Annotated in this window: 54 protein-coding genes and 1 tRNA gene (2 of these 55 running past the window's edge); 28 read left to right on the top strand and 27 right to left on the bottom strand. The window is 65.5% G+C overall.

Translation table 11 applies throughout. The features are described 5' to 3' along the window. Positions 1-405, top strand: partial view of a ferritin-like domain-containing protein gene (locus tag BLQ58_RS08175; protein WP_092596248.1) — the 3' end only. Its footprint begins 480 nt before the window's first position; only the last 405 of its 885 coding nucleotides appear in the window; its start codon lies beyond the left edge, outside the window; it ends in the stop codon at positions 403-405. Here BLQ58_RS08175 and BLQ58_RS08170 read toward each other — a convergent pair. After that, positions 402-2,141 carry an acetate--CoA ligase gene (locus BLQ58_RS08170; protein WP_092596247.1) on the bottom strand — a complete coding sequence of 580 codons (1,740 nt, stop codon included), beginning with the start codon at positions 2,139-2,141 and terminating at the stop codon, positions 402-404. The two genes, BLQ58_RS08175 and BLQ58_RS08170, sit on opposite strands and share 4 nt — an antisense overlap. A 146-nt stretch (positions 2,142-2,287) precedes the next feature. Between BLQ58_RS08170 and BLQ58_RS08165 the strand changes: the two genes are divergently transcribed. Next, positions 2,288-3,181, top strand: a complete 894-nt coding sequence (locus tag BLQ58_RS08165; RefSeq protein ID WP_092596246.1) for an alpha/beta fold hydrolase — start codon at positions 2,288-2,290, stop codon at positions 3,179-3,181. Positions 3,182-3,266: 85 nt separating this feature from the next. Here BLQ58_RS08165 and BLQ58_RS08160 read toward each other — a convergent pair whose 3' ends face one another. Further along, a complete protein-coding gene (locus BLQ58_RS08160; protein ID WP_092596245.1) occupies positions 3,267-4,334 on the bottom strand; it encodes an NAD(P)/FAD-dependent oxidoreductase in 1,068 nt (355 codons plus the stop codon). A gap of 114 nt (positions 4,335-4,448) precedes the next feature. Between BLQ58_RS08160 and BLQ58_RS08155 the strand changes: the two genes are divergently transcribed. The 7 genes from BLQ58_RS08155 (at position 4,449) to BLQ58_RS08125 (ending at position 10,587) form a co-directional block, all read left to right on the top strand. Then, complete coding sequence (locus BLQ58_RS08155; RefSeq protein ID WP_092596244.1) at positions 4,449-5,300, top strand: 3',5'-nucleoside bisphosphate phosphatase; 852 nt, start codon at positions 4,449-4,451, stop codon at positions 5,298-5,300. A gap of 30 nt (positions 5,301-5,330) precedes the next feature. Next, positions 5,331-5,966: an L-threonylcarbamoyladenylate synthase gene (locus BLQ58_RS08150; protein WP_092596243.1), complete on the top strand. Its 636-nt coding sequence runs from the start codon at positions 5,331-5,333 to the stop codon at positions 5,964-5,966. Positions 5,967-6,071: 105 nt separating this feature from the next. Then, positions 6,072-6,737: a site-2 protease family protein gene (locus tag BLQ58_RS08145; protein WP_092596242.1), complete on the top strand. Its 666-nt coding sequence runs from the start codon at positions 6,072-6,074 to the stop codon at positions 6,735-6,737. A gap of 61 nt (positions 6,738-6,798) precedes the next feature. Further along, entirely contained in the window at positions 6,799-7,389 is a 591-nt protein-coding gene (locus BLQ58_RS08140; protein ID WP_092596241.1) for a class I SAM-dependent methyltransferase, read from the top strand. Positions 7,390-7,537: 148 nt separating this feature from the next. After that, entirely contained in the window at positions 7,538-8,422 is an 885-nt protein-coding gene (gene dapA / locus BLQ58_RS08135) for a 4-hydroxy-tetrahydrodipicolinate synthase (RefSeq protein ID WP_092596240.1), read from the top strand. Between the two features lie 58 nt (positions 8,423-8,480). Further along, the gene (gene bamC / locus BLQ58_RS08130; protein ID WP_092596237.1) at positions 8,481-9,731 is read left to right on the top strand and encodes an outer membrane protein assembly factor BamC; all 1,251 of its coding nucleotides are present in this window, start codon (positions 8,481-8,483) and stop codon (positions 9,729-9,731) included. 67 nt (positions 9,732-9,798) lie between these two features. Continuing rightward, positions 9,799-10,587 (top strand): MBL fold metallo-hydrolase, encoded by a 789-nt coding sequence (locus tag BLQ58_RS08125; RefSeq protein ID WP_092596220.1) that lies wholly within the window; start codon positions 9,799-9,801, stop codon positions 10,585-10,587. A gap of 98 nt (positions 10,588-10,685) precedes the next feature. Here the strand turns inward: BLQ58_RS08125 and BLQ58_RS08120 are convergent, their stop codons facing one another. After that, a complete protein-coding gene (locus BLQ58_RS08120) occupies positions 10,686-10,925 on the bottom strand; it encodes a hypothetical protein (protein ID WP_082926518.1) in 240 nt (79 codons plus the stop codon). Positions 10,926-11,124: 199 nt separating this feature from the next. Next, on the bottom strand, positions 11,125-12,333 hold the full coding sequence (locus tag BLQ58_RS08115) for a ribosomal protein uL16 3-hydroxylase (RefSeq protein ID WP_175459862.1): 1,209 nt from the start codon (positions 12,331-12,333) through the stop codon (positions 11,125-11,127). A gap of 11 nt (positions 12,334-12,344) precedes the next feature. Here BLQ58_RS08115 and BLQ58_RS08110 point away from each other — a divergent pair, with 11 nt between their 5' ends. Then, positions 12,345-12,884 (top strand): FKBP-type peptidyl-prolyl cis-trans isomerase, encoded by a 540-nt coding sequence (locus BLQ58_RS08110; RefSeq protein ID WP_092596218.1) that lies wholly within the window; start codon positions 12,345-12,347, stop codon positions 12,882-12,884. 148 nt (positions 12,885-13,032) lie between these two features. Here the strand turns inward: BLQ58_RS08110 and BLQ58_RS08105 are convergent, their stop codons facing one another. From BLQ58_RS08105 to BLQ58_RS08090, 4 genes are all read right to left on the bottom strand, one after another. Then, entirely contained in the window at positions 13,033-13,998 is a 966-nt protein-coding gene (locus tag BLQ58_RS08105) for a hypothetical protein (RefSeq protein WP_254775857.1), read from the bottom strand. 83 nt (positions 13,999-14,081) lie between these two features. After that, complete coding sequence (mutS, locus tag BLQ58_RS08100) at positions 14,082-16,703, bottom strand: DNA mismatch repair protein MutS (RefSeq protein ID WP_254775856.1); 2,622 nt, start codon at positions 16,701-16,703, stop codon at positions 14,082-14,084. Between the two features lie 388 nt (positions 16,704-17,091). Further along, the gene (locus BLQ58_RS08095) at positions 17,092-17,496 is read right to left on the bottom strand and encodes a type II toxin-antitoxin system HicB family antitoxin (RefSeq protein WP_092596497.1); all 405 of its coding nucleotides are present in this window, start codon (positions 17,494-17,496) and stop codon (positions 17,092-17,094) included. A 29-nt stretch (positions 17,497-17,525) separates the two neighbouring features. Further along, positions 17,526-17,708 carry a type II toxin-antitoxin system HicA family toxin gene (locus tag BLQ58_RS08090; protein WP_092596209.1) on the bottom strand — a complete coding sequence of 61 codons (183 nt, stop codon included), beginning with the start codon at positions 17,706-17,708 and terminating at the stop codon, positions 17,526-17,528. A gap of 374 nt (positions 17,709-18,082) precedes the next feature. Between BLQ58_RS08090 and BLQ58_RS08085 the strand changes: the two genes are divergently transcribed. Continuing rightward, positions 18,083-18,541: a pilin gene (locus BLQ58_RS08085; RefSeq protein WP_175459861.1), complete on the top strand. Its 459-nt coding sequence runs from the start codon at positions 18,083-18,085 to the stop codon at positions 18,539-18,541. A gap of 30 nt (positions 18,542-18,571) precedes the next feature. On the opposite strand, the gene BLQ58_RS08080 is transcribed toward BLQ58_RS08085, so the two are convergent. Continuing rightward, positions 18,572-19,405: an inositol monophosphatase family protein gene (locus BLQ58_RS08080; protein ID WP_092596201.1), complete on the bottom strand. Its 834-nt coding sequence runs from the start codon at positions 19,403-19,405 to the stop codon at positions 18,572-18,574. A 230-nt stretch (positions 19,406-19,635) separates the two neighbouring features. On the opposite strand from BLQ58_RS08080, the gene BLQ58_RS08075 reads away from it, so the two are divergent. Together BLQ58_RS08075 and cysE are read left to right on the top strand one after the other, a co-directional pair. Beyond that, a complete protein-coding gene (locus BLQ58_RS08075) occupies positions 19,636-20,529 on the top strand; it encodes an RNA methyltransferase (protein ID WP_092596200.1) in 894 nt (297 codons plus the stop codon). Positions 20,530-20,830: 301 nt separating this feature from the next. Continuing rightward, positions 20,831-21,574 (top strand): serine O-acetyltransferase, encoded by a 744-nt coding sequence (gene cysE, locus BLQ58_RS08070; RefSeq protein WP_092596199.1) that lies wholly within the window; start codon positions 20,831-20,833, stop codon positions 21,572-21,574. A 64-nt stretch (positions 21,575-21,638) separates the two neighbouring features. Here the strand turns inward: cysE and BLQ58_RS08065 are convergent, their stop codons facing one another. The 4 genes from BLQ58_RS08065 to BLQ58_RS08050 all read right to left on the bottom strand — a co-directional run bounded on the left by BLQ58_RS08065 (position 21,639) and on the right by BLQ58_RS08050 (position 24,445). Further along, entirely contained in the window at positions 21,639-22,430 is a 792-nt protein-coding gene (locus tag BLQ58_RS08065; protein WP_092596198.1) for a UDP-2,3-diacylglucosamine diphosphatase, read from the bottom strand. Positions 22,431-22,495: 65 nt separating this feature from the next. Beyond that, on the bottom strand, positions 22,496-22,996 hold the full coding sequence (locus BLQ58_RS08060) for a peptidylprolyl isomerase (protein ID WP_092596197.1): 501 nt from the start codon (positions 22,994-22,996) through the stop codon (positions 22,496-22,498). 53 nt (positions 22,997-23,049) lie between these two features. Further along, the gene (locus tag BLQ58_RS08055) at positions 23,050-23,655 is read right to left on the bottom strand and encodes a peptidylprolyl isomerase (RefSeq protein ID WP_092596195.1); all 606 of its coding nucleotides are present in this window, start codon (positions 23,653-23,655) and stop codon (positions 23,050-23,052) included. 79 nt (positions 23,656-23,734) lie between these two features. Then, entirely contained in the window at positions 23,735-24,445 is a 711-nt protein-coding gene (locus tag BLQ58_RS08050; protein ID WP_092596188.1) for a tetratricopeptide repeat protein, read from the bottom strand. A gap of 166 nt (positions 24,446-24,611) precedes the next feature. Here BLQ58_RS08050 and cysS point away from each other — a divergent pair, with 166 nt between their 5' ends. The 6 genes from cysS to BLQ58_RS08020 all read left to right on the top strand — a co-directional run bounded on the left by cysS (position 24,612) and on the right by BLQ58_RS08020 (position 31,012). Next, positions 24,612-26,000 carry a cysteine--tRNA ligase gene (cysS, locus tag BLQ58_RS08045; RefSeq protein ID WP_092596166.1) on the top strand — a complete coding sequence of 463 codons (1,389 nt, stop codon included), beginning with the start codon at positions 24,612-24,614 and terminating at the stop codon, positions 25,998-26,000. Positions 26,001-26,032: 32 nt separating this feature from the next. Next, positions 26,033-26,806, top strand: coding sequence for a DNA-3-methyladenine glycosylase family protein (locus BLQ58_RS08040; protein ID WP_254775854.1), 774 nt, complete (start codon positions 26,033-26,035; stop codon positions 26,804-26,806). Positions 26,807-26,941: 135 nt separating this feature from the next. Continuing rightward, positions 26,942-27,913 (top strand): acetyl-CoA carboxylase carboxyltransferase subunit alpha, encoded by a 972-nt coding sequence (locus BLQ58_RS08035; protein WP_092596150.1) that lies wholly within the window; start codon positions 26,942-26,944, stop codon positions 27,911-27,913. Between the two features lies 1 nt (position 27,914). Then, positions 27,915-29,354, top strand: coding sequence for a tRNA lysidine(34) synthetase TilS (gene tilS, locus BLQ58_RS08030; protein ID WP_254775840.1), 1,440 nt, complete (start codon positions 27,915-27,917; stop codon positions 29,352-29,354). A 176-nt stretch (positions 29,355-29,530) separates the two neighbouring features. Further along, positions 29,531-30,781, top strand: coding sequence for an aspartate kinase (locus BLQ58_RS08025; RefSeq protein WP_092596136.1), 1,251 nt, complete (start codon positions 29,531-29,533; stop codon positions 30,779-30,781). Between the two features lie 137 nt (positions 30,782-30,918). After that, positions 30,919-31,012 (top strand) — tRNA-Ser (locus BLQ58_RS08020). 147 nt (positions 31,013-31,159) lie between these two features. Here BLQ58_RS08020 and BLQ58_RS08015 read toward each other — a convergent pair. From BLQ58_RS08015 to BLQ58_RS08000, 4 genes are all read right to left on the bottom strand, one after another. Further along, entirely contained in the window at positions 31,160-31,663 is a 504-nt protein-coding gene (locus BLQ58_RS08015) for a hypothetical protein (protein ID WP_092596133.1), read from the bottom strand. Positions 31,664-32,007: 344 nt separating this feature from the next. After that, a complete protein-coding gene (locus tag BLQ58_RS08010) occupies positions 32,008-32,412 on the bottom strand; it encodes a GNAT family N-acetyltransferase (protein WP_092596130.1) in 405 nt (134 codons plus the stop codon). 547 nt (positions 32,413-32,959) lie between these two features. Beyond that, positions 32,960-35,635 carry an excinuclease ABC subunit UvrA gene (locus BLQ58_RS08005; protein WP_092596494.1) on the bottom strand — a complete coding sequence of 892 codons (2,676 nt, stop codon included), beginning with the start codon at positions 35,633-35,635 and terminating at the stop codon, positions 32,960-32,962. Positions 35,636-35,682: 47 nt separating this feature from the next. Continuing rightward, a complete protein-coding gene (locus BLQ58_RS08000; RefSeq protein ID WP_092596117.1) occupies positions 35,683-35,904 on the bottom strand; it encodes a hypothetical protein in 222 nt (73 codons plus the stop codon). 245 nt (positions 35,905-36,149) lie between these two features. Here BLQ58_RS08000 and BLQ58_RS07995 point away from each other — a divergent pair, with 245 nt between their 5' ends. Further along, positions 36,150-37,019, top strand: a complete 870-nt coding sequence (locus BLQ58_RS07995) for a DUF72 domain-containing protein (RefSeq protein ID WP_092596114.1) — start codon at positions 36,150-36,152, stop codon at positions 37,017-37,019. A 75-nt stretch (positions 37,020-37,094) separates the two neighbouring features. Here BLQ58_RS07995 and BLQ58_RS07990 read toward each other — a convergent pair whose 3' ends face one another. The 5 genes from BLQ58_RS07990 to BLQ58_RS07975 form a co-directional block, all read right to left on the bottom strand. Then, positions 37,095-37,343 (bottom strand): hypothetical protein, encoded by a 249-nt coding sequence (locus BLQ58_RS07990; RefSeq protein WP_092596113.1) that lies wholly within the window; start codon positions 37,341-37,343, stop codon positions 37,095-37,097. Positions 37,344-37,357: 14 nt separating this feature from the next. Then, on the bottom strand, positions 37,358-37,972 hold the full coding sequence (locus BLQ58_RS07985; RefSeq protein WP_092596112.1) for a DUF4142 domain-containing protein: 615 nt from the start codon (positions 37,970-37,972) through the stop codon (positions 37,358-37,360). Positions 37,973-38,006: 34 nt separating this feature from the next. Next, positions 38,007-38,192 (bottom strand): hypothetical protein, encoded by a 186-nt coding sequence (locus BLQ58_RS28730; RefSeq protein WP_139186078.1) that lies wholly within the window; start codon positions 38,190-38,192, stop codon positions 38,007-38,009. A 100-nt stretch (positions 38,193-38,292) separates the two neighbouring features. After that, positions 38,293-38,757 carry a hemerythrin domain-containing protein gene (locus tag BLQ58_RS07980; RefSeq protein WP_092596111.1) on the bottom strand — a complete coding sequence of 155 codons (465 nt, stop codon included), beginning with the start codon at positions 38,755-38,757 and terminating at the stop codon, positions 38,293-38,295. Between the two features lie 390 nt (positions 38,758-39,147). Then, positions 39,148-40,464 carry an Nramp family divalent metal transporter gene (locus tag BLQ58_RS07975; RefSeq protein ID WP_092596110.1) on the bottom strand — a complete coding sequence of 439 codons (1,317 nt, stop codon included), beginning with the start codon at positions 40,462-40,464 and terminating at the stop codon, positions 39,148-39,150. A gap of 373 nt (positions 40,465-40,837) precedes the next feature. On the opposite strand from BLQ58_RS07975, the gene BLQ58_RS07970 reads away from it, so the two are divergent. The 4 genes from BLQ58_RS07970 (at position 40,838) to BLQ58_RS07955 (ending at position 43,992) form a co-directional block, all read left to right on the top strand. Further along, complete coding sequence (locus BLQ58_RS07970; RefSeq protein WP_092596101.1) at positions 40,838-42,523, top strand: RecQ family ATP-dependent DNA helicase; 1,686 nt, start codon at positions 40,838-40,840, stop codon at positions 42,521-42,523. Between the two features lie 205 nt (positions 42,524-42,728). Continuing rightward, positions 42,729-43,163, top strand: coding sequence for a BON domain-containing protein (locus BLQ58_RS07965; RefSeq protein ID WP_175459860.1), 435 nt, complete (start codon positions 42,729-42,731; stop codon positions 43,161-43,163). Positions 43,164-43,508: 345 nt separating this feature from the next. Then, on the top strand, positions 43,509-43,709 hold the full coding sequence (locus BLQ58_RS07960; protein ID WP_092596090.1) for a hypothetical protein: 201 nt from the start codon (positions 43,509-43,511) through the stop codon (positions 43,707-43,709). A 1-nt stretch (position 43,710) separates the two neighbouring features. Then, a complete protein-coding gene (locus tag BLQ58_RS07955; protein ID WP_092596086.1) occupies positions 43,711-43,992 on the top strand; it encodes a hypothetical protein in 282 nt (93 codons plus the stop codon). A gap of 43 nt (positions 43,993-44,035) precedes the next feature. On the opposite strand, the gene BLQ58_RS07950 is transcribed toward BLQ58_RS07955, so the two are convergent. After that, positions 44,036-45,205, bottom strand: coding sequence for a zinc-dependent alcohol dehydrogenase (locus tag BLQ58_RS07950; RefSeq protein WP_092596085.1), 1,170 nt, complete (start codon positions 45,203-45,205; stop codon positions 44,036-44,038). A 188-nt stretch (positions 45,206-45,393) separates the two neighbouring features. Between BLQ58_RS07950 and BLQ58_RS07945 the strand changes: the two genes are divergently transcribed. From BLQ58_RS07945 to BLQ58_RS07935, 3 genes are all read left to right on the top strand, one after another. Further along, positions 45,394-45,753 carry a hypothetical protein gene (locus BLQ58_RS07945; RefSeq protein ID WP_092596084.1) on the top strand — a complete coding sequence of 120 codons (360 nt, stop codon included), beginning with the start codon at positions 45,394-45,396 and terminating at the stop codon, positions 45,751-45,753. Further along, on the top strand, positions 45,740-48,034 hold the full coding sequence (locus BLQ58_RS07940; RefSeq protein WP_092596083.1) for an FdhF/YdeP family oxidoreductase: 2,295 nt from the start codon (positions 45,740-45,742) through the stop codon (positions 48,032-48,034). Before BLQ58_RS07945 ends, BLQ58_RS07940 begins: the two co-directional genes overlap by 14 nt. Positions 48,035-48,336: 302 nt before the next feature. Beyond that, positions 48,337-49,782 (top strand): DUF1254 domain-containing protein, encoded by a 1,446-nt coding sequence (locus BLQ58_RS07935; RefSeq protein WP_217635967.1) that lies wholly within the window; start codon positions 48,337-48,339, stop codon positions 49,780-49,782. Between the two features lie 81 nt (positions 49,783-49,863). On the opposite strand, the gene BLQ58_RS07930 is transcribed toward BLQ58_RS07935, so the two are convergent. From BLQ58_RS07930 to BLQ58_RS07910, 4 genes are all read right to left on the bottom strand, one after another. Further along, the gene (locus BLQ58_RS07930; RefSeq protein ID WP_092596081.1) at positions 49,864-51,030 is read right to left on the bottom strand and encodes a DUF3300 domain-containing protein; all 1,167 of its coding nucleotides are present in this window, start codon (positions 51,028-51,030) and stop codon (positions 49,864-49,866) included. Beyond that, on the bottom strand, positions 51,027-51,935 hold the full coding sequence (locus BLQ58_RS07925) for a DUF2950 domain-containing protein (RefSeq protein WP_343655717.1): 909 nt from the start codon (positions 51,933-51,935) through the stop codon (positions 51,027-51,029). Before BLQ58_RS07925 ends, BLQ58_RS07930 begins: the two co-directional genes overlap by 4 nt. A gap of 26 nt (positions 51,936-51,961) precedes the next feature. Then, positions 51,962-52,339, bottom strand: coding sequence for a hypothetical protein (locus tag BLQ58_RS07920; RefSeq protein WP_139186076.1), 378 nt, complete (start codon positions 52,337-52,339; stop codon positions 51,962-51,964). A 505-nt stretch (positions 52,340-52,844) separates the two neighbouring features. Further along, the gene (locus BLQ58_RS07910) at positions 52,845-53,675 is read right to left on the bottom strand and encodes an alpha/beta fold hydrolase (RefSeq protein WP_092596065.1); all 831 of its coding nucleotides are present in this window, start codon (positions 53,673-53,675) and stop codon (positions 52,845-52,847) included. A gap of 271 nt (positions 53,676-53,946) precedes the next feature. Here BLQ58_RS07910 and BLQ58_RS07905 point away from each other — a divergent pair, with 271 nt between their 5' ends. Next, positions 53,947-54,832, top strand: partial view of an MFS transporter gene (locus BLQ58_RS07905; RefSeq protein WP_092596058.1) — the 5' portion only. Its footprint extends 419 nt past the window's final position; only the first 886 of its 1,305 coding nucleotides appear in the window; the start codon lies at positions 53,947-53,949; its stop codon lies beyond the right edge, outside the window.

Below are 54,832 nucleotides of genomic sequence, written 5' to 3'. Positions count from 1 at the left end.
GGCGCCACCTATGGCGATTTCCCGGCGCACAACAGCCTCTGGGAGATGACCGACAAGACAGCGGGCGACGTGCTGGCGCGCATGGCGCTGGTGCCGCGCACGCTGGAAGCGCGCGGGCTCGACGCCTCGCCGCCGGTGCGTGCCAAGCTGGCCGATGCCGGCGACGAAGCCGCCGCCGCGATCATCGACATCATCCTGCGCGACGAAGTGGGCCATGTGGCCATCGGCAACCGCTGGTACCGCTGGCTCTGCACCCGGCGCGGGCTGGAGCCAGTGGCCACCTATGCGCAGCTGGCCGAGCAGTACAAGGCGCCGAAGCTGCGTGGGCCGTTCAACCTCGACGCCCGCCGCGCGGCGGGTTTCGACGAGGATGAACTGGCCTGGCTGGAGGCGTCGGCCGGCTAGTTGGCCGGATTCCCGGCCTGCTGCCGCGCGCGTTCCTGCTCCATCAGCCGCAGCACACGGCGCTGGATCTTGCCCGTGGTCGTCATCGGCAACTGGTCGATGAATTCGATGGCTTTCGGGTATTCATAAGGTGCCAGCTGGCCGCGCACATGCTGCTGCAGTTCGGCCACCAGCGCCGCATCGTTGTCGAACGAGCGCGCCACGGCGGGCGTCAGCACAATGAACGCCTTGACGATGGCCCCGCGCTCGGGGTCCGGCGACGGCACCACGGCGCAGTTCGATACCGCCGGATGCTTGAGCAGGCAGTTCTCGATCTCGCTCGGCCCGATCCGATAGCCCGATGACTTGAACACGTCGTCGGCGCGGCCCTGATACCAGAGATAGCCCTCGGCATCCATGCGCGCCAGGTCGCCGGTGCGGCACCAGCGCAGCCCGTCCGATTCCGAATACTTGCCAGCCGTGGCGGCCTCGTTCTTCCAGTAGCCCAGGAAGAATACGGGGTCGGGATGGCCGTGGACATCGGTGGCGCAGACGGCCACCTCGCCATCCTCGCCCGGCGCGCACGGACGGCCTTCATCGTCGATCACGGCCACGCGGTGGCCGGGGTAGGGACGGCCCATCGATCCCGGCCGCGCCGGCCAGCCCAGGCGGTCGTCGTCATACTGCGCCGTGCAGTTTCCGACGATGTAGTTGATCTCGGTCTGGCCGAACATCTCGTTGACGATCACGCCCAGCGCGTCCCGGCACCATGTGAATACCGTCTCGCCCACGGCCTCGCCCGCGCTCATGATGGCGCGCAGCTTCAGATCGTATTTTTCCGATGGCGTCGGGCAGGCTTTCATCATCTGCTTGAGCGCGGTCGGGAACAGGAAGGTGTTGGTCACGCCGTAGCGTTCCAGCAGTTCGAAGGCGCGGTCGGCCGTAAAACGCCCCTGGTAGCCGACGATCGGACGGCCGAAATACAGCGCCGGCATCAGTGCATCCCACAGCCCGCCGGTCCAGGCCCAGTCGGCGGGGCTCCAGAACACGTCGTCATCCCGCGGATACCAGTTCTGCGAGCAGACAAAGCCGGTCAGGTTGCCGATCAGCGCGCGGTGCGGAATCAGCGCGCCCTTGGGCGGCCCCGTGGTGCCGCTGGTGTAGATCAGCACCGCGGCTTCGTCGGCCTTGGTCTGTTCCGCCGTGAAATCGGGCAGCTGGGCGGCCAGCAGGGTGTCCCAGTCCAGGTCGCCGCGACCGGTGGCCTGGCCGGCGCCGATGACGGTCTTCAGCGTGGGGCAGTCGGGGCGGGCGGCCAGCAGGTTGTCGATCGAGGTTTCGTCGGCAATGGCCACGCGCGTTTCGCTGTGGTCGATCCGGTAGGAAAGTGCCTCGGGACCGAACAGCATCGACAGCGGCATGGCAATCGCGCCAAGCTGATACACGGCCATGCCGGCGATGACCGTTTCGATGCGCTGGGGCATCACGATGGCCACGCGGTCGCCGCGCTGCACGCCAAGCTCGCGCAGCGCCCGCGACAGCCGGTTGGCCTCGGCCTGGATATGCGCGTACGTGTACGACGCGCGCCGGCCGTCCTCGTGTTCGGTGTGCACCGCGACGCGGCTGGCCGTGGCCGGGTCGCGCGCCCAGCGGCCGCAGCACACTTCGGCAAGGTTGAAGAACGCGGGGACGTTCCAGTGGAACGATTCGTGCAGCGCGTGATAGTCGTCACGGCGCGTGGCCGGCAGGGCGGTCATGCAATTGTCTCCAATGTTCCCGCTCGCTTCAGATAGCCGTTTGGCTATAATCCAGTAAGCGAACGATCGTTCTATTTTTATCCGGGCCGCCGCGTGGCCATGGGCTGCGCGCATATCGGAAGACCCCGGCACAGAGGGCAGACACCATGACCATCACGGAAACTTCGCGTTCCGAATTTATCACGCTGCGCGGCCTGCGCACGCACGTCCGCCACTGGGGACAACCCGGCGCGCCCAAGCTGTTCATGCTGCATGGCTGGATGGATGTCGCGGCGTCGTTCCAGTTCCTGGTCGATGCGTTCCGGCGCGACTGGCATGTGATTGCCATGGACTGGCGCGGCTTTGGCGAATCCGATTACCCGACGCAGTATCCGGGCACGCGCTCGTACTGGTTCCCCGATTACGTGGCCGACCTGGAAGCGCTGCTCGACCATTACCAGCCCGACGGGCAGGTAGACCTGGTGGGTCACAGCATGGGCGCCAACGTGGTGTGCATCTACGCCGGCGTACGCCCGGAACGGGTGCGCCGCGTGGTGGACCTGGAAGGTTTCGGCCTGACGCGCACGCGGCCAGACCAGGCGCCAGCCCGCCTGGCGCGCTGGCTCGACGAACTGCGCACGCCGCCCGAACTGAAGACCTACGACAGCGAGGCCGCCGTGGCCGCCCGGCTGCAGAAGACCAATCCGCGGCTGCCCGACGACCGCGCCGCCTTCCTGGCCGCGCACTGGTCGCGCCGCAATGCAGATGGCCGCTGGGAGATCCTGGGCGACGGCGCCCACAAGATGACCAACCCGACGCTGTACCGCATCGACGAGATCATGGCGATCTGGGAAAAGGTGGCCGCGCCGGTACTGCACGTGGAAGCGCGCGATTCGGCGACGCTGAAGCACATCGCCCACAAGCAGAGTATCGAGGAATTCAAGGAGCGGTTCCGCGCCTTTCCGGACTTCCGCGAGGTATTCGTCGACGACGCCGGACACATGCTTCACCACGACCAGCCGCAGGCGGTGGCCAGCCTGATCGAGGACTTCCTGGCCTGAGTCCGGGGTCAGGCGCTGGTTGTCGCCCTGTCCCATGGCATGGCACGGGATGGCATGGCAGAGAGGAGCCGAAACGCCCCGCCGTTCACGCGTGCGTGAGCTTTTCCTTCAGCGCGGGGTTGTTGCTGGTGTGCATATGGACCAGCGCCTTGTCGGGGAAGGCGTAGTGATACGCCTTGCGCAGCGCCAGCGCGGCTTCGTGGAAGCCCGACAGGATCAGCTTCTGCTTGTTTGGATAAACGGCGATGTCTCCGGCCGCAAAGATGCCGCGGCGCGAGGTTTCGTATGTGGTGGTGTTCTCGATGTGGATGCGCCCGGCGTGCATGTCCAGATCCCACTGGGCGATCGGACCCGGTTCGGACACCAGACCGTAGAGCGCGACGAGTTCGTCGGCCTCGATGGTGCGGTCGCCGTCGCGCGTCTTGATGCCGGCGTGGGTGAGGGCCCCGGCGTCATCGGTTTGCAGGCTGCCGAGCATGCCGACCACGAAATCCATCTCGCCCGCGTCAACGGCGGCGCGCATCGCGCCCACCGTGTGATCGGCGGCACGAAAGCCTTCGCGCCGGTGCAGGAGCGTGACGCGTGCCGCCACCTTGCGCAGCGCCAGCGCCCAGTCCAGCGCGGAATCGCCGCCGCCGGCCACGATCACGCGCTTGCCGGCGAAGCGCGACACGTCGCGCACGGCATAGTGCACGTGCCGGTCTTCCAGCGCGGCGGCCTCGGGCAGCGACACGCGCTGCGGGGCGAACGCCCCGGCGCCCGCGCAGATCAGCACCGCCGCCACGTCGAATCGCTTGCCGCCATCGGTCGTGATCAGCAGGCGCGGATGGCCATCTGCGCCGTGGGTGTCGCTGACCGACTGCGCACGCTGGCTGAAGTGCATCGGAAACGCGAACGGCGCGCACTGTTCCAGCAGTCGATCCACCAGTTCCTGCGCCAGGCAGCCGGGCACGGCCGGAATGTCATAGATCGGCTTTTCGGGATAAAGCTCGGTGCATTGGCCGCCAGCACGGTCCAGCACGTCGATCAGCTCGCACTTGAGCCCCAGCACGCCGGCCTGGAACGCCGCGAACAGGCCCACGGGGCCCGCGCCGACGATCAGCACGTCGGTCTGGATGGTTTCCGGGGTCGCGGCAATGGGCGTGGAGGACATGGCTGGAAGCTGAAAAATGCGGTCGGGACAGGCCCCATGATACCCTGCGCGCCACGGCAATCCGGGCACACCACCTTTGACGGCAGGGCTAAAAAGCCCTGCCGGGAGTAGAATATGCCCATGCAAAACGCCCATGCCATCAACGCCGACCTGCACTGCCATTCCACCGTGTCCGACGGGATGTTGTCACCGTCCGAGGTGGCCGCGCGTGCGCATGCCGGCGGCGTGGCGTTTTGGGCCCTGACCGACCATGACGAGGTAGGCGGCCAGGCCGAAGCCCGCGCCGCCGCCGAATCGCTGGGCATGCGCTATGTGCCTGGCGTGGAGATTTCGGTTACCTGGGCCGGGCAGACCGTGCACATCGTCGGCCTGCAGATCGATCCGTTCAACGCGGACCTCATCGATGGCCTGGCCCGCACCCGCGACGGCCGTGCGCGCCGTGCGCAGGACATCGGCGAGGCACTGGCAAAAATCGGCATCCCCGGCGCCTACGAAGGCGCGCTGCGCCACGTCGGCAATCCCGACCTCATTTCGCGCACGCACTTTGCGCGCTGGCTGGTGGACGAGGGCCGCTGCAAGACCATCGGCGATGTGTTCAGCGAATACCTGTCGGAAGGCCGGCCGGGCTTCGTGCCGCACCGCTGGTCGGCATTGAAGGATGCCGTGGGCTGGATTCGCGGCGCCGGCGGCATTGCGGTGATGGCGCATCCGGGCCGATACAACTACACCGATTTGCAACACGACGCGCTGTTCGACGAATTCACGCAACTGGGCGGCCGCGCGGTGGAGGTGGTGACCGGCAGCCATACGCCCGACCAGTTCCGCCGTTACGCCGATGTGGCGCGCCACTATGGCCTGCTGGCGTCGCGCGGATCGGATTTCCACGGTCCCGGGGAGGGCCGGGTGGAAATCGGCACGCTGCCGCCGCTGCCGTCGGACGTCACGCCGGTCTGGTACGACTGGTAACCGCCCCTTTCCCCGAAACCCGCGCCCCTCATGTCCCAGTACTTCGAGATTCATCCCGACAACCCGCAGGCGCGGCTGGTGAAGCAGGCCGCGCAGATCGTGCAGAAGGGCGGGCTGATCGCGCTACCCACCGATTCCAGCTACGCGCTGGCCTGCCAGCTGGACGACAAATCCGCCGTGGAACGTCTGCGCCGCCTGCGCGGTATCGACGAAAAGCACCATCTGACGCTGATGTGCAGCGACCTGTCGGAACTCGGCAACTTCGCCCGGGTCGATAACCGCCAGTACCGCTGGATCAAGGGCGCCACGCCGGGCCCGTACGTGTTCATCCTGGAGGCGACCAAGGAAGTGCCCAGGCGGCTGTCGCACCCGGCGCGCAAGACCATCGGTGTGCGCGTGCCCGACCACCTGATTCCGCTGGCGCTGGTGGCCGAGCTCGGGCAGCCGTTGATTTCGGCCACGCTCCAGCTGCCGGACGACGAGGCGCCAATGAACGAACCGGCCGAAATCCGTGCGCGGCTGGAGAAACAGCTCGACCTGGTGATCTGTGGCGGCCCGGCGCCAGCCCAGCCGACCACGGTGATCGACCTGACCAGCGGCGAGCCGGAACTGGTACGTGCCGGCCGGGGCGATGTGGAGCGATTCGGACTGACGGCCGCGGCCTGATCCTGCCAGCCTTGTTTCATTTGACCTGTCGTTTCTGATACATACCGCACATCCCCGGACATGCCGGACAGCCTTGGGCGCCGGCGGCCCGATAGAATAGTTCGCATGGATTCCTCGATCGTCCAGACCTTCGCCGTATATGCACTGCCCGTGCTGTTCGCCATCACGCTTCACGAGGCCGCGCATGGCTTCGTGGCCAGGTATTTCGGTGACGACACGGCGTGGCTGCTCGGGCGCGTCAGCCTGAACCCCATCCGCCATATCGATCCGATCGGCACCGTGGCCGTGCCGTTGCTGCTGTATTTCCTGACCGCCGGACAGTTCGTGTTCGGGTTTGCCAAGCCCGTGCCGGTGGTGTTCAGCCACCTGCGCAACCCGCGCTGGCATGGCATGTGGGTGGCGCTGGCCGGGCCCGGCAGCAATATCGTCCAGGCGTTCCTGTGGGCGCTGATCGCCGTGGGCCTGGCGCTGGCGCAGATCCAGGAGCCGTTCTGGAGCCAGATGGCCCGCGCCGGCGTGCTGGTCAACACGGTGGTCGCCGCGTTCAACCTGTTCCCCATTCCACCGCTCGATGGCGGCCGCGTGCTGACCGCCTTTCTGCCCCGCCGCATGGCGGAAGCGGTTGGCCGCGTCGAGCCGTACGGCATTTTCATCGTGCTGGCGCTGGTGGCCGCCGGGGTCATCACGCGGATCTGGATGCAGCCGGTGATGACGGTGCTGCTGTCGATCGTCGAACTGATGCTGCGCCCGGTGCTGATGGTGTTGCAGTAACGCCCGCCTGGTGCCTTCTCGTGCCGGCTCGCCGGTTCCCTGCCATTTTCCGTTCCGTTCCATGCACTCCCAGCTTGCCGCGCCTTCCACCTGGCTGACCCGATGGGCCCACCTGATCCGGCCGGGTGGCCGCGTCCTTGACCTGGCCTGCGGCAGCGGCCGGCACGCCGCGTGGCTGGCGGGGCAGGGGTTTGCGGTGCTGGCCGTGGACCGCGATGCCGAGGCTGTTGCCGGACTGCCAGCCGGCATCGAGGGCCGGGTGGCCGATCTGGAGCAGGGCGCCTGGCCCCTGGCGGACGCCGGGCGGTTCGATGCGGTGGTGGTCACCAACTATCTGCACCGACCCCTGTGGCCATATCTGCTGGACGCCCTGGCGCCGGGCGGGGTGCTGATCTACGAGACCTTCGCGGCCGGCAACGAGACCGTCGGCAAGCCGTCGCGGCCCGATTTCCTGCTGCGGCCCGGCGAACTGCTGGAAGTGACGCGCGGCACGTTGCGGGTGACGGGTTACGAAGACGGCACGCTGGCGGCGCCGCGCGAGGCCTTCGTACAGCGGATCTGTGCCGTGCGCGAGGCGCCCCGAAGTGAATCTGGGGCCGCGCCGCCGCGCTACCCGCTGCCCTCGGTGCCGTGCGGATCGCCGCGGCCGTGAGGCGCGGGGGGCCCAGCGGCGGCGGTCGGCGAGACCGGCGCGCCACACGTTACGCCCGCTAACGTTTTCCCTCACTGATAGGGGGTCCGGAGGCCCTGACGGTTCCGGTACAATCCCGTTTGTTCGAATTTCCCGAATTCCCTGAGATATGACACAGATTACCGGCAGCATCGTGGCCATCGTCACCCCGATGCATGAGGATGGCAGCCTGGATTACCCGGCCCTGCGCGCCCTCATCGACTGGCATGCGGCGGAAGGCACCGATGGCATCGTGATCGTGGGCACCACGGGCGAGTCGCCGACGGTCAACGTCGAGGAGCATTGCGAACTGATCCGCGTGGCGGTCCAGCAGTCGGCTGGCCGCGTGCCCATCATCGCCGGGACCGGCGGCAATTCCACGAACGAAGCCATCGAACTGACCGCCTTCGCGAAGAAGGTGGGCGCCGACGCGTCGCTGCAGGTCGTGCCGTACTACAACAAGCCGACGCAGGAAGGCATGTACCGCCATTTCCGCACCATCGCGGAAGCCGTGGACCTGCCGGTGCTGCTCTACAATGTGCCCGGCCGTACCGTGGCGGACATGAACAACGAGACGATCCTGCGCCTGGCGCAGGTGCCGGGCATCGTTGGCGTGAAGGAAGCCACCGGCAATATCGATCGTGCCGCGCAGCTGATCAAGGACGCGCCCGATACCTTCGCCATCTACAGTGGCGACGACCCCACCGCAGTGGCGCTGATCCTGCTCGGTGGCAAGGGCAATATCTCGGTCACCGCCAACGTGGCGCCGCGCAAGATGCACGAGATGTGCGTCGCGGCCCTGAAGGGCGATGTGGTGACGGCCCGCCGTCTGCATATGGAATTGATCGACCTCAACCGTGCAATGTTCGTCGAGGCCAATCCGATTCCGGTCAAGTGGGCGCTCCAGCAGATGGGCAAGATGGAAGGCGGCATCCGCCTGCCGTTGACCCCGCTGGCGGAAGGCCAGCACGAAACCGTGCGCCGCGCGCTGGCAGCGGCCGGCCTGCTGGGCTGAGATTCGCCGGCTGAACGTTCGGCTATTCGCCGATTCTTGAAACCAGGATTACGTGTCAATGAAACAGAAGCTTAACCGTCGCGGCGCGACGCAGATCCGCCGTGTCGCCGTGGTTGCGCCCGTGGTGGCGCTGACGCTGATTGCCGGCTGCAGCAGCATCAACGAAGCCATGCAGCCCGACAAGATCGACTACAAGTCCCAAGGCAAGAAGACCGCGTCGCTGGACATTCCGCCGGACCTGACCAAGCTCGAAGGCGACCGCCGCTATACCGTGCCCGACGCCGCCGGTACGTCGACGCTGTCGAACTACCAGCAGGCCACCAAGACGCGCGAGGCCGAACCGGCCACCAACGTGCTGCCGTCCTCGCAGGGCATCCGCATGGAGCGTGATGGCAACCAGCGTTGGCTCGTCATCAGCAATGGCATGCGTGCCGACCAGCTGTGGGAGTCGCTGCGCGGCTTCTGGCAGGAAAACGGCTTCCTGCTGACGCAGGATTCGCCTCAGACCGGCATCATGGAGACGGACTGGGCCGAGAACCGCGCCAAGATTCCGCAGGACATCATCCGCAATACGATCGGCAAGGTGTTCGATGGCCTGTACTCGACCTCCGAGCGTGACAAGTTCCGTACGCGTGTGGAACGTGCCCAGAACGGCCAGCTCGAAGTGTTCATCAGCCACCGTGGCGCGCAGGAGCAACTGACCGGCGTCGACAAGTCGACCACCGTCTGGACGCCGCGTCCGGCCGATCCGGAGCTGGAAGCCGAATTCCTGTCGCGTCTGGCGCAGCGCCTGGGCGTGCAGAAGGAACAGGCCAACCAGATGGCCAAGAACCCGACGCCGGTGGGCAATGCTGCGGCCGCCGCCGCCCCGGCACCGTCGGGCGACGCCACGGGCATCGGTGCCGCCGCGGCAACGGGCGCAGCGACGGCCAGCGCCGCTGAAAGCAAGTCGTTCCTGGCCCAGGTCAATGGCTCGCCGGCACTGCAACTGCCGGAGCCGTTCGATCGCGCTTGGCGCTCGGTCGGCCTGTCGCTGGATCGCGTAAATTTCACGGTGGAAGATCGTGACCGCGCACAAGGCCTTTACTACGTGCGCTACGTGGATCCGAAGCAGGCGGTGGACGATCGCGGCTTCTTCTCCAAGCTGTTCACCAAGCCCAACGACGGCAAGACCGCGAAGAAGTATCGCGTGTCGCTGAAGGGCAATGGCACGGGTACGACGGTCACGGTGCAGAACGATGCCGGCCAGCCGGAAAACACCGAGATCAGCAAGCGTATCCTGTCGCTGCTGGACGAACAGCTGCACTGATGGGCGTCGGTAGTCCATCGATCCCGACGGCGCCCGCCGTCGGGCATCTCCCCAGGCGAGCGCATCGATGATGCGCTTTGCTTTTTTGGGAAGTGGCAGCGAAGGCAATTCGCTGCTGATCGAGGCCGGCGAGGGCGCGTCCGTGACGCGTGTGCTGCTCGACTGTGGCTTCGGGATCAAGGAAACGGCACGTCGTCTTGAGCGGCTCGGTGTATCGCCCTCGCAACTCGATGCGGTGCTGGTCACCCACGAGCACGGCGACCACGTGGGCTCCGCCTACGCGTTTGCCGCGCGGCACAAGCTGCCCGTTCATACGAGTCACGGCACCTGGCTGGCCACTTCGCATATGCGTGGCGCGGACCAGGCCGACGTGCGGGTATGTTGCGCCGATCACGTGTTTTCGGTGGGTGGTCTTCAGATTCATCCCTATACCGTGCCGCACGATGCGCGCGAGCCGCTGCAGTTCGTGCTGACCGATGGCGATGCCCGGCTTGGCGTACTGACCGATGCCGGCATGGAAACACCCTACGTCACGGCACGGCTGGCAGGCGTGCATGCGCTGGTCCTGGAATGCAACCATGACCGCGACATGCTGGCCAACTCGGTCTATCCATGGTCGCTGAAGCGGCGGATCGGCGGTGACTTCGGTCACCTGGCCAACGATATCGCGGCCAGCATCCTGTCGCAGGTGATCCATGCAGGCTTGTCGCGCGTGGTGGCGGCGCACCTGAGCAAGCAGAACAATACCCGCGAACTTGCAGCGGGCGCGCTGGCCACGGTGCTGGGAGTACTGCCTGATGAAATTCTGATCGCGGATCAGGAAGAGGGGTTGGGCTGGCAGCCCGTGCGGGCATAATCGGCGAGCGCCGATCCCGCTAATAGAGAGGCGTCAGATAATCGCCAAAACAAAAAGCCGACCCGAAGGTCGGCTTTTTGTTTTTCGGAAAGATCCGATTACTGCTTGGCAGCCGGAGCCGAAGCGTCAGCAGCCGGAGCCGAAGCGTCGGCAGCCGGGGCCGAAGCGTCAGCAGCCGGAGCAGCAGCTGCGGGAGCCGAAGCGTCAGCAGCCGGAGCAGCAGCGGCGGGAGCCGAAGCAGCGGTATCAGCAGCGGGGGCAGCGGCTTCTTCTTTCTTGCCGCAAGCGGCCAGAGCAACAGCAGCCAGCAGGGATGCGATCAGGAGAGACTTCTTCATTGTTCGTCCTTTAACTTTTAATAAAACGAAAACAGGCGATGAATAATTACCGGTAATTATCGCTCTTGTACTGCAAATATGAGGCTCTCCCGGGTGCCGACAGTGCAGTGGTCCACAGTACTAGCCAGCGGGCGATTATATCCGCGTTTTCCCGCCTTGTGTATAGGCGAAATATGTCGGTTCATTCTGTTACGCAAAATTACACACGTGCTGGCGCAATCTGCAACCAGCCTTCCATGGTCCAGTCGTGAAACGTGTCCATGAGATCCGGAAGTGCCGCGCACGCAGCCACTTCCTCGGCGGTCAGCTGGCGCAGGTCTGCCAGGCGCCGCAGCCATTTCGCCAGGGCCGGCGGCGGTTCGTACGCTTCGCCGTTCAGGAAGAAGTTTGTGCGGTCGTAGAGCGCAATGGAGCCCGGAGCAAGGACCACGCCATGCGCCTTGGCCAGCTTCGTGTATTGCTTCAGGCTGATTTCCGCGATCTCGTCGAACTGGACCGACTGCTTGGGCTCCGACAGGTATGACCCGAGGAATTCGGACACCATGCCCTTGTCCCATTTCAGCGCCTGCAGCCGGTCGGCGACGGCGCGGGCCAGGCCGGCGGGCAACTGGGCCGGGGTGGCTGTGGCCGCCTCGCCAGCGTCGGCATAGCGGCCGTCCAGCGCCTCGTTGCCCTCGACCGTTTCAGACAGCCAGGCCAGGAAGTGGCCCGCCAGTTCACGGTAGGCCGGCGCGCGGAAGCCGATCGACGCCGTCATGCATTCCCCTTCGGCGATGCCGTCGTGGGCGTACTGCGGCGGCAGGTAAAGCATGTCGCCGGGTTCCAGCATCCATTCCTCTTCGGCGCTGAAGTCCGAGAGGATTTTCAGCGGCATGTCCGGGATCAGATCGAGCTTGGTCTGTGACGAAATGCGCCACCGGCGTCGGCCCGATACTTGCAGCAGGAAAACGTCGTACGAATCGAAATGCGGGCCCACGCCGCCGCCGTCGGTGGCATAGCTGATCATGACGTCGTCGAGCCGCGCGTCGGGCACGAAGCGGAACTGGCTCATCAGTTCGGCGGCCGCCCTGTTGTGCAGGTTCACGCCCTGCACCAGCAGCGTCCACTTGCCCGACTTGCGTGACGGCAGGTTGTCTTCGGCGAACGGGCCGTGTTCGAGCTTCCAGCGGTTGCGAAAGTACGACACCAGGCGCGATTCCACATCGTCCCGATCGGCCAGTTCAAAAAGCGATTCGCGCGACACAGGGGGCACAATTCCGGGCACGGCCTGTCGAATCAGCAACGGTTTGCGGTGCCAGATGTCACGCATGAATGCCGCGGGCGTCATGCCCCCGAGCAGCGTGAGCGGTGCGTCGGGATCAATGGGGCCCGCAGGCAGGGCCTGCGCGTATAATGCGGAATCGCTCATGGAGTCAAGAATTGAAAATCGCTAAGAACACGGTGGTGTCCGTTGTGTACAAGCTGTCGGACGCGCAGGGCAATCTCATCGAGGAATCCGATGAGCCGATGGTCTACTTGCACGGCGGGTATGATGGCACGTTCCCCAAGATCGAGGAAGCTCTGGACGGCCACGATGCCGGTTTCGAGACCCAACTGCAGCTGGAACCCGAAGACGCGTTCGGCGACTACGATGCCGAACTGGTGAAGGTTGAGCCGCGCGACCGCTTTCCCGAGCCGCTGGAAGTCGGCATGCAGTTCGAGGGCGTGCCCGAGGACGGTGACGACGAGGATTCGATCATCTACACGGTGACCGACGTGGCCGAAGAGAAGGTCGTGCTGGACGGCAACCACCCGCTGGCGGGCATGGCGCTGCGCTTCTGGCTGAAAGTGTCCGAGGTGCGTGAAGCCACCGCCGAGGAAGTGGGACACGGCCATGCGCATGGCGCATCGGGCATCGAAGTCGTCGACGAAGACGAGGACGATGGCGGCGAGGCAGACAGCCCGCGCACGCTGCACTGATTCGATAACGGATCCCTGCCAGTCGAGCGATACGCGACAGGTCATCGCGAATATGAAAAAAGCCGGCATCTGCCGGCTTTTTTCATTTGGACTCAGCAGGCTGGCCGAGGCATGATGCAGGTCAATTCCGCCGGCCCTCTGGCTGGCGCTAGTTGGGCTTCGGCCCGTCCCGCAGTTCCACCTGGAACACCGATCGCGTGCCGGGTGTGACGGTCAATTCGACCCAGCGCGACGGATTGCCGATCGGCAACGCCACGCGCGTAAAGTTACCGACTAGCTTGCCCGCCGTGTCGCGCAGCGGCTTGTCGACGCTGAAGCCACTGTCGCTGGCATGAACGAGCAGGACCTGGCCCGGGAACTTCGTGGTCAGGTCACGTAGTTGTTTCTTGAATTCAAGGTAGCCATCGCGCGTGCCACGTCGCAGGAATCCATCGAGCAGCGATGGCTTGCCGCGCTTCTCCCAGCCGTTGCCGAACATCGGGTCGGCGTGGACCACCACAAGAACGCCTGGCAGATCGCGCTGGGTGGCCACCGAAAATGCCCGGTGCAGCCATTGCCGGTTGGCCTCGCGACGGTCTTCGAACTCGCCGTTGCGGCCACCTTCGCTGCGATAGTGATTGTTGTCCCCAGGCAGGTTCAGTCCGACCACCATCACGTTGCCTTCCACCAGCCGCACGTTCTCGCGAAAGCTGCGGAACATGGCCTGATCCGACTGCCGCACCACGGGGATCGTGCGTCGGCCGAGCGTGGCATCCACCGGAAAGAACAGTTCGCGTAGCCGGTTCAGGCGCTCGACTGCATCGAATCTGCCGTTGACCGGCTTCTGGCATTCTGCCCAGTCGGTTTCCCCCGGGACATAGAGCAATGGCGCGGGAGCGTCGTCGAGCGCGCGCAGTCGCGCGCCCAGCACAGCGTCTCCGCAGGATTCCGTGTCCCCCTTGATGCCGCCGGCATGCACGATCAGCGCGACCTGTCGCGCGTTCATCTGGTCGAACAGTGCCGCCATATCGGCTTCCGCCGCTGGCCATTGCGGCACGTCAGCGATCAGGGCCATGCGCGTGAGCTGCACGGCAGGTGCGGGTGGCGGCGAGACCTTGCTAGTGCGTGCCGCCATGGCAGCGCCCGGTGTCGTCAGGCAGACGCAGCCAGCCAGGACGGCCGCTGCCAGGGCCAGGCGTCCGGAGCCGTGCATGGCTCTCATGCCTGGGCGGCAGATTCCGCAATGGCCTTGAGCCGGTACAGCGCCTCCAGCGCGTCGCGCGGCGACAGGCTGTCCGGGTCGATGGCGGTCAGCGCTTCCAGGGCTTCCCGTGCGGCAGCCTGTTCCATTGCCTGCCCGACCGATGCGGAAGCCGTAACCGATACAGTGTCGTCGTCATCCGGCGGCGTGGCCGGTGCCGCGAACAGGTCCATCTGCGGCGTCGGCGTGGCATCGGCCGATTGCTGCTCCAGCCATGCCAGATGCTTGCGCGCGGCGCGAATCACGGGTTGCGGCACGCCCGCCAGTTGCGCAACCTGCAGGCCGTAGCTCTGACTGGCCGGCCCGTCCTGCACGGCATGCAGGAAGACGATGCCATCGCCGTGCTCCACGGCGGACAGATGGACATTGGCCGCCTGCGGAAACTCCTGCGGCAGTTGCGTCAACTCGAAATAGTGCGTGGCGAACAGCGTGTGGCTGCGGTTGTGCGACAGCAGGTGGCGCGCAATCGCCCAGGCCAGCGCCAGGCCGTCGAATGTCGACGTGCCCCGGCCGATTTCGTCCATCAGCACCAGGCTCGACGGGGTGGCGTTATGAAGGATGCCCGCCGCCTCGGTCATTTCCACCATGAAGGTGGAGCGTCCGCCAGCGAGGTCGTCGGCCGCCCCGATCCGCGTGAAGATGCGGTCGATCGGCCCGATCCTGGCTTGCCGCGCCGGCACCCACGCGCCAACGCAGGCCAGCAGCACGATCAGGGCTGTCTGGCGCATGAAAGTCGACTTGCCGCCCATGTTCGGGCCGGTGATCAGCAGCAGCTTGCGCGCCTCGTTGAGCTGGCAGTCGTTGGCGATGAAGGCGATCGATTCCGCTGCCAGCTGCCCCTCCACCACCGGGTGCCGGCCTTGTGCGATGTCCACCACGTTTTCGCTGACCCGCTCCGGCTGGGTCCAGTCGAGCGTGCGGGCGCGTTCGGCCAGCGTGGTCAGGACGTCCAGCCGCGCCAGCGCGCCCGCCACGCGTTGCAGGCTGCCGATATGGGGCAGCAGCGCCTGCAGCAGTGCTTCGTAAAGCTGCTTCTCGCGTGCCAGGGCGCGGTCCTGCGCCGACAGCGCCTTGTCTTCGAAGGCCTTGAGTTCCGGCGTGATGTAGCGTTCGGCATTCTTCAGCGTCTGGCGGCGGCGATAGTCGTCCGGCACCTTGTCGGCCTGGCCGTTCGTCACTTCAATATAGAAGCCATGCACGCGGTTGTACTCGACACGCAGGTTCGAGATGCCGGTACGTGTGCGTTCACGCGTTTCCAGCTCGATCAGGAACTGGCCGCAGTTTTCGGAAATGTCGCGCAGTTCGTCGAGCTCGGCATCGTAGCCGCGTGCGATCACGCCGCCATCGCGGATGACCGTCGATGGTTCCTCGGCCACCGCGCGCGTCAACAGCGACAGGCAGTCAGCCGGCACTTCGAGTTCGTCGATCGTCTGCGCCAGCAACGGCGATTCGTGCGCGGCGCTGACGCTGGCCTGGACGGCGGGCAGCGCGCCCAGCGTGTCGCGCAGCGACGACAGGTCTCGCGGCCGCGCCGACAGGAGCGCCAGCCGGGCCGTGACGCGTTCGACATCGCACAGCCTGCGGAGCGTGGCGCGCACGATTTCCGGATCTTGCGCGATCAGTACGCCAATCGCCTGCTGACGCGCACGCGGCAGCGCCGGGTCGCGCAGCGGGTGATGCAGCCAGTGGCGCAGCGCGCGGCTGCCCATCGTCGTCGAGCAGGTGTCGAGCAGCGAGAACAGCGTCGGCGATTCGCCGCCACGCAGCGTTTCGGTCAGTTCGAGATTGCGCCGTGTCGCGGTATCGAGCCCGACGAACTCGGATTCCCGCTCGACGGTGACGCCCTGTACGTGGCGCAGCGATTGCCCTTGCGTGGTGGCGGCATAGTTGAGCAGCGCGCCCGCCGCGCCAAGGGCGGCGCCCAGTCCGGCGCAGCCGAAGGGCTCCAGGCTTGCCACGCCAATCTGCTCGCGCAGCCGACGCGTGCCGGCGTCCTGGTCGAAATGCCATTCGGGCAGGCGCGTGCGGGCACACTCCAGCACGGGCAGATCCATGCCGTCCGCATACAGCAGCTCGGCCGGGCGGATGCGTTCGAGCTCGCGCGACAACTGGGCGGCATCGCATTCCATCAGGCGCAGTTCCCCGCTGGCCAGGTTCAGCCACGCCAGGCCTGTCTTGCTGACGCCGCGGCGCGTGGTCTGCTGGTGTACGGCCATCAGATAGCTGTCGGTCTTGTCGGGCAGCAGCGCCGCGTCGGTCAGCGTGCCTGGCGTGACGATGCGTACGACCTTGCGTTCGACCGGCCCCTTGCTCGTAGCCGGATCGCCAATCTGCTCGCAGATCGCCACCGATTCGCCAAGTTTGACCAGGCGCGCCAGATATTGATCGACCGAGTGGAACGGGATGCCCGCCATGCGGATCGGCACGCCGCCGGACTGCCCACGCGACGTCAGCGTGATGTCGAGCAGGCGGGCAGCCTTCTCGGCGTCGTCGTGGAACAGTTCATAGAAGTCGCCCATCCGGTAGAAGAGCAACGTGTCCGGATGGTCCGCCTTGATGCGTAGATACTGCAGCATCATTGGCGTGTGCTTCTCAGCCTTGTCCGATTTGCCGGATCTGCCGCCGCGCGGCGTCGTGCCTTCGGCGGCGGCCAGTGCTTCGGCCGACAGGGCGGCGTCGCGGGCGGCGTGGATGTCGTCCTCGCGCGGCGTGTCGTCGGGAGAAGTCGTGGACAGGTTGGAAAGGGCTTCAGCGGACATGCATTCCTCTCGGGCAGCGCCACAGTGGGGCCGCCGGTATATCGGTTGCCGCGGGTCAGGCAGGCAGTCGGGCGGACGCGCGGAGCGTTCCCGGCATCACCGGCCTGTTTGGGCTCGCGGCGCAAAGCGGCATTTTACCGCCAGCCCCTGTCGGAACCTCGTCCCCGATTCTCATTTTTGCTCGGGAATTCGGAGCCGTTGCGCAGGCTCACGCGTCACTGGCCATGGCTTCCATCGCGGCGCGGGCCAGAAAGCCGCTGCGGGTCTCGTGGCGGGCACCGACGAAAGCGTCGATCTTGTGCAGCACGAAGCGGGGCAGGCTGATGTTGATGCGCTCGGGCCGGTTGTCGAGCATGGCCAGATCGACGTCAGCAAGCGCCCAGACGGCGCCGGCGAATTCGGGCCGCTCCGCCAGTTCGGCGATCGGCGTGGCCGTCAGCGTGACCGCTTCGCCCAGTGACAGCAGCACTTCGAAGTGGCTGATGATGGCCTCGCGCGCCTTGCGGATGGCGTCCTCGATGGTGTCGCCGGACGAATGGCAGCCCGGTACGTCGGGCACAGTCACCCCGTAGATGCTTTCGGGGTCCTTGTGAATGGCGATCGGAAATTCCATGTCGTTGCGCTCCATGCGTTGCGCGCCAGTCATAGCAGCCGGGCCGTGTTCATGATGCTGCGCACGGTGCCCATGGGCAGGTCTTTCTTCGGATGCGGCACGGTGACGATGTGCGCGCGCGACGGGTGCTCGTAGGTGAGATGACTGCCCTGGCAGCGCACCACGCGCCATCCCTCACGTTCCAGCAGGCGGATCAAAGCCATTGAATGCAAAAGCGCCTCCTTTCGGCGATCCGTGTGTAAAGATACACACTATATTGAAGGGGGCGCAAGCGATTTGTGTATGGAAGGAGACTCTATGTGGCGCCGGTCAAGAAGTCTCGTGCCCGATTCTCAAAATGGGCCGGCTACGACGAGATTTGTCACACGCAACGCCGGCGCGCTGCAAACTTGTCAGTCGTTGCTGTGGCTAACCGGATATTTCCGACGAAAACTGTCACTTCGAAAGCGAAATCGGCCTGGCATGGTTCGTGGATATGTCAGGCGTACCGGCACGCAGAGGCCGGCAACAAGACGGGTCGCAAATGAAAAAGGCAACGACGGGAAAATGGCCGGGGAGGGCCGCGGGAAGGGGCCCGGTGAGGTGCATGGCCTGGCGGCCAGCGCTGCAGCGTGGGTTCTCGCTGATCGAGCTGATGATCGTGGTGGCGATCGTGGGCATTCTTGCCGCGATCGCCATTCCCACCTATCAGGGCTTTGTGGTGAAGTCCGAAATCGGTCGCGCCTTCTGGGAGGCGTCGGCGTACAAGATTCCGGTGGAAGAACGCCTGCACGATGGGCAGAACACCTTTCCGGATCCGGTGGCGTCGCTTGGCTACGTTCAGTCGCAGCTGACCGCCACGCCCAACCGGTTCGTGTTCAATGCGGACGGATCGGGCGGCATTGTCGTCACGCTCGATGGTGACGTGCATCCGGCGCTCAGGGGTACGCGCCTGACGGTGGGCCGTCTGGCTGACGGCACGTGGAACTGCGCGGTGCGGGTCGGCAGCGACGCCGTGACGGCGCAGCAGCTGCCAACCGCGTGTTCCCTCGATTCCGCCGGTTAGAAACCGGCTTCCTCGTGCTGCTCTCGCTTTTTATTCGCCGATCGGCTTCAGCGACGGCTTGACGTTATCCAGCGAGAACGGCGACAGCAGGCGCACCATCTGTGCAAAGGCCTTCGGGTTGCCGGCCAGCACCTCGCCTTGTTCCATCTGGCGCGATTCGCCGTTGTAGTTGCCCACCAGGCCACCGGCCTCGGTGATCAGCAGCATGCCTGCGGCCATGTCCCACGGCTTCAGGCCGCGCTCGAAGAAACCGTCCAGGCGGCCGCATGCCACATAGGCCAGGTCCAGCGCGGCGGCGCCCGGACGCCGCAGGCCGGCGCAGCTGCGCGTCATCAGCGCGAAGATTTCCAGGTATTCGTCCATGCCTTCGAGGTCACGGAACGGGAAGCCCGTGCCGATCAGGCAATCGGCCAGTTTGTCGCGGCGCGTGACGCGGATGCGGCGGTTGTTCAGGAATGCGCCGGCGCCCTTGCTGGCCGTGAACAGTTCGTCGCGCGTGGGATCGTAGACCACCGCCTGCGACGGCACGCCCTTGTGCAGCAGGCCGATGGACACTGCGTATTGCGGAAAGCCGTGGATGAAGTTGGTGGTGCCGTCCAGCGGATCGATCACCCAGGTGAATTCGTGCTGGTCGTCGCCCTCGGCCCAGGATTGGCCGGACTCTTCCGCTAGAATGGCGTGCTCGGGGTAGGCGGTGCGGATGACCTCGATGATGGCGGCTTCGGCCGCGCGATCGACTTCGGTCACGAAATCGTTGTGCTGTTTGCGCGAAACGCGGACCAGATCGACGTCGATCGACGCGCGGTTGATGATGGATCCCGCCTTGCGGGCCGCCTTGACGGCGATATTGAGCATCGGATGCATGAATCTCTCCAGGGGCCGCGCGGGACGTGATTCGCAGCAGCGGCATCCGCCGGCAATGGGCGGTTGGCGCGCGAACCGCCCGGCATTGGCCGAACAGCACAACGGATTGTAGAAGAACAAGGGGCGTCGCCTGGTTGGGCGCCGCACCGCAATTGGAAGGCGCCATTGTATAGGAACCCGGCCCGCTGTACGAGCCGACGGCGGCAAACGCCGCGGCAGGGGCATCCCAGATGACTGAAGCATTGAATTCCCAGGCTGAACCCATTCCCGTCGAGGCTGCTGCCAGTGGCGCATCAGGCATTTTCTCGCGCGTGCGCGTGGTGCTGGTGGAAACCAGCCACCCCGGCAACGTAGGCTCGGTAGCGCGGGCGATGAAGACCATGGGCTTTGGCGGGCAGCTTGGCAGCCTGGTACTGGTGTCGCCGCGCGAGGCTGGTGTGCTGACGCACCCGGACGCCGTGGCGATGGCCAGCGGTGCCGACGACGTGCTCGCCGGCGCCCGTATCGTCGACGATGTGGAAAGCGCGCTGGCTGGCACGGCGTTCACGGTGGCGATGACCGCGCGACAGCGCGAATTCGGCCCGCCGCGCCTGTTGCCGCGCGCCGCCGCAGCACGGTGCCAGGCGATGCTGGCGGCCGATGGCCGGGGTGTCATTGCCTTCGTATTCGGGAACGAGCGTTACGGATTGCCTAACGAGGCGGTACTGCGCTGTTCGGCCGTGACCCATATCCCCGCCAACCCCGCGTACGCGTCGCTGAACCTGGCGCAGGCGGTGCAGCTGATCGCCTACGAAATGCGGCTGGCACTGCTGGAAGCGGAGCCGGCGCAGGCGGAGGCGCCGGACGGCACTCGGAATATCGGCTATGCTGGTGAGCCTGCCACGGCGGAACAGGTCGAATCGATGTTCGGTCATCTGCAGGCGGGGCTGGTCGCCATCGGATTCCTCGATCCGGACAACCCGCGCAAGCTGATGCCGCGTCTGCGGCGGATGTTTGCCCGCGCCGGGCTGGAGCGCGAAGAGGTCAACATCCTGCGTGGCATCGCGAAGCGCATGCTGCTGGCGCGCGACGGCGACGGCGCCGGGCCGCAGGCCAGGCAGACAGAAGGCAACAAGGAAGGCTGAACCGTGATTTCCATCCCGGCATACGACATGCGCAGCGACTCCAGCGGCCCCGCCCCCGGCCCGAGCGGCGTTCGCGCGTGCGGTGGTCAGCCGGCGCGATGTTGAAGCCGTCGCGACCCGAAAAGCCCTGATGGCCTCAGGGCCCGGCGGCAGGCGCACAAATCTCTTACACTCCCTGCTCGCACGCGCCCAGGCCGTCCCCCACGCAATCAAGAAGCACAAGACCGGCTCCTGACCGCGCCGGCGACCGTTCGCACGTTGTGCGGACGGCGCATCGGCGCGGCAACACGACACGACGAAGATGTTCACTCGCCTGAAGGAAGATATCGATGCCATCATGCGGCGCGACCCCGCCGCACGCAGCCGCCTGGAGGTGCTGACCTGCTATCCGGGGCTGCACGCCGTGATATTCCACCGCGTGGCGCACGCGTGCTGGGGCGGCGGATTCCACTGGCTCGGCCGCTGGATCTCGCACTGGTCGCGCTGGCTGACCGGGATCGAGATCCATCCGGCGGTCAGGCTTGGCCGCCGCGTATTCATCGATCACGGGATGGGCGTGGTGATCGGGGAAACCGCCGAAATCGGTGACGACTGCACGATCTACCAGGGCGTGACGCTGGGCGGCACGTCGCTTTACAAGGGGCAGAAGCGCCATCCGACGCTGGGCGCCGGCGTGGTGGTCAGTGCCGGGGCCAAGGTGCTGGGCGGGTTCGTGGTAGGCGATGGCGCCCGCGTGGGCTCCAATGCCGTGGTGCTCAAGCCCGTGCCGCCGGGCGCCACCGCAGTGGGCATTCCGGCCCGCATCATCATGCCGGACGCGCCACCGCAGCAGCAGGGCGCAAAGCAGGAATTCTCGGCCTACGGCATCACGCCGAACGCCGACGATCCGGTATCGCTGGCGCTCAAGAGCCTGATCGACAACGCGGCCAAGCAACATGACCGCATCGAGGCCGTGCTGGCCGCGCTCGACCGGCTCGGCGAGCATCTCGAGAACACCCCGAACGACCGCTTCGACGCGAGCGAACTGCGCAAGCTGATGAAATAGGGGTCTGGGCGGTGGACTGGCACGCCGTGCGGCGCGGCACCGATCGCGAGGGGAACGGCATGGGTCAATCCACCTGCGGCAGCAAGGTAAAGCCGCCCGTATCCAGCTGCAGCACGGCCGCGCGCGGATGGCGGCCATCCAGGTCCCAGTCGGTCAGCACCCAGCGGTCGCCGCGTGCGTGCGCATGGCGGGCCGGCCGATGGGTGTGGCCGTGGATCAGGGTAGGGGCGCCGCTGGAAGCCAGCAGCGCATCGACGGCGGCGGGTGCGGCATCGCCATAGTCGGGCGGCGCGGCGCCTTCCGCCTGGCGCGCCCGGCCCGCCTCGCTGTCGGCCCGCAGCCGGCGCGCGATCTTCAGCCGCGTGGACATCGGCAGGGCCAGAAACAGCCGCTGCACCCAGCCCTTGCGGGTCCAGTTGCGGAAGCGGATGTAGCGCGGATCATCAGTGCAGAGCATGTCGCCGTGGCTCAGCACCACGCGTTGGCCGGCGCAATGGATGACCGAAGGGTCTGGCAGCAGCGTGGCGCCCGCCGCGTCGGCAAAGCGTCGGCCAATCAGGAAATCGCGATTGCCGTGCATCAGGTAGACCGGCACCCCGGCGTGGGCCAGCCGGCGCAGGGCGGCGGCCACCTCGGCCGCGAATGGCGTCTCGGTTTCCTCGTCGCCCACCCAGAACTCGAAGAAATCGCCCAGGATGAACAGCGTGCCCGCGTGACTGGCGGCCTGGTCCAGCACGCGCTGGAAGGCGGCCAGCGTGCGCGGCATGCCGGGTGTCAGGTGCAGGTCGGAAATGAACCACGCCGGCGCCTGCACCTCGATCGGTGCGGCCGCCGGCGTGCGGGCGGATGCGGTCATGCGTTTCGGAAGGGTGTGTTCACCGCGAGCGGCATGCCGCCATCGAAAGGAACGTTGCCGTCGGATTATTCGACGATGGTGGCCTTCTGGATCACCACGTCTTCCATCGGCACGTCCTGGTGGAAGCCCGAGCTGCCCGTGCGCACGCCCTTGATGGCGTCCACGACGTCGGTGCCTTCCACGACCTTGCCGAACACGGCGTAGCCGAAGCCTTGCGGCGTGGGCGAGCTGAAGTTCAGGAAGTCGTTGTCCACCACGTTGATGAAGAACTGGGCCGTGGCCGAATGCGGCGCGTTGGTGCGCGCCATGGCAACCGTGTAGCGGTCGTTCTTCAGGCCGTTGCCGGCCTCGTTCTCGATGGGGGCATCGGTGTCCTTCTGCTTCATGCCCGGCTCGAAGCCGCCGCCCTGGATCATGAAATTCTTGATCACGCGGTGGAAGACCGTGTTGTCATAGTGGCCCTTGCGCACGTACGACAGGAAGTTCTCCACCGTCTTGGGGGCCTTTTCGGCGTCCAGTTCGATCGTGATGACGCCTTGCGTCGTTTGGAGTTGTACCTTGCTCATGGGTTACCTCTGTTCGGTGACGGTTATGGCCACGCGCGGTGCGCGCGGCGGTATTACTTGGTGACGACGGTGGCAGACTCGATCACGATCGGCGCGGCGGGCACGTTGCGCATGGCGCCGTAAGCCGTGGTCGGGGTGGTCTTGATCTTGTCGATCGTGTCCATGCCTTCCACCACCTTGCCGAATACGGCATATCCGTTGCCATCGGGCTGCGGGTAGTCGAGGTTCGGATTATCCACCACATTGACGAAGAACTGCGCGGTGGCGGAATTCGGATTCGACGTGCGTGCCATGGCCACCGTCCCGGCCTTGTTCTTCAGGCCATTCTGCGCTTCCAGCGGAATTGGCGCGCGGGTGGGCTTTTCCTTCATGTCGCGGTCGAAGCCGCCGCCCTGCACCATGAAGCCGTTGATCACGCGGTGGAAGATCGTGCCGCTGTAGAAGCCGCTCTTCACGTACTCCATGAAGTTGGCGACGGTCTTCGGAGCGGCGTCGGGATACACCTCGACCGTGAACTTGCCGGCGCTGGTGACGAATTGCACACGCTCGGCCTTCTGGGCGGCGGCCGGGCTGGCTCCCTGGGCCATGGCGGCCAGCGGGGACAGTGCGGTGGTGGCGGCCACCAGGCCAGCCAGGACGATGCGGCGGGAAAGGGTCATCTCTGGAACTCCGTCTTGCAAAGCGGGTGAGCGGATCGGGCAGGAGCCGGCGCCGAGGACGCCGGCATTGCGTGGGTGCCTAGCGGGCCGCCGGCGCGCTGGCCGGTGCCTTGCGCGAACGTGGGGCCGCGGCCGGCGAAGAAGCCGGCGCCGGGGCTGCCGCAGGGGTGGCACCCAGCTGGCGCAGGCCCGCAGCGGCGCGCGCGTCGGCCGGGTTGCGCCGTACCGCGTCGGCATAGGCCTTTTCGGCCAGGCGGCGGTAGACATCGCCCAGATTGCTGTAGGCGATGGCGTAGTCGGGCTTGGCGTCGATGGCCAGCAGCAGTTCGGCCTCGGCACGCTTCAGGTCGCCGCGCCGGGCGTAGAGCAGGGCGAGGTTGTTGTGCGGTTCGGGCAGTTCGGGAAAGTCCTGCGCCATTTCGGCAAAGGCCTGGACGGCCTGGTCGTCATGGCCCGCCTGCGCCATGGCCCATGCGCGCTGGAAGCGGGCCTGGGCGTTGCGCGGGTTGGTGGCCAGCACCTTGTCGAAGCCCTTGATGGCGTCGTCGTAGCGTTTGTCGTTGACCGCCTTCTGCGCCGGGACCATGCCGGGGTCCGTGGACGCCACGCCACTGGTCGGCGCCGGCGGGGCTGGCATGGATACCGGCCCGTTCTGCGCCAGGGCGGGCGCGGCCGCCAGGGCCGCCGCCATCGCCAGCGCGCCGCCGGCGGCACGAAGGGCGGCGCGGCCAGACGGGCTGGCGCCGCGGCGGGCCGTTGCAAGGATGGTGGAGGGCAGAAGCAGGCTCATGTAAGGGCGGTCCGTTATACTCCGCGGCATTCTAGCAAAGCGGCACGGCGTGCAGGACAGGGCGCAATGCCGAGACCCGCCTCAGGCCGGCCCGACAACCTTCCGGTAAGATATGGGGCCCGTGCGCCATGGCGCGCACCGCATCGTCACCCAATCACATCGCTCCATGCAGCAACTGAACATCTACAACACGCTCGCGCGTGAAAAGCAGCCTTTCGTGCCTATCGAACCCGGCAAGGTCCGCATGTACGTGTGCGGCATGACCGTGTACGACTACTGCCACGTGGGCCACGCACGCGTGATGGTGGTGTTCGACATGGTGCATCGCTGGCTGCGTGCCGCCGGCTACGATGTGACGTACGTGCAGAACATCACCGATATCGATGACAAGATCATCCGTCGCGCCGCCGAAAATGGCGAGACCATCGGCCAGCTGACCACGCGCTTCATCCAGTACATGCATGAGGATGCCGCCGCGCTGGGGGTGATCCGGCCCGATTACGAGCCCCGTGCCACGGAATTCGTGCCGCAGATGCTCAATATCATCGAAAAGCTCGAAGCCAAGGGGCTGGCCTACCAGGCCGCCGACGGCGACGTGAACTATTCGGTGCGCAAGTTTCCGGGGTACGGCAAGCTGTCCGGCAAGTCGCTGGAAGACCTGCGCGCGGGCGAGCGCGTCAGCGCCAACGACGCCAAGCAGGACCCGCTGGACTTCGTGCTGTGGAAATCGGCCAAGGAAAGCGAGCCGCCCGAGAGCAGGTGGGATTCGAAATGGGGCAGCGGCCGGCCGGGCTGGCACATTGAGTGCTCCGCCATGAGCTGCACGCTGCTGGGCGAGCACTTCGACATCCATGGGGGTGGCGCCGATCTGCAGTTCCCGCACCACGAGAACGAGATCGCGCAGTCCGAAGGCGCCAGCGGCAAGCCGTTTGTGAACATGTGGATGCACAACGGCTTTGTGCGTATCAATGACGAGAAGATGTCGAAATCGCTTGGCAATTTCTTCACGATCCGCGAAGTCCTGAAGCAGTACGACCCCGAGGTCGTGCGCTTCTTCATCCTGCGCGCGCACTATCGCAGCCCGCTGAACTACAGCGACGCCCACCTGGACGACGCCCGCCATGCGCTGACGCGCCTGTACACGGCGCTCAAGGAAACGCAGCCCGGCGGTTGCGCGGTGGATTGGGCCGAGCCGCACGCGCGGCGTTTCGCCGACGCCATGCATGACGACTTCAACACGCCAATCGCCATGTCGGTACTGTTTGACCTGGCCAGCGAGGTCAATCGCACGGGCTCGATCCAGGCAGCCCACCAGCTGAAGGCGCTGGCCGGCACGCTGGGCCTGCTGGAGCGCGACCCGCATACCTTCCTGCAGGGTGGGGCGGCAGCCGATGGCCTGAGTGCCGAGCAGATCGACGCACAGATCGCCGCGCGCCGTACGGCCAAGGCCGAGCGCAATTTCGCCGAGGCGGATCGCATTCGTGCGGAACTGCTGGCTGCGGGCGTGGTGCTCGAAGACAAGCCAGGCGGCGCCACCGAGTGGAGGCGTGCTTGAACGCTGCCGCGCGCAAGCCGAAGCCTGCTGCCGTGGCGCCCAGGCCTGCCGGCAAGACTGCGGCCAGGCAGGCGCCCAAGGTACCGGCGAAGGCACTCGCCACGGGCAAGGCAGCGGGCAAGTCGCGCAAGCCTGAGCTGCCGGAGGCGCAGGCCGTTCCGCTGCCCGTGGAGACGGTGGTCGACGCCGTGCGCCCGGCCTATTGGGACGAAGCCTGCGCGGACCTGATGAAGCGCGACCGTATCCTCCGCAAGATGATTCCCACGTACGGGCCCGCGCACCTGGTGTCGCGCGACGATCCGTTCATCACCCTGGCCCGCTCGATCGTTGGCCAGCAGATTTCAGTCAAGGCCGCCCAGTCCGTATGGGAGCGCCTGGTGACGCTGTGCCCGCGCGTGACCCCGGCCCAGTTCCTGAAGGCCGGCACGGAACAACTGGCCGGCTGTGGCCTGTCGAAGCGCAAGGCGGAGTACATCACCGACCTGGCCGAACATTTCAAGGCCGGCACGGTCCACGTCAAGGATTGGGCCGGCATGGACGACGAGGCGGTGATCGCTGAACTGACCCAGATCCGCGGCATCGGCCGCTGGACGGCCGAGATGTTCCTGATGTTCAATCTGATGCGTCCGAACGTGCTGCCGCTCGATGACGTCGGGCTGATCAATGCGATTTCGACCAATTACTTCAGTGGCGAGCCCGTCACGCGAAGCGAGGCACGCGAGGTGGCGGCCAACTGGGAGCCGTGGCGCACCGTGGCCACATGGTATATGTGGCGCAGTCTGGACCCGCTGCCGGTGACGTATTAGTTACCTGATGCGGTGGATAGCAGTAATGACGGCGTTGATTCTTGCCAAAAATGCATAAGAATCAACATATTGGGCGGCGGATTTCTGGATTTTTTCCGGTAGAATGCGCCCCTTCACAGACAGGTCCGCGTTTTTATGAAAACCACCTTCCTGGATTTCGAGCAGCCGATTGCCGAGCTTGAGGCAAAGATCGAAGAACTGCGTTTTGTGCAGGACGATTCGGCGGTCGATATTTCCGAAGAGATTTCGCGGCTGGCCGGCAAGAGCCAGCAGCTGACCAAGGATATCTATGCCAACCTGACCCCCTGGCAGGTTGCGCAGATCGCGCGTCACCCCCAGCGTCCCTACACGCTGGACTACGTGCGCGAGATCTTCACCGACTTCCATGAGTTGCACGGTGACCGGTCGTTTGCCGACGATCTGTCGATCGTGGGCGGCCTGGCGCGCTTCAATGGCCAGGCCTGCATGGTCATCGGCCACCAGAAGGGCCGCGACACGAAGGAACGCGCGCTGCGCAACTTCGGCATGTCGAAGCCCGAGGGCTACCGCAAGGCCAAGCGCCTGATGGAACTGGCCGACAAGTTCGGCCTGCCGATCTTCACGTTCGTCGACACGCCGGGCGCGTTCCCGGGCATCGACGCCGAGGAGCGCGGCCAGTCGGAAGCCATCGGCCACAACCTCTATGTGATGGCTGGCCTGAAGGTGCCGCTGATCGCCACGATCATCGGCGAAGGCGGTTCGGGCGGTGCGCTGGCGATTGCCGTGGGTGACGTCGTGCAGATGCTGCAGTTCGCCACGTACGCGGTGATCTCGCCGGAAGGCTGCGCGTCGATCCTGTGGAAGACCGCCGAGAAGGCGCCGGAAGCTGCCGAGGCGCTGGGCCTGACCGCGCATCGCCTGAAGGCGCTGGGTCTCATCGACAAGATCATCAACGAGCCGCTGGGCGGCGCGCATCGCGATCCGAAGGGTATGGCGACGATGCTCAAGCGCACGCTGGCCGAATCGCTGCGTCAGTTCCAGGGCATGAGCGTCAAGGAACTGCAGGCCCGCCGCCACGAGCGCCTGATGGCCTATGGCAAATTCAAGGAAACCGGCGCCCAGGAGTGATGTGAGCGCCGAAGACGCGACGCGCCTCGCCGCGCGTCTGACCGACAAGGTCGCACAGGCTGTCCAGGCCAGTGCGGCCTTTGTTGTTTCTGAGGCCGCGCGGCCGTTCACGGTTGCCGTCGCGTTGTCCGGCGGCCGCGATTCGGTGGCGCTGCTGCACGCCGCGCGCGACGCGCTGGCCGCGGCATGTCCGCTGGCGCGCGTGGTGGCGCTGCACGTGCATCACGGCCTGCAAGCCCAGGCCGACGACTGGGACCGCTTCTGCGCCGCGCTGTGCGCCGACCTGCGGGTGACGCTGGTCAGCACGCGCGTGACCGTTCAGCCCACGGCCGGCGAGGGCATCGAGGCTGCCGCACGGCGTGCCCGGCATACGGCGCTGGGCCGGATGTGTCGCGAGCAGGGCGCCCGGCTGCTGCTGTTCGCACATCATCGCGACGACCAGGTGGAAACGGTGCTGCTGCGGCTGTTTCGGGGCGCCGGCGTCGCCGGCATGGCGGGCATGCCGGCCAGCCGGCCGCTCGACGCACTGGGTGAATCCGATGGCGAGGTCTGGCTGTTGCGGCCCTGGCTGGACGTGCCGCGCGCCGACATCGACGCCTACTGCGCGGCCCATGGCCTGCGCTGGATCGACGATCCCTCGAACTCCGACACGCGCTTTGCGCGCAATGCCCTGCGCGCCCAGTTGCCGGCGCTGCTGCAGGCGTTTCCTGGCCTGTACGACAACGTCACCCAGGCGGCCGCGCATTTTGCGCAGGCGGCCGGCATGCTCGACGCACTGGCCGCGCAGTCCCTGGCCAGGCTCGTCTGCAGCGGCCGCGACGCCGATACCCTTTCCGAACTGGACCTCGCGGGCCTGCGGGCCTTGCCGCCCGAGCATGCGGATGCGGTGCTGCGGCACTGGCTGCGCGACCTCGGCGCCCAGCCGCCATCGACCGCCCGCCTGGCCGCCATGCGCACCCAACTGATCGAACATGAAGGCGGCGAGCCGGTTATCGCGCACGATGGCCTGGTGCTGCGCCGCTTTCGAAGTCGCGTACTGGCCTGCCATGCCGTGCCGGCCGGGGTGCCGGCGCCATTTGCGTTCGAATGGCACGGGGAGGCGCGCATCGTGGTGCCCGCCTGGCGTGGCGAACTGCGCTTTGACCGGGATGACACCTTCGGCGTGCCGGAGGCCGTCCTGCGGGCGCCGCTTCGTCTGGTGGCCAGGGCAGGGGGCGAGCGCATCGTGCTGCGTCCGGGCGGGCCGGCACGGGCGCTGAAGCAGGCGTATCAGGAGGCCGGTGTCCCCGCCTGGCGGCGCGCGCACCTGCCTCTGCTCTGGAGCGATGACACGCTGGTACTGGCCGCAGGGCTGGGCATGCACCGTCGCTGGCCGGCCGATGTCCCCCATGCGCCGCGCTGGCGCGTGACGTGGATATCGCAGCCGGAATCGGGTAATTAGGCGGACAGGTCCGCGATAAGTAGGGACAGATATAATCTTCCATGTGAATTTTTTTCACATAAAAATGACGTCAAATGTGTGACGTTTTTGCGCGATTCTGGCCCTTCGGCCTTTACGGGTAGCCACTCTTGGTGTAATTTCATCGGCTTTGCACAATCGCTGGCATCGACAAGAAGATGGCTCTCATCGTTCACAAATACGGCGGCACTTCGATGGGTTCCACGGAACGCATCAAGAATGTCGCCAAGCGCGTGGCCAAATGGCACCGCGCAGGTCACCGCGTTGTCGTGGTGCCTTCGGCCATGTCGGGCGAGACCAATCGCCTGCTGGGCCTTGCCAAGGAAATTTCCGCGCAGCCGGACCCGCGTGAACTGGACATGCTGGCCTCCACGGGCGAGCAGGCCAGCGTGGCGCTGCTGGCCATCGCGCTGCACGGCGAGGGCATCGATGCGGTCAGCTATACCGGCTGGCAAGTGCCGGTGAAGACCGATTCGGCTTTCACCAAGGCCCGTATCGAGTCGATCGATGACGAGCGCATCCTCGGCGACCTGGATTCCGGCAAGGTGGTGGTGGTTACCGGCTTCCAGGGCATCGATACCGAAGGCAACATCACGACGCTGGGTCGTGGTGGCTCGGATACGTCGGCCGTGGCCATCGCCGCCGCCATCGAGGCGGACGAGTGCCTGATCTATACCGACGTGGACGGCGTGTACACGACCGATCCGCGCGTGGTCGAGGACGCCCGCCGGCTGGACCAGATCACGTTCGAGGAAATGCTGGAAATGGCCAGCCTGGGCTCGAAGGTGCTGCAGATCCGCTCGGTGGAATTCGCCGGCAAGTACCGCGTGAAGACCCGCGTGCTGTCGTCGCTGACCGACCCCCTGATGCCGCTCGAACAGGAAATGCATTCGGGCACGCTGATTACTTTTGAGGAAGAGTCTGAAATGGAAGCAGCCGTCATCTCCGGCATTGCCTTTGCCCGTGACGAGGCCAAGATCACCGTGCTGGGCGTGCCGGACAAGCCGGGCATTGCCTACCAGATCCTGGGCCCGATCGCCGACGCCAACATCGACGTCGACATGATCATCCAGAACCAGTCGGTGGACGGCAAGACCGACTTCACGTTCACCGTGCCGCGCGGCGACTACCAGCGCGCGCTGACCATCCTGAACGACAGCGTGAAGGCCCATATCGGCGCCGCCAGCGTGTCGGGCGACCCGAAGGTGTCGAAGGTGTCGGTGGTGGGCGTGGGCATGCGCTCGCACGTGGGCATCGCCAGCAAGATGTTCCGCACGCTGTCGGAAGAGGGCATCAACATCCAGATGATCTCCACCTCGGAAATCAAGATCTCGGTGCTGATCGACGAGAAGTACATGGAGCTCGCCGTGCGCGCGCTGCACAAGGTGTTCGAGCTGGATCAGGCGTGATCCGCTTCTGAAAATTCTGGCGCGGCAGGATTGCTGTGATTTTTGTCACGGGTCGCGAGAAATTCGTTGACCAGTCGAGACTGCCTCGCTAGAATACGCGCTCTGTTGTGCAGCCTCCCTTGCACAACAAAAGTTTGGGAGACGTGGCCGAGAGGTCGAAGGCACTCCCCTGCTAAGGGAGCATCCGGGCCAAAACCTGGATCGAGGGTTCGAATCCCTCCGTCTCCGCCACTACATCTGTATTGGCGGCGAACCCCGGAAGATCGCGGTCTTCCGGGGTTTTGTTTTTTGGGCGGAGTTAAGGCGTTATGCCATGCCGCGCAGGTGTTGCACCGATGCCTGTGAGAACCCTGGCACAGGCGGCACGGTCTTGCGGCGCTATTGCACTTTCTTGTCTTCGCGTTTCGCCTCTTCCATGGCCTCTGGCTCCAACTCTTCCGCAGAGCGATTCAGGTGGACGAACAGGCCCCAGGCGGCAAGGAGCAAGGCTGTCGATGCGATCAGTCCGGCCGCATAGCCGAGTTGCGTCGGATCCTGGTGCAGCGCCTTGAAGGTTGCCACGAGGCCTTCGATGGCCAGCGCGACCACCACGACCACCAGGAATCGCGACAGGAAACGTCGTACCCGTGTTGGCGCGCTCACGTCGGCTTCCCGGATGACCTCTTCTTCGACGATGGTCTCCGCGATCTGCAGCGCGACAACGGCTCCTGCCAGCAATCCAATCGCTTCAATGACGGCTTGTGCGCTGGCCTGGTCCCACTGACTCACAAATACGGTCGATCCGATGCGCGCCGCAATCGCAATCAACATCAGCGTTGCGCAGGTGAAGAGGAGTGCCATCAGACCATGGATGACCGTGAAGACGCGCACCGGAATCTTCATGTGTTTGGCTCCGATGCGCGAATCGGCGGCTGCGCACTGCCGGCGAGACGGCCTCGCTTCGATGAAACGATGTCCCAACCCATGAGATGGCCTCCGTCGATGCGTGGATCCGAAGCCCGATGCAACAAGCACGCCCGAGGGCTCGGTAGGCAGGGGAGTGCTCGATGGGTTCGCGGTGGCAAGGTCAGCGTGCGGCGGCCGCAGTCTTCCTTCTGCTTTCCCCTGCGCCCATGCTTGCGTTTTGCGACGTGTCGGACGTCGATGGCAGCGACTGCAGGAGTTTCGTCGACATGCAAAATTGACGTATGAAAATTACTGCAGCCGTGCCGCCGGGGACTGGATGTTCAATCCAGCCGCCGGCACATGCAGAGCGTTCGCGCACCAAACCGTCTTTGGAATTCACGCGACAGTTCCAGTTTTCGGTGTACGGCATCCAGCGATGTCAGCGAAAAACCATGACGGGCAAAAAAGGTGGGATGGTCGACGGTGAGCAGTATGGCAGTGGTGCAATGATGGGTACGGGCGCGCATAAGCAAAGCCCCCACCAAAAGCGTTGCGATGCCTTGCTGTCGCAGTTCCGGCAGGACGAACACCGAACGCACGACAAAAGTCTCGTCGAGGCATTCGCCAAATGCCCACGCGACGATTTTCCCCTGCAGGCGGCCGACATGGTGGAGCCGTGTTTCATCCGCCGTGTCTGTCTGCGCCTCGATTTGCCAAGCGGCGCAGAATTCCGTCACGGCATTCATATCCGCAGCGTGGGCGGCTCCAAATCTGATTTCTCTCAACATCTCGGCTTCGCAAATGAGGCGTTACCCGCAGGGAAACTGAAACCACGTGAAAACCTGGGCTCTCTTCGGGAGCATATGCGCGTTCGACGTCGCTTTGTTAATGTAGCGTACGCTTACTTCGTGGCTGTATTATGGTTAACACAAATACGCGAAACGGCCGAGTTGGGTATCGCTGTGACTCCTTGCTATTTTGTGACCGGAAGCGCGCGTATCGCAGCGGTTTCTGGTTTTTGGTGAGTTATCTGCCGCGCAAAAACCCGTCTTTTTATCGGAAATACGTGAATAGATCGGCAGTCTGCAGGGCTTTTCCCGCGTATCCGGTGCGAAATCCCGGGAGATTCTTGTCAATAAAGTGGACATTAAGAACAGGGAAATACAAACGATTATCACTGCGCCCCTGATAATCGACGCTTCACGATAAACCCGCCGCTCTCCGCTCTCCGCTCTCCGCTCTCCGCTCTCCGCTCGCCGCTCGTCGCTCGTCGCTCTCCGCTCTCCGAACGCCTTAGCCCAGTTCGTTCGCCAGGTAGGCCGCGGTCACGCTGGCGGGGGAGGCGGCGACGGCATCCGGATGCCCGCTTGTCACGATGGCTCCGCCTTCGTCGCCGGCGCCCGGGCCGATGTCGATGACCCAATCGGCCTGGGCCACGACGCGCATGTCGTGTTCGACCACGACCACGGTGTTGCCGGCGTCCACCAGCGCCTGCAACTGTACGAGCAGGCGGTCCACATCGGCGGGATGCAGGCCATTGGTGGGCTCGTCGAGCACGTACAGCGTGTCGCCGCGCTGCGCGCGCTGCAGCTCGGTGGCCAGCTTGATACGCTGCGCCTCGCCGCCCGACAGTTCTGTGGCCGGCTGTCCGAGCCGGAGGTAACCGAGCCCGATGTCGCGCAACGCCGCAAGCGCGCGCATCGCGGGCGCCTCTCCGGCGAAAAATTCGCAGGCAGCGTCGACGGTCAGATCCAAGACTTCGGCGATGTTCCGGCCCTGCCAGGTGATTTCCAGCGTCTGTGGGCGGTAGCGCGTGCCGTGGCACGCCGAGCACGGCGCGTAGACGCTTGGCAGGAAGAGCAGCTCCACGCTGACAAAGCCCTCGCCTTCACACGTCGGACAGCGGCCCTGGGCCACGTTGAACGAGAAGCGGCCGGCCGTGTAGCGCCGCTTGCGCGCGGCGGGCGTCGCGGCGAACAGCTTGCGCACGTGGTCGAACAGTCCGGTGTACGTGGCGAGGTTCGAGCGAGGCGTGCGCCCGATGGGCTTCTGGTCCACACGCACCAGCCGGCGCACCGCCTCCATGCCGCCAGCGATGCGGCCCTCGGTCGGTGTGTCGGTGACGGCGAACAGCGGGTCGCGCTCGTCGTCGGCGTCGCCGTCGTCGGTACGTCCCAGATGCCGGTTCACGAGTTCGGGCAGCGCCTGACTGATCAGGCTCGACTTGCCGGAACCCGACACGCCGGTCACCGCCGTGAAGCAGCCCAGCGGGATTTCCGCATCCACGCGGCGCAGGTTGTTGCGCGAGACATGAGCCAGCTTGAGCCACCCGGCCGGTTCGCGCGGCACACGATGCTGCCGCGGCGGAGCGTCGAACAGGTAGGCCGCGGTGCGCGACGCCGTGATCCCCGCCAGGCCGTCGGGCGGCCCGCTGTAGAGCACGCGCCCGCCATGTTCCCCGGCGGCAGGGCCGACATCGACGATCCAGTCTGCCTGGCGCATGGTCTGCGTATCGTGCTCGACGACAAACAGCGAGTTGCCGGCGGCCTTCAGGCGACGCAATGCCACGAGCAGCGCCTCGCCATCGGCGGGATGCAGCCCGGCCGACGGTTCATCGAGGACGTAAACCACGCCGAACAGTTGCGACGAGATCTGCGTAGCCAGTCGTAGCCGCTGCAGTTCGCCTGATGACAGCGTTGGCGTGCTGCGATCGAGCGACAGATAGCCCAGGCCCAGATCGATCAGCGTGGATAACCGTTCCATCAGTTCCTCGGCAATGCGTTGCGAGGCCAGTCGCTTCTCGTCGGACAGGTTTGGCGTGCGCCGCACATCGGGGGCCGCCTTGTGCGCCGACCCGCCCGCCGCCACGCGCCGCGCCGTGTCCGCGCGCGCTGCCTTGCGGCTGAGTACGGCGACGGCGCCAGCCGGGCCGGGCGGATCGCCGTGCGCGATCGGACGCATGATCTCGGCCACGCGGGCGAGCGGCAGGTGCGTGAATTCGCCGATGTCCAGCCCGGCGAACGTCACCGACAGCGCGGCCTTCTTCAGCCGCTTGCCGTGGCATGCCGGGCAATCGCGCCCGATCATGTATTGCGCCACGCGCTTCTTCATCAACGCACTCTGCGTGGTGGCGAAGGTCTGCAGCACATAGCGCCGCGCGCCGGTGAACGTACCCTGATAGCTTGGCTCCAGCTTGCGCTTGAGTGCCGCGCGCACTTCGCTCGGCGTGAAGCCGGCATAGACCGGCACGGTGGGCTGGTCCTCGGTAAAGAGGATCCAGTCGCGGTCCTTCTTCGGCAGGTCGCGCCAGGGCGTGTCGACGTCGTAGCCGAGCGTGACGAGGATGTCGCGCAGGTTCTGCCCATGCCAGGCCGGTGGCCAGGCGGCCACGGCACGTTCGCGGATGGTCAGGGAATCGTCGGGCACCATCGACCGCTCGGTGACATCGTAGATGCGTCCGAGCCCATGGCACGTCGGGCAGGCGCCCTCCACGGTGTTCGGCGAAAAGTCCTCGGCATAGAGCATCGGCTGGCGCGCTGGATAGGTGCCGGCGCGCGAGTAAAGCATCCGTACCAGGCTCGACAGCGTGGTGACGCTGCCCACGGTAGATCGTGCGTTCGGCGTGCCGCGCTGCTGCTGCAGCGCCACGGCGGGCGGCAGGCCCTCGATGCTGTCGACCTCGGGCACGCCCACCTGGTCGATCAGCCGCCTCGCATATGGCGCGACGGATTCGAAATAGCGCCGCTGCGCCTCGGCGTAGAGCGTGCCGAACGCGAGCGACGACTTGCCGGAACCGGACACCCCGGTGAACACCACCAGCGCGTTGCGCGGGATGTCGACATCCACATTCTTGAGGTTGTGCTCGCGCGCACCGCGCACGCGGACGAAGTTGTCCACCTCGACTGACGCGGGCGCCGTCGCCCGGTCATCGATGCCGGAATGCCGGACTGTCCGGAGATCGTCGGTCATCCGCACCTTCGCTTGCATAAATTGCCGCTCGAACCCTGTACATCCGGCTACTTGCGACGGCGTTGGCTTGTGCGCTTGCGCGCGGGTTTGGGCGGCGTCAGCGCGGCAAGCCACGCGTCGGTTGCCGCCTTCGTGACGGCCGCGGCCGCCGTGGCCGTCTGGCGCCCGCCCTCGGACAGTGCGTGTCCCCGCGCCGCCCCAATCACGCCGTTGGCGCCGCTGAGCCACAGGCTCAGCCACGGATTCTTCTTGAGCCAAGGGTTTTTCATCGCAGGTTCCTTTTGAACGATGTCGAACTGCTATCGAAAAAGGGCAGCAGGAAGCATGCCACGGACGGACGGTACGGTGGGGAGAGTGGAGTTCGCCGCACTGTCCAATACGGGCACCGGCGGCATGACCTGTCGGGGGACACGACCCGGGAATGAAGATTGCGAACAGACAAGCTGTCCAAGCTAAGACGGCGCCACATGATCGCTTTCAAGGGCAGTTCGAATACCAGTCAATCGAGGGCCCAATGACAGTCCGCATCGGCATATCGGGTTGGCGCTATGCGGGGTGGCGGGGCGTGTTCTACCCGCCCAAGCTTCCCCAGCGCCTTGAGCTGGAGCATGCGTCTCGCCGGGTGGATACCATCGAAATCAACGGTTCCCATTATTCGCTGCAGTCGATCGAGAGCTGGCAGGCCTGGCACGATGCGGTGCCCGACGATTTTGTGTTCGCGGTAAAGGGCCCGCGATATTTGACGCACCTGCTGCGCTTCCGCGATGAGAAAGCCGTGCCGGCCATGGCGAATTTCTATGCGTCCGGGGTGCTGGCGCTGCGTCGCAAGCTGGGACCCTTCCTTTGGCAGTTTCCGCCCAACTTCCGGTTCGATGCCGAGCGGTTCGACCGATTCCTGTCGCTCTTGCCCAAAAGTTCGCGCGAAGCGCGGGCGCTGGCGGACCAGCACGATACCCGCGTCAAGTCGCCGTGGTATGGCACCAAGGGAAACAGTCGCCTTCGACACGCGGTGGAGGTGCGCCACGACAGCTTCTGTACCGCGGAGTTTCCCGCGCTGCTGCGCGAGCACCGGGTGGCATTGGTGGTGTCGCACGCCATTGCGGACTGGCCCTACGCGGAAGACGTGACCAGCGATTTCATCTACATGCGCCTGCACGGCGCCGATGCGCTCTACAGCGGCGCCTATCCCGATGCATCGCTGGACCGCTGGGCGGCACGCATTTACGCCTGGGCACATGGGCGGGAGCCTGCCGACGCGGTCCGCATCGCACCACAGCCGCCGCGACGGGCCACCCGACGCGATGTGTACTGCTATTTCGACAACGACAAGAAGGTCAACGCGCCTTTCGACGCCCAGCGGCTGCGCGAGCGCGTCATCCCCTGATCGATCGGCGCCGAGGAACCACAAGACGTTGCCGGCATGTGGTCCTGAGCCAAAAAGCAAACCGTTTGCTGCCACTCATGCATCGTCCGTCCGGACGTTCGCCGCCGACGCGTCCACGCGCTTGCGTCCGTCGTCGATGCATTGTTCGGTGGCCATGGCGGAGTTCTCGAAGTAAATGCCTTCGGGCGAGTCGAATTCCTCTGTCGTCGACTCGCCGGATCGTTCGATCTCGCCGTGATAGCGATACTGGAAGCCAGTCTTTCCGCCACCGACTTCCACGGCATAAGCAGTAATGGCCGCGTCGCGATAGATGATCGTCTTCATCGCTTGTACGGCGGTTAGTCGTCGCCGACTTTCTTCTTCAGATCGCGGGCCATCTGCAGATGGCCTTCCAGGTCGGGCAGATGCCTGGCGGCAAACGCCTTGACGTCGGCGTCTTTCGCGGTGTTTGACGCCTCGCGGAATGTCTTCACGGCGCTTTCGTGCGCGGCTACGCCGATGCGGCTAGCGTACATCTTGTCGAATTTGGCGCCGCTCAGCGCGCTCAGGGCCTTGATCTCGCTCTTTTGAGCTGGGGAAGCGTCCTTCGGCGTCGTGACGCCTTTTCTGGCGGCCAGGGCATCCAGTTCAGACCCCACCTTGCCATGGTCCTGGATCATCCTCTCGGCGAACGATTTGACATCCGCGTTCTGACTTTTTTGCTGAGCGAGCTTGCTGGCCTCGATTTCCGCGTGGCCCGCGTGCGCGGCATCTTCCATGAATTTGCTGTCGCTGTGGGCCGGCCGCGATGTCCCGGCCGAAACGCCCCCTGTAGTGCTTTTCGTGTTGTCGGGCGTGACATTGCCGGTGGTGCCCGAGGCCGGCGACAGGCTGGAACCTTGCGCCACGGCCGCCGACGACCAAACCAATACGCTGGCAATGGCGACCAGCGGACGCCAGAAGTGACTTTGCATGAGAGCCTCCGTTTCAGTGTCCCCGGGCCAGGATTTACTTTGGACCGTGGCGTTGTTTGGCGCCGCCACCCGCGCCGTGCGTCTTGCCGGCCTTCACATGGCTCGCGGCATGGTGGCCGCTAGCCGGCTTCCTGCTCGGTGTCGTCGCGGCCTTGCCCGACTTGTCCTCGGCCCGGACGTCCTGCTCCGAGCGGTTTGATGGTGACGCGGTCTTGGTCATGATCGAATACTCCTTTTGCTACAGGGGTCGCTCCGAAGTACGGGCGGGCCGCCCACCGACGTGACGATGCTCGGCGGCGCGGGCGGCCGGTCGGCGCTACTCAAGCCGGCTGGCCCGTGAGTTCGGCCTTGCGCGCTTCGAGTTTTTGCGCCACATCCTGGAGATCGACCTTGGCACGGATCACGGCCTGGAAGAGTTCGTTCTCTTCTTCCGCGACGTGGTGGCCCACGTACTCCGTCAATACGGTGTAGTGCGCCTCCAGCATCTCGCTGTTGCCGGCCTCGATCTTGGCAATCAGGTCCTTCGCCACGGCGTGTTCGACCTTGGCCTCGTCGAGCATGTCGTCGATCTTGTCGCTGGCGCCGCGCAGGGCAGGGTAGAAGATTTCTTCCTCGATCTGCGCATGGACTGTCAATTGCTGGCAGGTCTCGGCCGCGATCGACTGCTTCTCGGCGTCGTCCTTGGCGTCCTGAAATGCCTTGAAGAGCTTCTTGACGCTGCGGTGATCGTCCACCAGCAGGGAGAGCGCGGCGCGCTGTTCGGCGGGTACTTTGGATTTGTCCATGATGTCTCGTGCTGTGGGGTGATTGGAGGGCGGCCGAACCGCCGGCCGTCCCGCGAGGCTCCTGCAAGACGCATTCCAGCCGCCGCAACGCCGCCAGATGGCAGATGGGCGCTGCCATAGGGACCCGCGCTCCGCTGGAATTTGTCGGCCGCGCCGCCATAAACGCCACGAATTGAAAGAATGCCAGTCGGTCGCCGCGCCGGGAGATGTCGCGTAACGCGTTGAGCGGGGCGCTTCGTCGATGCATCGCTGGCGCAGTGGCATCCGATGGTGCAGTGCAAAAAATCAGACGGTCACCGACACGGAAAGCGGCGCCGGGGCGCTAAGGTGCCGCCATGCAGTCGTGAAGCTTGGGCCCGGTCCATCTCCAGTGGCGGGCTTCTTTTTTTGTCAGCCCAAGAGGGCTGTCACGCCAAGAATGATCACCGTCAGCCACATGACGCCCGTGGCGCACCACGCCAGGCGATGTACCCACAGCGAGGGCGCAAACGGACCCACTACGCGGGGGTCGCGGGACATCAACTGCAGCATGATCATCGCGGGAGCGGCGGCGATACCGTTGAGGACGGCGCTCCATACCAGCATCCTGGCCGGCTCGATCGGCGCGAAGCAGAGCGTTGCGCCGATGAACATCGAAACCGCGATCACCGCATAGAAGTGCCTGGCCGACAGCGGCTTTTCTTCGAGGCTGCGCCGCCAGCGCATCGCCTCGGCCGCGGCGTAGCCGACGGACCCGGCCAGCACCGGCACGGCAAGAAGCCCCGTGCCGACGATGCCAAGTGCGAAGAGGAGTACGGCCCATTTGCCTGCAACGGGCTCCAGCGCCTTGGCGGCGTCGACGGATGAAGCGATATCGAGCACACCGTGCGCGTGCAGGGCGTAGGAGGCGGTCAGCATGATGCAGAGCGCAATCACCGCCGAGACGACCATGCCGGTAATCGTGTCGACGTTGATGCGGCGAAGCTCCTGCTTCGCCTGCTCCGGAGCATCGCGTAAAGGAAGGGCCGTGCGGTCCGCTTCGAGTTCCTCGACCTCCGATGCCGCCTGCCAGACAAAGAGGTAGGGACTGATGGTGGTGCCGAAGACCGCGACCAGCACCAGCAGGTACTCGCGTGAGAGATGGACGTGCGGCAGGACGAGGGACACCGCCGCGTCGCGCCAGTCCACCTTGAGCATGAACATCGCGATAACGTAGACGAGCAGGGACAGGCTTAGCCAACGTAGATAACTGGCGTAACGTCGATAAGGGATAAAGAGCTGGAGGAGGAGGGAGGCGCCGGAAAGGACCAGCGTGTAGATCCAGCGAGGTCCGCCAGCGACAAGCGCCAGCGCGTCTCCCATCGCAGCCAGATCGGCACCGATGTTCAACGTGTTTGCCAGGACCAGCAGCACCACGAACCCGTAAGCCAGCTTCTGCGACTTGTGCCGGCGGACGTTCGCAACGATGCCGCTGCCCGAGATCCTCCCTAGCCGTGCACAGACAAGCTGGATCGCAATCATCAGCGGCAACGACAACAGCAGGCTCCACAGCAATCCGTTGCCGAACTGGGCGCCGGCTTGCGCATAGGTGACGATGCCGCTGGGGTCGTCATCGGCCGCGCCGGTCACAAGACCGGGCCCCATCAACTTGTACCACGGGTCGCCACCGCCGGCTTCCGGATCGTCGGCGGCTGAATGACGGCCATCTTCGGGCGTGTGCGCTTGCATGGTGTGTCTCCCTGTACGGTCGGCCTGTGGTGCCAGGTTCGAGGCGACATGCACGCAAAGCCTGGACCGTTCCAGACCAAGGGATACGTGGTTGCGTGGTATGCCGATGTCGGACGGGCGCTGAAGCGGATGCCGGACTGCGGCGCTATGGATTCTCGCGGGCGGACTGCTCGGTGGCGCATGGAAGCATCGAGACGCCGGGCGCGCCAGTCGTGCGTGGTACGCAATTTGCAGCGGTGCGGCATCGGGCGCGTCCAGCGGTGAAGTCCCCATGCGCTGCGCCCCGCTTCAAGAGGTAATGCGGAGACTTCATGGAAATCCGTACCGAATCGCCCCAGCCCTGTGCCGCCGTATTTTCCGTCCTCGCCCAGAAATGTCCCCTAGGCTCTCGCCCGCTTTGATGCGGGTGCTACGCCACCGTTTTGGTGTCACACACTTGCGCCCTGGCCAGGCAGAAGTACTGGCCAGCGTGCTGCAGGGGCGCGACACCGTCGCCGTCATGCCGACCGGCAGCGGCAAGTCGCTGTGCTTTCAGCTGCCGGCGCTGATGCGCGACGGGCTGACCGTGGTGGTGTCGCCACTGATTGCGCTGATGCAGGATCAGGCGACGAAGCTCGGCGCGCTCGATCTGGCGCCTGCCGTCCTCAATAGCGCGGTAGGCGACGCGGCGCTCGAAGATCTCGCCCAGCGCCACGAGCGCATCCTGTTGACGACGCCGGAGCAACTGGAAAATCCGGAAGTACTGGATGTCCTGCGCCGCAATCGGATAGCCCTCTTTGTCGTGGACGAAGCGCACTGCATTTCCCAATGGGGCCATGACTTCCGGCCCGCCTACCTGGGGTTGCGAGACGCCGCTTCCGCGTTGTCTCGTCCGCCGGTGCTGGCGCTGACCGCCACAGCCACGGAAGCGGTCATTGACGACATAGCCCGGGAACTCGGCATGCGTGATCCGCGCGTCGTGCGCGCACCCCTGTTCCGGCCGAACCTGGCCTACGCGGTCGAGCACGTGTCCGGGGACGCCGCCCGGTTTGACGCCGTCAGGCGCCTCGTTTCCGCGCAAACGGGCGCGGGCATCGTCTATACGGCGACGGTCGCCGTGGCCGAAAGGTTGCACGGCGCCTTGCAGGAGAGCGGGAGTCGCGTGGCGCTCTATCACGGGCGCCTGGCGGCGACCCAAAGGCGTGACGCGCAGGACGCTTTCATGTCCGGCGAAACGGACGTGATGGTCGCCACCAACGCGTTCGGCATGGGCATCGACAAACCCGACGTGCGGTTCATCGTGCACGCCCAGTCGCCGGGCAGCCTCGATGCTTACTATCAGGAATCCGGCAGGGCGGGGCGAGATGGCGATCTTGCGCGCTGCACGCTGGTATTCGATGAAAAGGACAAGCGGATTCACCAGTTCTTCCTGGCTGGCCGATATCCGTCCGCAGCGGATCTGCGCCGGATGGCGGCGATGGTCCGCGAGACGCCGATGGACATGCCGTCGCTGCGTGCGGCACTGAACGATATCGGCGTACGGCGCCTGCAGGCGGGCATGCGGATGCTGCGCGAATTTGGCATCGTGCAGCGCGATGGCCGTGGCCGGTTTTCACTGCGCGACCGCGATGAGGCCGGTGTCGAGCAGATCGCCGATTGCTACGCGGCCCGCAGTCGGGAGGACCGCGAAACCCTGCAGGCCATGCTCGATTACGCGCGGAGCGGCGGTTGCCGATGGGCGACGTTGCTTGCGTACTACGGGGAAACGGATGGCCCGGAACGCTGCGGCATTTGCGATAGCTGCCGGCGCATGGCCGAGGTGGCCTTGCATCCCGCCAGCGACTCCGCGCGTCCACCGGCAGCGTCGCCGGCGTTGCCTTTCGCAAAGGGAGACGCCGTCCGGGCACGCCGGTTCGGTGAGGGCGTGGTCGTCGACATCTCGGAAGAATGGGTCGACGTTCGGTTTCCGGACGACAGCGTACGGCGCTTCCTGCCGCGATTCTTGCGGCGCAAACGCGAGCGCGCGGCATCGCGTTCCCGCAGCATGCCCGTGCAAGGTGTTCCGGAACCAGGCGGATAGCTGAGTCCGGGACACAGGCAGACGGCCGGCCGGTCGCGCTGTGTGGATTTCAGGACACTTGCCGCGCCTCGTGAGCGCGGAATCGGCGTTGATCAGCCAGTCACGCTTCTTGCGTCGCTCAGAGGTTTCGGCGCGATTTGGGCGCAGTGTCAGGCTGGACCCGATGCTCAAGCGCCGGAGGAACTTGCCACAGGAGATAGTCACCATGAATGAATATCAACAGCACACCAGGACGGCTCCAAAGGGCTACACGCGACCGGACGAGAGCATTCGCGAGGAGCTTTGCCGGAAGCTGGCGTACAGCGATGCCGTGGATGTGCGCGAGGTCGAGGTCAGGGTAGATGGGGGCGTCGTGGAACTGACCGGATCGGTCCAGGACCGGCGCCAGAAGCGGTGGATCGAGGAATTGGCCGCCCAGGTGTCCGGCGTGCGGGATGTATTGAACCGGATACGGACAGCGCAACGCAGTGCCGGCGGAAGGGCGGACGGGCATATCAGCGGCATCAGCCATGCCAGCCCAGCCACCGGCTCTTCGGCCAGCAGTTATGGCGGCGGCGTCGAGCGGGGGAATGCGGATGAATTTCCGAAGGGGCGTGATACGTATGGAGGTACGACCAACCCCATGAAATCCGTGACATGAACCCAGGCAGTGGCGCACCCCGCGGCCGCGCGAATCTACAACGTCTCCCGTCGCGAGTTGCAAGGTCCGTCGCGGCCGCGCCGCCCATGCCGCACATCGGACCTGTGTCGCAGCAGCGCTGTCGGGGGTGAGCGGCCGGGTACGGTCCATGCGAGATGGAACCCGACGGCGCCTCCGGGTGCCGTCCTTATCGTCTCCTCTCCTTTCGCCCGCGTTCGCGCGGGCTTTTTGTTGCCCATCCCGCGCGACTGTCCGGAATGCTTGCCTTCCCTAATGCCCCGGCGCCCTGGCGATGGCGTAATTTCAAAATGAAAAGGAGCGAATTGCCAACGTTCCGGACACATCATGAAAAACTTCAAAAGCGCCTTGCTCATCCACCGATACATTGGCGAACTGGAAGGCCAGATATCGGCGCAGGAGCGCCGCATCCTGGCGCGCCAGCAGGCCGGATTGCCCGATCCCGAGGCCGAGCGTCAGCTCACCACGCTGCGCGGTTCGTTGGAGGCGCTGCGCTTGCGCGCGCGGAGTATTCCAGGAGGACGTTGAAATGTTCGCCGATCGTCCGCGGTTTTTCAGCGATGTGGTGCTCGACGTGACGCTATATCGGGGGGCGCGCCGCGCGCTGCTGGTGCGCGCCGGACTCGAACTGGAAAACCTGCCCGCGCATGTCCTGAAGTGGCTGGGCGAGATCCAGTCCACGGAGAAAACGGAGTTCTCCGAAACCACCTTGATGGTTGGCATCTCGGCGCCGGCGGTCATGTACGACCTGCTCATCCACGGCTTCTACCTGATGGAGGAAGCCGCGATCGATCCGGCGCGCAAGCCGTAGCCGCCCCGCTCGCGCATTCCATCCGCGCGGCGGCCGTGGACCGCTACATGGTCATGACGACCTTTACGCACCCGTCCTGCTTGTCGCGGAACGTCTTGTACATGTCGGGGCCGTTTTCCAGCGCCACGCGGTGCGTGATGATGAATCTAGGGTCGATCTGACCATCGAGGATGCGCTGGAGCAGGTCGTCGGTCCAGCGATTCACATGGGTCTGTCCCGTGCGGATCGTGAGCCCCTTGTTCATGAGGGCGCCCATGGGGATTTTGTCGACCAGGCCGCCATAAACGCCAGGAATTGAAAGAATGCCAGCCGGCCGGCACACGTATATCATTTCGCGCAGCACATGCGGCCGATCGGATTCCAGCATGACCGCCTGCTTGATGCGGTCGTAGACGGAATCGAGCGACGCCGTGGCGTGGGCTTCCAGGCCGACCGCGTCGATGCACTTGTCCGGCCCCTTGCCGTTGGTCAGTTCATTGAGCGCCTCCACAACGTTGACCGCATCGAAATTCAGCGGCGAGGCGCCGAGCTGCTGGGCCATGGCGAGGCGCTCCACGACGTTGTCGATGGCGAGAATCCGTTGGGCGCCCATGATCTTTGCGCTCAGGATCGCGAACTGGCCCACCGGGCCGGCGCCCCACACGGCAACGACGTCGTCAGGCTGGATGTCGCACGCGGCCGCCGCCTGCCAGCCGGTGGGCAGGATGTCCCCGAGGAACAGCACCGATTCGTCGCTGATGCCCTCGGGTATCTTGACCGGGGCAACGTCGGCATACGGCACGCGGACGAATTCGGCCTGCCCGCCCGCATAGCCGCCTGTCAGGTGGGTGTAGCCGAACAGGCCGGCCGTGGTGTGGCCGAAGACCTTGTCGGCCGTGGCCTTGTTGCGGTTGGTTCGTTCGCAGACCGAGAAATTGCCCCGGCGGCACTGATCGCATTCGCCGCAGATGATGGTGAAGGGAACCACCACGCGGTCTCCCACTTTCAGGCGCCGGTTCTCCGCGCCGACCTCGACGACCTCGCCCATGAACTCGTGGCCCATGATGTCGCCCTTTTCCATGCCGGGCACGAAGCCGTCGAACAGGTGAAGGTCCGAGCCGCAAATGGCGCAACTGCTGACCTTGATGATGGCGTCGCGCGGATGCTCGATGCTCGGGTCGGGGACGGTGTCACAGCGGATGTCGTGCTTTCCATGCCAGCAAAGGGCTTTCATGTTTCGCTCCAGGCAATGTGGGATCGGCAGGGACAGCCCTCGTGGCCGGCCCCGGATGAGGTCGCGGCATGCATCGAATGTGCCCGGCGAGTCTGGCGAGCCCCGCCAGTACGCGAGAGGCAAAGGGAGGTCCGCGGGCACGCTATTTGCACTGTCCGGGGGATCATTCGCCGAATCACGGAGATGTCATGCCAACCATAGTTGCCGGATTTGCCGAGAGCGCCGCGGCCGGGGCTGCGTGCCAGGCGCTTGTCGAGACGTACCCGGAGTTCAAGGTTGCCTTGCGGCTGGCTGCCGAGAGTGAAAAGGAAGCGGGTGGCGAGGGCTTTCTGGCGGAGCTCCGGAGCCTGATGGTGGAAATCGTCGGGGTGCAGAGCGCCGACGGTGCCGAGCAGCCGGACGGATGCGCGGCACGATTGATCGTGTCCGATGTGCCGGTCACGCAACTGGACGGCGCAAAGGCGCTGCTGTCCAGGCACAGCGCCGTCTTTATCGGCGAACTCGCCGACGGGGGGCCACGCGAAGGAGCGCCCCATGAAACACGGTAAGACAGAAGCCAATCCCACCGGATCCGCCGGCGGGTGGGGATCGCTCAAGGCCGTGGCAAGGATCCTCGTGCACGAGCATGTGCCGGTCCGGGCGAGCCAGGCGCTGGCGCACCAGAACAAGCCGGACGGCTTCATGTGCGTCAGCTGTTCCTGGGCGAAGCCGAGGGATCCACACGCCTTCGAGTTTTGCGAAAACGGTGCCAAGGCGACTGCGTGGGATTTGACTGCCCGCAGCATCGCGGCCGATTTTTTCGAGCGTCACACCGTCGCGGAACTGGAACAATGGCATGACCACGACCTGGAGGATGCCGGCCGCGTAACCGTGCCGCTGCGCTGGGACGCGAGCACCGACAAATACGTCCAGGTAACGTGGGCGCAGGCGTTCGATGAAATCGGGCGGGAACTTCGCGCGATGGATCCGAAGTCCGTGGTGTTCTATACCTCCGGGCGGGCATCGCTGGAGACTGCGTACATGTACCAGCTGTTTGCGCGCATGTATGGCACCAACAATATGCCGGACAGTTCGAACATGTGCCATGAAAGCACGTCGGTCGGGCTGAAGGCGTCCATCGGCGTTGGCGTGGGCACCATCACGCTGGATGACTTCGAAAAAACCGACCTGATGTTCTTTTTCGGGCAGAACGTCGGGACGAACAGCCCCCGCATGCTCCACCCGTTGCAGGACGCGCGCAAGCGGGGCGTCCCGATCATCACCTTCAATCCGATTCGCGAGCCGGGCCTCGTGAGCTTCGTCAACCCGCAATCCCCAGCCGAGATGCTGACGCCGGGCGCCACGCAGATCAGCACGCAGTACCACCAGGTGAAGGCCGGCGGAGACACGGCCGCCATCATGGGCATCTGCAAGGCCCTCCTGGAAGCCGATGCCGACGCCATCCTGAATGGCGGCACCGGCCTGCTGGACCGCGACTTCATTGCGCAGCACACGACAGGATTCGACGCGTTCAGCGACTGCGTGCAGGCGACGGCGTGGGAAGACATTACGCGCGTGAGCGGTCTGACCCGCGCAGCCCTCACCGAGGCGGCAGTGGCGTATGGCAATGCCAAGGCTGTCATCGCGCATTTCGGGATGGGGCTGACGCAGCATCGGCATGGCGTACAGAACGTGCGCATGGTCGCGAACCTGCTGATGCTGCGCGGGAACCTGGGCAAGCCGGGCGCCGGTGCGTCGCCGATCCGGGGGCACTCGAACGTGCAGGGACAGCGTACCGTCGGCATCACCGAGAAGCCCGAACTGGCCCCGCTCGACAAACTTGCATCGCAGTACGGCTTCGAGCCGCCGCGCGAGAAGGGTCTGGATACCGTTGGCGCGTGCCGGGGCATCATCGATGGCAGCGTTCAGGCCGTGGTGCAGCTGGGCGGCAATCTGGTGCGGTCGGTGCCCGACCGCTACGTGGTCGAGCCTGCCTGGCGCAAGCTGCGCCTGACGGTGGGCATCACCACGAAGCTGAATCGGAGCCACCTCGTCCATGGGGCGATTTCCTATGTACTGCCATGCCTGAGCCGTATCGAGATCGACCAGCGTGCCCAGGGCGCCCAGTCGGTATCGATGGAGGACAGCACGGGATGTTTCCACGGCTCGCGGGGTGTGGCCGAGCCGGCCGGCCCGGAGCTGCTGTCCGAGCCGCAGATCGTCGCGGGCATCGCCAGGTCGGTGCTCGGGTCGGCCAGTCGTGTCGACTGGAGTGCGTGGGCGAATGATTACGCGCTGGTCCGGGACGCCATCGAGCAGACTTATCCGGACATCTTCCGCGGGCTCAACGAACGCATGTGGGAGCCCGGCGGCTTTCATCGGCCGATGCCCGTGGCCCAGCGGCAATGGAAGACGAAAAGCGGCAAGGCCGAGTTCTTTACGCCTGAGTCCCTGATCGAAGACCCGGACGCTCCCGAGACGGGCGCAGACACACTGCGGCTGTTCACGCTGCGCAGCGACAACCAGTTCAATACCACGATCTATTCGCTCGATGACCGGTTCCGGGGCATCAAGGGCACGCGAATGGTGGTGCTGATGAACGAGGGCGACATGGAGCGCCTTGGGCTGTCGGCGGGGCAGTCCGTCAGCCTGGAAGCCGTGACGACGGACGGCGTGGCCCGGCGCGTGGACGGCTTCGAACTGGTGCCTTTCGATATCCCTGCCGGATGCGTGGCGGGCTATTTCCCCGAGTGCAATCCGCTCCTGCCGCTTTGGCATCATGCCGAGGAAAGCCACGTCCCGGCGGCCAAGTCCATTCCGGTGCGGATTCGCCGTGTGACGGCCGACTGACGGCCGACTGACGGCCGCCATCCCGCCATGGACCCCCGGCCTGGCCCATCACGCGGGTCGGGCCAGCGATTTTGAATGATCCGGCGGGATCTCGGTGGCGACTGCAAATGAAATGCTGATCCGGCACGCGCTGTCCTATGCGCGACGGATGGGTCCTGTCCATTTCTCTTAAATCCGTCGATCAAAACATTCAACATGGGGCCGTCATGGGGCGGGCGCGTCTTGCGATATGCTCGTCCGGCGATTGTCATGCCCGCAATGATCCACATGGCGGGTATGCAGAATTCAACGGAGAATTTCGCATGGCACGTTCCAGGATGATGCTGTTCACGCTGCTGGTAGCGGCATCGACCGCCAGCTTGGCCCAAGGCGCCGGGGGGTATGTATTCGAGCGCGGCTATCCGACTGCGCAGACCACACAGGCCGCGCGCAACGATGCGGACTTCCAGCGCGCCATGACGGCGTATCGGTTCTGGTATCCGACCGTCTCGGTGGAAGGCATCTTCAACGGCAACCGCGAGCTGGGGATCAAGGATGGAGAGTCGTGGGGCATGGCGGCGGCAGGCCCGCGGCAGGTTGGCTTCACCCTGAACTCCGATACGCCCTATGCTTCGGCCGTGATCGATCTGAGCCAGGGGCCGGTCGTCATCGACCTTCCGCCCGGCCCCTATATCGGCCTGGTCGACGATCACAACCAGGGTTGGGTGCAGGACCTGGGTATTCCGGGGCCGGATGCCGGCAAGGGCGGCAAGCACCTGGTGGTGCCGGCCGGCTACAAGGGAAAGATTCCCAAGGGCTACCACGTTGGCACGTCACCGTCAGTCAAGAACCTGTTCGCCGTGCGCGCGCTGCCGGTCGGCGGAGACCTGCCACGCGCGCTCAACGCCTTGCGCGCGATCAAGATCTATCCGCTGTCGTCGGCGGCGAGTCCGGTGCCGCTGAAGCTGGTCGATACCACCGAACAGCGCATGGACAGCTCGTCGCTGCGCTGGGAAGGCAATCTCCAGTTCTGGCAGGTGTTGCAGAAGATCATCGACGAGGAACGGATCGTGCCGCAATTCCTGCCCATGTACGGCTTGCTGGCCGAACTGGGGATCGAGAAAGGCAAGCCGTTCAATCCCGATGCGCGCATGAAGGACATCCTGGAGCGCGCGGCCAGGGCCGGGCGCGACCAGATGCTGGTGTCGGCCTTCGACAGCGCCCGTCCTGACCGGGTGAACTGGCCTGACCGGAAATGGGAGTGGGTGGGCCTGACGCCCGGCAGCGCGCAGTTCGAGACGCCGGCAGGCATGGATCTGGAATCGCGCGACCGCTGGTTTGCGCAGGCCATCGTCACGTCACCCGCCATGTTCCGGCGCAGCGCCGGCGCCGGTTCGCTGTACTGGATGGCCGTGCGCGACGGCACCGGGGCATTCCTCGAAGGCGGCAAGCACTACAAGCTGACCTTGCCCCAGCCGGTGCCGGGCAAGCTGTTCTGGTCGGTCACGATCTACGACGCCGAAACCCGCTCGCAGGTGCAGACCGACCAGGACAAGGCAGCCCTGCGCTCGCTGTTCGAACTCAAGGGCGTGCCGACCAATGCCCCGCTGGATCTCTACGTTGGCCCGACGGCGCCGGCAGGCAAGGAAAATCGCTGGATCAAGACCACCCCGGGCAAGGGATGGTTTGCCTACATCCGCATCTATGGCCCGGAGCCGGCGGCATTCGACAAGAGCTGGAAACCGGGCGATTTCGAACCGGTAAAGTGAGACGGTCGCCGCCGCAGACCAAGAGGAACGGCCGGTGGGCGGCGACGCCGGCCGTCCCGCCGGCAGCCGCAGGGGGCTTGCCTAGCGCCGCCCACCCCGGCCGCCGCCGCCGAATCCACGCCCGCCGCCACCGCCTCCGCCCCGGAAGCCGCCGGCATTCCCACGATTCGAGCCTGAGCCGAGGCTCGCATTGCCGCGGTTCATGTCGCGTTGCATCTCGCCACGACCATTGCCGACCCCGTTGAACCCGCTGTCACGACCCGCAGAGCCGTCGCGACCCCGGAATCCGTTGCGGGTTTCCGCGCCGGGCGAACTACGTCCAAACTTCTCGCGCGACGCGCTATCGCGGTAGGCCACGCCCTGGCGATGGCGTGCGTCATGCTGCCAGCGGTCTCCGCTCAGCCTGCTGGAATCGAAGTTGCGATCGATGTTGCGGGCCTTGTGATGTTCGACGTGGACGTTGTTGTTGTTCCAGTCGCAATTGCCGAAGATCGCCGCCGCCGTGATCAGCCCCACGCCGAACGCGATGCCAGAGCCGTAGCCGGGATAGTAGGCGGGGTAGGGCGGCCAGTAGTAGTACGGATATGCGGGATAAGCCCACGGGCCGTACACGACGCCAGGGTCGTACGCCGGCACGTAGATGGTTTGCGGGTTGGCGGGCTCGATGATCACGACGCTCTGGCCCGCCGCCGTGGTCTGCGTGGTGACCGTTTGCTGGGCATTCGATTGCAGGTTGCCGGCCTGCCGTGCCTTCGCACGCAGCCGCTGGATGGCATCGAAGACATCCTTCTGCTGCGCCAGGAAGGCATCGCCCAGATTCTGCGTCCAGTCGATCTTGTCGTTCATCGGCTCCAGCACCTGCGGAAAGGCCAGCATCGACTTGACGCTGGCGTCCCACGGCTCGCTTTGCGCGGCCTGGATGGCGGCGTCGCCTTTCAGGTCCGGACGGGCTTTCAGCCAGCGGGCGGCCAGGACGATTTCCATGGGGTAGGTGGAAGCCATCAGCACCTGCGAGAGCAAGGTGTCCGGATACAGCGCGATCGGGGCTACCAGTGCCTCGATCTCCTCGGGCTTGTAGGCGACGCCGGCCGGCTTCTGCACGGCCGCCAGACGTGCCTGATCCAGTGACTGTGCCTGTGCAGCCGCCGGTGATTGCGCGGCGGCCGGGGCGCCCTTGGATGGTGGATTCGTCTGGCACCCCGCCAGCATCAGCGCGACGCAGCCCGTCGCGATGGCCATGCGCTTCATGGGGCTACCCGCCTCCAGCCCGGAGCTGGATCGAATGTCTGGATGCCGGATGCCTTCATGGCGGTTTGCGGGCCGAGATTGCGTTCGTAGACGACGCCGAGGTGGTTCACCATGAACGTCATCACGCCGGTGTCGCCATAGCGCACGGGCCAGGCGATCACCGCGAAGCCGCCGAAGAGCTTGCCGTCCACCACGTAGTTCATCGCGCCGGACTGGGCATGCTTGCCCTGTGCCGTGAGCAGCCTGAAGCGGTATCCGTTGTAGCCGTCCTCGCTCTGGTTCGGCCGGCTGGCATCGCTGAAGGCCTCGCCCAGCGGGCTCGGGGGCTCGTTGGGCCCGGTCGGCCAGTACAGGCCGTCGTGCCTGCCGGGCGAACTGGCCAGCTTGCTCGCGTAGACGTGGAGCGTTTCGCCGTCGTGCGTGGTCTCGGCATAGTCGTCCTGGGCGTCCCGGATGGCCAGCAGGGTTTGTATCGCGGCCAGTTCGTTGCGGCCGATGCGGCGCACACGCATTTCCTGCAGGCCGGCCTGGGTGTCGAATTGCCAGCCCGCCGTGCGTTTCACCAGCGGCACGGGCAGGGTCCAGCCGTCGTCGCCCACCACGATGAAAGCATGGCCATTGGCCGTTCGAACGGTGTGGGACACATTCCACGCGCGCACGAACGTCTCGCGGGCCGCGTCGCCCACGGGCGGGACGATGGCCCGGAAGTCGTCGCCGAGCATCTGCGTAAGCGCGGGCTGGTCGTCGGCCAGCACGGCCTGGCCGAACGCCAGCATGCCATCCTGGGCTGTGCCGAAATGCTGCTGGGCAAGCGCCGCCTGGGTCAGCAGGAAAAACAGCGTCGCCAGGCCCCACGAGCGCGGCGCACCCAGGCGCATCCGGAACGGACGCGGCCGCATTGTCATGGCATCGGTCCCTTTGCGCGCGGATGTCATCGTCCCATGCGCCGGTTGTAGGCGTTGTAGATGCGCTGCACCAGATCCGTGGCTTTCGGGTCTGGCGAGGCGAACTGGACATTGAGCGTGCCATCGGATTGCCTGCGGAACGCGGCACTGATCGTGGTGGTTCCCGCATGGCCCGTGATGGAGCCGGCTTGCCGGTCGGCGTTGATGTCGGCCACGCCCTCATCGTGAAACGCACGCACCGCGGCACTGAACGAGCGGTCAAACGTGGTCAGGGGTGCGCTGGCGAGCGTCACCGGAATGATGTTGGCACCGGCCGCGAGCGCGCCGCCCCCGCCCGGCAACAGTGACAGGAGAGCCAGCCCGACAAGGGGCCGCCACTGCCATGATCGTCCTAGCTTGTCCATGACGGCCTTGGTCTGCGCGATGCGGTTGGCGCGAGGGGTTGCCGCTGCCCGGCGTGCCGGCCCCACTTTTGCATGGGGTCTACCCCGCACAGGGTGCGGGGCATCGGCTGGAACGGGCGGCCGCGTTCCCGGCGGCCCGGCCGGACCGCCCGCCACTTCATTTTATGGCCGGGTGGACGGGGCGCAATGGCACTTTGGGGCAACCGCACCCCGCCGCGGGGCGGCGCGCCGGCTACCCCGATGTCATCCGGCCTTCAGTCCCGTGCGGGCCTTGAGCAACTCGCCGGCCAGGTGGGCGTGCTGACGGTGCCGGCGCGGCCGTACGACGGGCCGCCCGGTCGCGTCTGCGAGTCGGCCACCAGCCCCTTCAGGTTCCTTGCCTGCACGGAGGGATGGGTGATCGGGATCAGGGCGGCGACGCTGCCCCAGCGGATCGCCGCGCCGTGAACTGACGGCGCCGAGATCGACGGCCGCGCTGCGGCTGCGATCCCGGCACGCGAGGTGTTTAACCGCGCACAAACGCCAGCAGATCGGCATTGATCGTGTCGGCGTTGGTCGTGGGCATGCCGTGCGGAAATCCCGGATAGGTCTTCAGCGTTCCGTTCTTCAGCAGCTTGGCCGACAGCGGCGCCGAGTCGGCATAGGGAACGATCTGGTCGTCGTCGCCGTGCATGACCAGGACGGGGATCGTGGCGCGCTTCAGATCCTCGGTGAAATCGGTCTGCGAGAACGCCACGATGCCGTCGTAGTGCGCCTTGGCGCTGCCCATCATGCCCTGGCGCCACCAGTTGCGGATGACCCCTTCGGACGGTTTCGCGTTCGGGCGGTTGTAGCCGTAGAACGGTCCGGTAGGAATGTCGAGGTAGAACTGCGCACGATTGGCGGCAAGCTGCGCCTGGAAACCGTCGAAGACGTCCTTGGGAAGGCCGCCCGGGTTGCTTTCGGTCTTGACCATCAGCGGCGGCACCGCGCTGACAAGCACGGCCTTGGCGACGCGGTCCTCGCCATGGCGGGCAACGTAGTGGATGACCTCGCCGCCGCCCGTGGAGTGGCCGACGTGGACGGCCTTCTGCACGCCCAGATGTTTCACCACCGCCGCCACGTCATCGGCGTAGTGGTCCATGTCGTGGCCGTCCCAGACCTGGCTCGACCGGCCATGGCCGCGGCGGTCATGGGCCACGACCCGATAGCCGTGCGCCAGGAAGAACAGCATCTGCGCGTCCCAGTCATCGGCGCTAAGCGGCCAGCCGTGATGAAAGAAGATCACCTGAGCGTCGCGCGGTCCCCAGTCCTTGTAGAAGATATCAACGCCGTCCCTGGTTGTGACGTATCCCATGTTTCGCTTCTCCTGAGTGGTGCAGCCATCCGCATCGATGCGGGAATCCGGCGGGCCAGCGCTGGCAGGCCGTGGCCGGGCGGGGCCCGTCATGCAGGAATTGTCCGACGCATGGTTGGGGCCAGAAACCACTGTAGGATTGAAGCCCACATCAAGGTCAATCTTTTTCAGCTGGTGGGAACCGGGGATCGCCCCGACCGTTCCGATCCGCCGGATCGGTGCCCGTTTTCTTTCCTACACTTACTCCGGGCAGGCTCAGGCAGGTGCGACGATGCGGGCCGATTCTGGTCGTCAGGACGAGGCGGGCAGCGACCGAACTCTGGCGTATTTCGGATGGCTGACGTTGCTCGTCTACCTGGCGACGCCGGCCGGCGCCCTGGTCGACATCCAGACGTCGTACATACTCAAGAACGAACTGCAGGCGACGGCCACGCAGATTTCCACGTTCCGGCTGGTGACGGGCATCCCCGTCTACGTGGCGTTCGTGTTCGGGCTGGCGCGCGACCAGTGGAGCCCGTTCGGCATGCGCGATCGCGGCTATTTCCTCATCTTCGCGCCGGTGACGGCGCTCGCCTGCGTCTGGATGGCCCATTCGGGCTTTTCCTATCCGGGCCTGCTGGCGGGCACGCTGATGGCCATGCTGGCATTCCGCTTCGTGGCGGCGGCCTATCAGGGGTTGATCGCCCTGGTGGGCCAGGAAAAGCTGATGTCAGGCCGGCTGAGCGCGCTGTGGAACGTGATCAGCGCCGTGCCGGTGGTGGCAGGCGCCTTTGCGTCGGGCTACGTCTCCGACCATCTGGCCGCCCGGCAGGCCATCTACCTGGTGGCCGTCTTCAACCTGCTGATCGTCGCGCTGGCGCTCTGGAAGCCGCCATCGGTGTTCGGACAGCTCTATGACCGCAAGCAGGCCCGCGCCACCGACTTCGTTGGGAACATCAAACGGCTGGTCAGGCACAAGGCCGTCTATCCGGCGGTGCTGATCTGCTTCCTGTGGAACTTCGCGCCAGGTTCGGCCACGCCGTTGCAGTTCTACCTGACCAACGAGCTGCATGCGTCGGACTCCGTGTATTCGTACTACAACGGCATCTTTGCCGCCGCCTTCGTGCCGACCTTCCTGATCTACGGCTACCTGTGCAAGCGGGTCGCGCTGGGCAAGC

Origin of the sequence: Ralstonia sp. 25mfcol4.1 (assembly GCF_900104095.1) — a bacterium.
Lineage (GTDB): Bacteria > Pseudomonadota > Gammaproteobacteria > Burkholderiales > Burkholderiaceae > Cupriavidus.
Note: the sequence above shows the minus strand (reverse complement) of the source record. Positions and strands in the feature narration are given on the sequence as shown.

What these genes read in the sequence shown, in the direction of transcription:
- BLQ58_RS08075 (WP_092596200.1), top strand. Translation starts at nt 19,636, where the DNA reads ATGACTGAAGCATTGAATTCCCAGGCTGAACCCATTCCCGTCGAGGCT.
- BLQ58_RS07990 (WP_092596113.1), bottom strand. Translation starts at nt 37,343, where the DNA reads ATGAAGACGATCATCTATCGCGACGCGGCCATTACTGCTTATGCCGTG.
- BLQ58_RS07965 (WP_175459860.1), top strand. Translation starts at nt 42,729, where the DNA reads ATGAATGAATATCAACAGCACACCAGGACGGCTCCAAAGGGCTACACG.
- BLQ58_RS08095 (WP_092596497.1), bottom strand. Translation starts at nt 17,496, where the DNA reads ATGGAATTTCCGATCGCCATTCACAAGGACCCCGAAAGCATCTACGGG.
- BLQ58_RS08115 (WP_175459862.1), bottom strand. Translation starts at nt 12,333, where the DNA reads ATGAGCGATTCCGCATTATACGCGCAGGCCCTGCCTGCGGGCCCCATT.
- BLQ58_RS08140 (WP_092596241.1), top strand. Translation starts at nt 6,799, where the DNA reads ATGCACTCCCAGCTTGCCGCGCCTTCCACCTGGCTGACCCGATGGGCC.
- cysS (WP_092596166.1), top strand. Translation starts at nt 24,612, where the DNA reads ATGCAGCAACTGAACATCTACAACACGCTCGCGCGTGAAAAGCAGCCT.
- BLQ58_RS08165 (WP_092596246.1), top strand. Translation starts at nt 2,288, where the DNA reads ATGACCATCACGGAAACTTCGCGTTCCGAATTTATCACGCTGCGCGGC.
- BLQ58_RS08060 (WP_092596197.1), bottom strand. Translation starts at nt 22,996, where the DNA reads ATGAGCAAGGTACAACTCCAAACGACGCAAGGCGTCATCACGATCGAA.
- bamC (WP_092596237.1), top strand. Translation starts at nt 8,481, where the DNA reads ATGAAACAGAAGCTTAACCGTCGCGGCGCGACGCAGATCCGCCGTGTC.
- BLQ58_RS08050 (WP_092596188.1), bottom strand. Translation starts at nt 24,445, where the DNA reads ATGAGCCTGCTTCTGCCCTCCACCATCCTTGCAACGGCCCGCCGCGGC.
- BLQ58_RS07975 (WP_092596110.1), bottom strand. Translation starts at nt 40,464, where the DNA reads ATGCAAGCGCACACGCCCGAAGATGGCCGTCATTCAGCCGCCGACGAT.
- BLQ58_RS08010 (WP_092596130.1), bottom strand. Translation starts at nt 32,412, where the DNA reads ATGAATGCCGTGACGGAATTCTGCGCCGCTTGGCAAATCGAGGCGCAG.
- BLQ58_RS07970 (WP_092596101.1), top strand. Translation starts at nt 40,838, where the DNA reads ATGTCCCCTAGGCTCTCGCCCGCTTTGATGCGGGTGCTACGCCACCGT.
- BLQ58_RS08155 (WP_092596244.1), top strand. Translation starts at nt 4,449, where the DNA reads ATGCCCATGCAAAACGCCCATGCCATCAACGCCGACCTGCACTGCCAT.
- BLQ58_RS08105 (WP_254775857.1), bottom strand. Translation starts at nt 13,998, where the DNA reads ATGGCGGCACGCACTAGCAAGGTCTCGCCGCCACCCGCACCTGCCGTG.
- mutS (WP_254775856.1), bottom strand. Translation starts at nt 16,703, where the DNA reads ATGATGCTGCAGTATCTACGCATCAAGGCGGACCATCCGGACACGTTG.
- BLQ58_RS08085 (WP_175459861.1), top strand. Translation starts at nt 18,083, where the DNA reads ATGGCCTGGCGGCCAGCGCTGCAGCGTGGGTTCTCGCTGATCGAGCTG.
- BLQ58_RS07980 (WP_092596111.1), bottom strand. Translation starts at nt 38,757, where the DNA reads ATGGACAAATCCAAAGTACCCGCCGAACAGCGCGCCGCGCTCTCCCTG.
- BLQ58_RS07920 (WP_139186076.1), bottom strand. Translation starts at nt 52,339, where the DNA reads ATGGACAAGCTAGGACGATCATGGCAGTGGCGGCCCCTTGTCGGGCTG.
- BLQ58_RS08125 (WP_092596220.1), top strand. Translation starts at nt 9,799, where the DNA reads ATGATGCGCTTTGCTTTTTTGGGAAGTGGCAGCGAAGGCAATTCGCTG.
- BLQ58_RS07925 (WP_343655717.1), bottom strand. Translation starts at nt 51,935, where the DNA reads ATGACAATGCGGCCGCGTCCGTTCCGGATGCGCCTGGGTGCGCCGCGC.
- BLQ58_RS08065 (WP_092596198.1), bottom strand. Translation starts at nt 22,430, where the DNA reads ATGACCGCATCCGCCCGCACGCCGGCGGCCGCACCGATCGAGGTGCAG.
- dapA (WP_092596240.1), top strand. Translation starts at nt 7,538, where the DNA reads ATGACACAGATTACCGGCAGCATCGTGGCCATCGTCACCCCGATGCAT.
- BLQ58_RS07940 (WP_092596083.1), top strand. Translation starts at nt 45,740, where the DNA reads ATGAAACACGGTAAGACAGAAGCCAATCCCACCGGATCCGCCGGCGGG.
- BLQ58_RS08170 (WP_092596247.1), bottom strand. Translation starts at nt 2,141, where the DNA reads ATGACCGCCCTGCCGGCCACGCGCCGTGACGACTATCACGCGCTGCAC.
- BLQ58_RS08080 (WP_092596201.1), bottom strand. Translation starts at nt 19,405, where the DNA reads ATGCATCCGATGCTCAATATCGCCGTCAAGGCGGCCCGCAAGGCGGGA.
- BLQ58_RS08150 (WP_092596243.1), top strand. Translation starts at nt 5,331, where the DNA reads ATGTCCCAGTACTTCGAGATTCATCCCGACAACCCGCAGGCGCGGCTG.
- BLQ58_RS07960 (WP_092596090.1), top strand. Translation starts at nt 43,509, where the DNA reads ATGAAAAACTTCAAAAGCGCCTTGCTCATCCACCGATACATTGGCGAA.
- BLQ58_RS08145 (WP_092596242.1), top strand. Translation starts at nt 6,072, where the DNA reads ATGGATTCCTCGATCGTCCAGACCTTCGCCGTATATGCACTGCCCGTG.
- BLQ58_RS08160 (WP_092596245.1), bottom strand. Translation starts at nt 4,334, where the DNA reads ATGTCCTCCACGCCCATTGCCGCGACCCCGGAAACCATCCAGACCGAC.
- cysE (WP_092596199.1), top strand. Translation starts at nt 20,831, where the DNA reads ATGTTCACTCGCCTGAAGGAAGATATCGATGCCATCATGCGGCGCGAC.
- BLQ58_RS08005 (WP_092596494.1), bottom strand. Translation starts at nt 35,635, where the DNA reads ATGACCGACGATCTCCGGACAGTCCGGCATTCCGGCATCGATGACCGG.
- BLQ58_RS07955 (WP_092596086.1), top strand. Translation starts at nt 43,711, where the DNA reads ATGTTCGCCGATCGTCCGCGGTTTTTCAGCGATGTGGTGCTCGACGTG.
- BLQ58_RS08120 (WP_082926518.1), bottom strand. Translation starts at nt 10,925, where the DNA reads ATGAAGAAGTCTCTCCTGATCGCATCCCTGCTGGCTGCTGTTGCTCTG.
- BLQ58_RS08035 (WP_092596150.1), top strand. Translation starts at nt 26,942, where the DNA reads ATGAAAACCACCTTCCTGGATTTCGAGCAGCCGATTGCCGAGCTTGAG.
- BLQ58_RS07945 (WP_092596084.1), top strand. Translation starts at nt 45,394, where the DNA reads ATGCCAACCATAGTTGCCGGATTTGCCGAGAGCGCCGCGGCCGGGGCT.
- BLQ58_RS07935 (WP_217635967.1), top strand. Translation starts at nt 48,337, where the DNA reads ATGGCACGTTCCAGGATGATGCTGTTCACGCTGCTGGTAGCGGCATCG.
- BLQ58_RS28730 (WP_139186078.1), bottom strand. Translation starts at nt 38,192, where the DNA reads ATGACCAAGACCGCGTCACCATCAAACCGCTCGGAGCAGGACGTCCGG.
- BLQ58_RS08015 (WP_092596133.1), bottom strand. Translation starts at nt 31,663, where the DNA reads ATGAAGATTCCGGTGCGCGTCTTCACGGTCATCCATGGTCTGATGGCA.
- BLQ58_RS08000 (WP_092596117.1), bottom strand. Translation starts at nt 35,904, where the DNA reads ATGAAAAACCCTTGGCTCAAGAAGAATCCGTGGCTGAGCCTGTGGCTC.
- BLQ58_RS08025 (WP_092596136.1), top strand. Translation starts at nt 29,531, where the DNA reads ATGGCTCTCATCGTTCACAAATACGGCGGCACTTCGATGGGTTCCACG.
- BLQ58_RS07985 (WP_092596112.1), bottom strand. Translation starts at nt 37,972, where the DNA reads ATGCAAAGTCACTTCTGGCGTCCGCTGGTCGCCATTGCCAGCGTATTG.
- BLQ58_RS07930 (WP_092596081.1), bottom strand. Translation starts at nt 51,030, where the DNA reads ATGAAGCGCATGGCCATCGCGACGGGCTGCGTCGCGCTGATGCTGGCG.
- BLQ58_RS07995 (WP_092596114.1), top strand. Translation starts at nt 36,150, where the DNA reads ATGACAGTCCGCATCGGCATATCGGGTTGGCGCTATGCGGGGTGGCGG.
- BLQ58_RS07910 (WP_092596065.1), bottom strand. Translation starts at nt 53,675, where the DNA reads ATGGGATACGTCACAACCAGGGACGGCGTTGATATCTTCTACAAGGAC.
- BLQ58_RS07950 (WP_092596085.1), bottom strand. Translation starts at nt 45,205, where the DNA reads ATGAAAGCCCTTTGCTGGCATGGAAAGCACGACATCCGCTGTGACACC.
- BLQ58_RS08055 (WP_092596195.1), bottom strand. Translation starts at nt 23,655, where the DNA reads ATGACCCTTTCCCGCCGCATCGTCCTGGCTGGCCTGGTGGCCGCCACC.